The sequence below is a fragment of the Sphingobacterium sp. UBA6645 genome (assembly GCF_002455685.1).
Taxonomy (GTDB): Bacteria; Bacteroidota; Bacteroidia; order Sphingobacteriales; family Sphingobacteriaceae; genus Sphingobacterium; species Sphingobacterium hotanense.
In genome coordinates this window covers 7,252-48,990 of sequence record NZ_DKLH01000073.1, presented here as the reverse complement: position 1 = coordinate 48,990, position 41,739 = coordinate 7,252, and the positions used below count along the sequence as shown (strand labels likewise).

The 41,739-nt window shown below is 41.3% G+C and carries 34 protein-coding genes; 13 read left to right on the top strand and 21 right to left on the bottom strand.

The features are described 5' to 3' along the window. Window positions 1-87: 87 nt before the first annotated feature. Window positions 88-315 (bottom strand): (4Fe-4S)-binding protein, encoded by a 228-nt coding sequence (locus B2400_RS13285; RefSeq protein ID WP_293934132.1) that lies wholly within the window; start codon window positions 313-315, stop codon window positions 88-90. A 149-nt stretch (window positions 316-464) separates the two neighbouring features. Between B2400_RS13285 and B2400_RS13280 the strand changes: the two genes are divergently transcribed. From B2400_RS13280 to B2400_RS13265, 4 genes are all read left to right on the top strand, one after another. Continuing rightward, on the top strand, window positions 465-824 hold the full coding sequence (locus B2400_RS13280) for a DUF4870 domain-containing protein (protein ID WP_223110834.1): 360 nt from the start codon (window positions 465-467) through the stop codon (window positions 822-824). Window positions 825-1,009: 185 nt separating this feature from the next. Continuing rightward, window positions 1,010-1,588, top strand: a complete 579-nt coding sequence (locus B2400_RS13275; RefSeq protein WP_293934129.1) for an RNA polymerase sigma factor — start codon at window positions 1,010-1,012, stop codon at window positions 1,586-1,588. A 15-nt stretch (window positions 1,589-1,603) separates the two neighbouring features. Continuing rightward, window positions 1,604-2,671, top strand: coding sequence for a S1 family peptidase (locus tag B2400_RS13270; protein ID WP_293934128.1), 1,068 nt, complete (start codon window positions 1,604-1,606; stop codon window positions 2,669-2,671). A 153-nt stretch (window positions 2,672-2,824) separates the two neighbouring features. Then, the gene (locus B2400_RS13265) at window positions 2,825-3,031 is read left to right on the top strand and encodes a hypothetical protein (RefSeq protein ID WP_286650394.1); all 207 of its coding nucleotides are present in this window, start codon (window positions 2,825-2,827) and stop codon (window positions 3,029-3,031) included. Window positions 3,032-3,061: 30 nt separating this feature from the next. On the opposite strand, the gene B2400_RS13260 is transcribed toward B2400_RS13265, so the two are convergent. Next, entirely contained in the window at window positions 3,062-3,697 is a 636-nt protein-coding gene (locus tag B2400_RS13260) for a peroxiredoxin (protein WP_149527252.1), read from the bottom strand. Window positions 3,698-3,943: 246 nt separating this feature from the next. On the opposite strand from B2400_RS13260, the gene B2400_RS13255 reads away from it, so the two are divergent. Then, window positions 3,944-5,083 carry an acyl-CoA dehydrogenase gene (locus B2400_RS13255; RefSeq protein ID WP_293934126.1) on the top strand — a complete coding sequence of 380 codons (1,140 nt, stop codon included), beginning with the start codon at window positions 3,944-3,946 and terminating at the stop codon, window positions 5,081-5,083. Window positions 5,084-5,154: 71 nt separating this feature from the next. Here B2400_RS13255 and B2400_RS13250 read toward each other — a convergent pair whose 3' ends face one another. The 10 genes from B2400_RS13250 to B2400_RS13205 all read right to left on the bottom strand — a co-directional run bounded on the left by B2400_RS13250 (window position 5,155) and on the right by B2400_RS13205 (window position 17,221). Next, window positions 5,155-6,654: a RagB/SusD family nutrient uptake outer membrane protein gene (locus B2400_RS13250; RefSeq protein WP_293934124.1), complete on the bottom strand. Its 1,500-nt coding sequence runs from the start codon at window positions 6,652-6,654 to the stop codon at window positions 5,155-5,157. Window positions 6,655-6,672: 18 nt separating this feature from the next. Beyond that, window positions 6,673-9,855 (bottom strand): SusC/RagA family TonB-linked outer membrane protein, encoded by a 3,183-nt coding sequence (locus B2400_RS13245; protein WP_293934121.1) that lies wholly within the window; start codon window positions 9,853-9,855, stop codon window positions 6,673-6,675. 428 nt (window positions 9,856-10,283) lie between these two features. Continuing rightward, the gene (locus tag B2400_RS13240; RefSeq protein ID WP_293934119.1) at window positions 10,284-10,673 is read right to left on the bottom strand and encodes a hypothetical protein; all 390 of its coding nucleotides are present in this window, start codon (window positions 10,671-10,673) and stop codon (window positions 10,284-10,286) included. A gap of 1 nt (window position 10,674) precedes the next feature. Continuing rightward, window positions 10,675-11,937 (bottom strand): glutamate-5-semialdehyde dehydrogenase, encoded by a 1,263-nt coding sequence (locus B2400_RS13235; protein ID WP_293934117.1) that lies wholly within the window; start codon window positions 11,935-11,937, stop codon window positions 10,675-10,677. Further along, the gene (gene proB / locus B2400_RS13230; RefSeq protein ID WP_293934114.1) at window positions 11,934-12,962 is read right to left on the bottom strand and encodes a glutamate 5-kinase; all 1,029 of its coding nucleotides are present in this window, start codon (window positions 12,960-12,962) and stop codon (window positions 11,934-11,936) included. Before proB ends, B2400_RS13235 begins: the two co-directional genes overlap by 4 nt. 176 nt (window positions 12,963-13,138) lie before the next feature. Beyond that, on the bottom strand, window positions 13,139-13,903 hold the full coding sequence (locus B2400_RS13225) for an exodeoxyribonuclease III (RefSeq protein ID WP_293934111.1): 765 nt from the start codon (window positions 13,901-13,903) through the stop codon (window positions 13,139-13,141). Between the two features lies 1 nt (window position 13,904). Further along, window positions 13,905-14,663, bottom strand: a complete 759-nt coding sequence (locus B2400_RS13220; protein WP_293934108.1) for a peptidylprolyl isomerase — start codon at window positions 14,661-14,663, stop codon at window positions 13,905-13,907. Window position 14,664: 1 nt separating this feature from the next. Beyond that, window positions 14,665-15,012: a hypothetical protein gene (locus tag B2400_RS13215; protein ID WP_149527261.1), complete on the bottom strand. Its 348-nt coding sequence runs from the start codon at window positions 15,010-15,012 to the stop codon at window positions 14,665-14,667. Window positions 15,013-15,029: 17 nt separating this feature from the next. Continuing rightward, window positions 15,030-15,467: a low molecular weight protein-tyrosine-phosphatase gene (locus tag B2400_RS13210; RefSeq protein ID WP_293934104.1), complete on the bottom strand. Its 438-nt coding sequence runs from the start codon at window positions 15,465-15,467 to the stop codon at window positions 15,030-15,032. A gap of 200 nt (window positions 15,468-15,667) precedes the next feature. Continuing rightward, window positions 15,668-17,221, bottom strand: a complete 1,554-nt coding sequence (locus B2400_RS13205; protein WP_149527263.1) for a Do family serine endopeptidase — start codon at window positions 17,219-17,221, stop codon at window positions 15,668-15,670. Between the two features lie 197 nt (window positions 17,222-17,418). Between B2400_RS13205 and dapF the strand changes: the two genes are divergently transcribed. Continuing rightward, on the top strand, window positions 17,419-18,204 hold the full coding sequence (gene dapF, locus B2400_RS13200) for a diaminopimelate epimerase (protein WP_293934100.1): 786 nt from the start codon (window positions 17,419-17,421) through the stop codon (window positions 18,202-18,204). 68 nt (window positions 18,205-18,272) lie between these two features. On the opposite strand, the gene B2400_RS13195 is transcribed toward dapF, so the two are convergent. The 4 genes from B2400_RS13195 to B2400_RS13180 are packed head-to-tail and all read right to left on the bottom strand — an operon-like array spanning window position 18,273 to window position 24,833. Next, window positions 18,273-19,334 (bottom strand): DUF5007 domain-containing protein, encoded by a 1,062-nt coding sequence (locus B2400_RS13195; RefSeq protein ID WP_293934097.1) that lies wholly within the window; start codon window positions 19,332-19,334, stop codon window positions 18,273-18,275. Window positions 19,335-19,341: 7 nt separating this feature from the next. After that, the gene (locus B2400_RS13190) at window positions 19,342-20,055 is read right to left on the bottom strand and encodes a hypothetical protein (protein WP_293934094.1); all 714 of its coding nucleotides are present in this window, start codon (window positions 20,053-20,055) and stop codon (window positions 19,342-19,344) included. Window positions 20,056-20,071: 16 nt separating this feature from the next. After that, the gene (locus B2400_RS13185; RefSeq protein WP_293934092.1) at window positions 20,072-21,643 is read right to left on the bottom strand and encodes a RagB/SusD family nutrient uptake outer membrane protein; all 1,572 of its coding nucleotides are present in this window, start codon (window positions 21,641-21,643) and stop codon (window positions 20,072-20,074) included. Window positions 21,644-21,653: 10 nt separating this feature from the next. Further along, complete coding sequence (locus B2400_RS13180) at window positions 21,654-24,833, bottom strand: SusC/RagA family TonB-linked outer membrane protein (RefSeq protein ID WP_293934089.1); 3,180 nt, start codon at window positions 24,831-24,833, stop codon at window positions 21,654-21,656. 338 nt (window positions 24,834-25,171) lie between these two features. Between B2400_RS13180 and B2400_RS13175 the strand changes: the two genes are divergently transcribed. Further along, on the top strand, window positions 25,172-28,051 hold the full coding sequence (locus tag B2400_RS13175) for a DEAD/DEAH box helicase (protein WP_293934086.1): 2,880 nt from the start codon (window positions 25,172-25,174) through the stop codon (window positions 28,049-28,051). An 869-nt stretch (window positions 28,052-28,920) separates the two neighbouring features. Here B2400_RS13175 and B2400_RS13170 read toward each other — a convergent pair. Together B2400_RS13170 and gltX are read right to left on the bottom strand one after the other, a co-directional pair. Beyond that, window positions 28,921-29,790 (bottom strand): sugar phosphate isomerase/epimerase family protein, encoded by an 870-nt coding sequence (locus B2400_RS13170; protein WP_293934083.1) that lies wholly within the window; start codon window positions 29,788-29,790, stop codon window positions 28,921-28,923. Window positions 29,791-29,812: 22 nt separating this feature from the next. Then, the gene (gene gltX, locus B2400_RS13165) at window positions 29,813-31,342 is read right to left on the bottom strand and encodes a glutamate--tRNA ligase (RefSeq protein ID WP_293934080.1); all 1,530 of its coding nucleotides are present in this window, start codon (window positions 31,340-31,342) and stop codon (window positions 29,813-29,815) included. A gap of 80 nt (window positions 31,343-31,422) precedes the next feature. On the opposite strand from gltX, the gene B2400_RS13160 reads away from it, so the two are divergent. The 5 genes from B2400_RS13160 (at window position 31,423) to B2400_RS13140 (ending at window position 36,089) form a co-directional block, all read left to right on the top strand. Then, a complete protein-coding gene (locus B2400_RS13160) occupies window positions 31,423-32,646 on the top strand; it encodes a sensor histidine kinase (RefSeq protein ID WP_149527273.1) in 1,224 nt (407 codons plus the stop codon). Continuing rightward, window positions 32,627-33,163 (top strand): DinB family protein, encoded by a 537-nt coding sequence (locus B2400_RS13155; RefSeq protein WP_293934078.1) that lies wholly within the window; start codon window positions 32,627-32,629, stop codon window positions 33,161-33,163. Before B2400_RS13160 ends, B2400_RS13155 begins: the two co-directional genes overlap by 20 nt. Continuing rightward, a complete protein-coding gene (locus B2400_RS13150; RefSeq protein WP_149527275.1) occupies window positions 33,153-33,572 on the top strand; it encodes a hotdog fold thioesterase in 420 nt (139 codons plus the stop codon). The genes B2400_RS13155 and B2400_RS13150 overlap by 11 nt, the downstream gene beginning before the upstream one ends. Window positions 33,573-33,886: 314 nt before the next feature. Next, window positions 33,887-35,149, top strand: coding sequence for a sugar MFS transporter (locus tag B2400_RS13145; protein WP_293934075.1), 1,263 nt, complete (start codon window positions 33,887-33,889; stop codon window positions 35,147-35,149). 94 nt (window positions 35,150-35,243) lie between these two features. After that, on the top strand, window positions 35,244-36,089 hold the full coding sequence (locus tag B2400_RS13140; protein ID WP_293934073.1) for a DUF2911 domain-containing protein: 846 nt from the start codon (window positions 35,244-35,246) through the stop codon (window positions 36,087-36,089). Window positions 36,090-36,149: 60 nt separating this feature from the next. Here B2400_RS13140 and B2400_RS13135 read toward each other — a convergent pair whose 3' ends face one another. From B2400_RS13135 to cdaA, 3 genes are all read right to left on the bottom strand, one after another. After that, the gene (locus tag B2400_RS13135) at window positions 36,150-39,077 is read right to left on the bottom strand and encodes an FAD-binding and (Fe-S)-binding domain-containing protein (RefSeq protein WP_293934070.1); all 2,928 of its coding nucleotides are present in this window, start codon (window positions 39,075-39,077) and stop codon (window positions 36,150-36,152) included. A 3-nt stretch (window positions 39,078-39,080) separates the two neighbouring features. Then, window positions 39,081-39,986 (bottom strand): DUF1338 domain-containing protein, encoded by a 906-nt coding sequence (locus tag B2400_RS13130; protein WP_293934067.1) that lies wholly within the window; start codon window positions 39,984-39,986, stop codon window positions 39,081-39,083. Between the two features lie 105 nt (window positions 39,987-40,091). Next, on the bottom strand, window positions 40,092-40,886 hold the full coding sequence (gene cdaA, locus B2400_RS13125) for a diadenylate cyclase CdaA (protein WP_187773900.1): 795 nt from the start codon (window positions 40,884-40,886) through the stop codon (window positions 40,092-40,094). A 106-nt stretch (window positions 40,887-40,992) separates the two neighbouring features. Between cdaA and B2400_RS13120 the strand changes: the two genes are divergently transcribed. Continuing rightward, entirely contained in the window at window positions 40,993-41,709 is a 717-nt protein-coding gene (locus tag B2400_RS13120; RefSeq protein WP_293934061.1) for a pyridoxine 5'-phosphate synthase, read from the top strand. Window positions 41,710-41,739 lie beyond the last annotated feature (30 nt).

Sequence of the window (41,739 nt, the reverse complement as noted above, 5' to 3'; positions counted from 1 at the left end):
TCGAGTCCCGTCCAGACCGCTTAAAGTAAAAAGGTGTTAAACGTAATGTTTAACACCTTTTTTGTTTTCTATCCTTTCTTGTTACTCCTAAATGCGATTGTCGATAAAAGACAAAGCGCCCGAAGGACATTGATTAATTTGCTTGATTAAGTCTTCTGTTCCGGCGTTCTCCGGTTTCAACCAAGGACGATCTTTTGGGTTGTAGACTTGAGGCAACATCTTCACACAGACTCCTGCATGTTCGCATCGCTCCGGCTTCCAAAGTACCGTGATTTCCCCATTTGGATGCGGATATTTAATAATTTTTTCTTCCATAGTTTGTCAGTCTTTCTACTTCAACAACTGATATATCGCTTTTGTTTAGCTTCCTAATCAAGGTAAAGATCGTTAAAATATTAAGCTATTATATCTGTCATTATCAAATATTTATCTTAAATTTAGTAGAAACTTATAACCCTAAACATATGGAAACACCGCTTAATCCAATGGAAAATCAGCCCCAAAACAGCATTGACGATGGTAAAAACATTGCTATCATTGCTTATTTAACCTTAATCGGGCTAATTATTGCATTCGTTTTAAATAACGAGAAGAAAAATGAGTTTGCGAGATTTCACATTCGACAGTCGTTGGGTATTGTAATTACGCTCTTTGCCGTAAGTATTCTTTCTTACATTCCATATGTTGGATGGATTATTTCCATTGCAGGCGTTATAGTCGGCGTCATTATGTGGATTGTCGGCATCATGAATGCAGCGAATGGTAAACAGAAAGTGGTTCCGATCCTTGGCGAGCAATATAATACGATGTTCGCCGGAATTTAACACTTTCCTAAAATATTAAGCATAAGGGACTTTTGTTTTCAAAAGCCCCTTTTTTTCATATATACAATTGTATAGGTTAAATTTTATTGATTTTTCATAAAATTTCTATTACGTTTGAGAGATTGAATAAAGAAAAAAATATTTCATCTACTTGGGTTACTATTTGAGAATTAGCGTATTAATAAGTGAGTAAAATAAGAAAGATATTACCAAAATCGCGGGACGATGCTGAGATAGTCGAGGGGATGCGAAATGGCGATAATGATGCGATATCGTATATCTACAAGTCATTTTACCCATCTATTTCCCATTTGATTGTGAACAACAATGGGACGGAAGAAGAGGCACAGGACATCTTTCAGGAAGGGGTCATGGTATTATACGACAAAGTTACTCATGATGATTTTGTATTAAGCAGTAGGCTAAGCACGTTCTTATACGCTATTTGTAGACGACTCTGGTTAAAGAGTTTGAGCAAGAAAGGTAACTCGTTCAGCATTACGGATCATGAGAATTTCGAGATTCCGGATGTTGAGGAGGATCTTCAGCAGCATAAAGAGTTAGAAACCAAATTTGACAAGATGGAATCTGCATTAGAATCATTGGGAGAGCCCTGTAGCACGATTCTAAGAGAGTTTTACATCAAGAACAAGTCCATGCAGTATATCTGTGACAAACTTGGTTACACAAATGCTGATAATGCAAAAAATCAAAAGTATAAATGCTTACAACGGTTGAAGAAACTATTCTTTGATCAAAAGTAGAAGGGTGATATTTTAATGAGACATCAAGAATTTATAGAACAAGCTGATCGTTATTTAAACGGTGAAATGAATGCGCAAGAGCGCATGGCATTTGACGCGCTTCTAAATGAGGACTCTGCGTTGAATGAGGTCTTCCAGTCTCATCAGGACTTCGTTGATACCATGAAACGCCAATCCGCACGAGCTGAGTTTAAAAATAAATTATCTGCGCAAGTGATTGAGGCGCCTAAAGAGGCTGTGATTTACCGCATGTGGAAGAAATTAAAGATCAATGCAGTTGCTGCGGCTGTAGTAGCGGTTATTTCCTCCTTAGCGACTCTTTATTTGACGGGTTATTTCTCGACAATCAGAAAGACAACTTCGGAATACAGTGCATTACGTAGAGAGGTGAATAATGTAAAACGTAATGTCAATGCGCATCATAATGCAATTCGCAATATCAACAAGGAAACAGTCAACCAAGCGGCTCTTCAATACGGAGCAACAGGCTTTATGCTGACCAAGGATGGCTATGTTGTTACGAATTATCACGTTGTCAATGGTGCTGACTCTATCCACCTTCAAAATAATAAGGGAGAATCATTCAGAGCATCTATTATACATACGGATCCAGAAAAGGATATTGCAATCCTTCATATTTCAGATACGACTTTCACAAAGCCTTCTTATATACCCTATACGTTTAAACGTCAGAACTTAGATTTGGGTGAGGGTATCTATACCATTGGTTATCCAAGAGATGAGGCGGTATATGGTGAAGGATATTTGAGTTCGGAAACTGGTTATAGCGGAGATACCACCGCATACCAAATCTCTGTTCCTGTAAATCCAGGAAACAGTGGAGGTCCGGTTCTTGACAAATTTGGAAACATCATCGGTATTATTTCTGGTAAGCAAAAGGGCATTGATGGTGCCGCATTTGCGATCAAAACAAAAGCATTAGTAGAAACATTGAATAGAATTCCGGAAGAGTCTTTACGTGGAAATATTGTGCTAAGCAATAAAAATAGCCTATCAAATTTACCGAGGACCGAGCAGATTAAGAAGCTGCAAGATTTTATCTATATGGTCAAGGTATATTAGTCATAAATTGGACTTGTATGAAATGAGGTGTTACAAAAAGTAGCACCTTTTTCTTTGTTCTAATGTTAACAGGATGCGCATCAGGAACTTTTAGCATCCTCAATATTGAACTGTTCGATTTGATACGTATATTTAAAGAACAAACAAACGCATATGCGGACCTTTTGGACCTACTTTGGCATCTTCTCGATCATCGTTATAGCAATACAGGCATTCGGCTATTTTAGTGCTGACGTGCATGATGAATTTGACTTCTTAACATTCTTCAAACAGATTGTAATCGTATTATTGATTGCTACCATCACTTCGTTCCTTGATCGGAGAAAGAAGAAAAAGACATATAATGAAAAAGCCAGCTAGTAGCTGGCCTTCTGTATAATATTGTAAGATCTACTTATTTGGTTGAGGTGTCGTTCTTAAATACGGACGTATTTCAGTATAGCCCTTTGGGAATTTTCCAGGAATCTCCTCCGTTTTAATTGCCGGAACGACAATAACATCCTCTCCATCGTTCCAATCAGCTGGCGTAGCCACTTGGTATTCATCAGTCAACTGCAATGAATCGATTACTCTCAGAATTTCTTGGAAGTTACGTCCGGTAGATGCTGGATAAGTTAATGTTAATTTTACCTTCTTGTCAGGACCAATAACAAATACGGAACGAACAGTCGCCGTTGCTGATGCGTTCGGATGAATCATATCATAAAGCTCCGCAATATGTTTATCCTCATCTGCAATAATTGGGAAATTAACTTCGGTCTGTTGTGTATCGTTGATATCCTTGATCCAGCCGTGGTGATCCTCTACCGAGTCTACACTTAAAGCCAAAACCTTCACATTTCTCTTATCGAATTCAGATTTTAACTTAGCTGTCCTTCCGAGCTCTGTGGTGCAAACAGGTGTGTAATCCGATGGATGGGAATATAAAACTGCCCATGAACCATCGATATATTCGTAGAAATCAATATCTCCTACAGTTGTTTTTGCTTGAAAATTTGGTGCTAAATCACCTAGTCTTAAACTCATATTGTTGTTGTTTATAATGAACGAATTAAAATACTCTACCAATATAGTAGATTTTATTAGAAAATACAATTAGTATGATAAAAATCTGATACCATACTGATATTCAAACTAAAATAAAAACCATAGAATAGGCCGAATGGTTTTGACAAATGCAAATTAGCGGAAATACCTTTAGATATTTTGCTTTGTTTATTATGCTCGCATAGTATTTTTAATTATATTTGATATATACCATATAAACATATCATGCAATTCGAATTATCAGAAGAACATAAAATGATTCAAGAAGCAGCTCGAGAGTTTGCTCAAGAATTAAAACCAGGAGTGATAGAACGAGATGAACATGCGAAGTTTCCATCAGAATTTGTTAAGAAGATGGGCGAGCTTGGCTTCATGGGCATTATGGTTCCTGAGCAATATGGAGGTGCCGGAATGGATACCTTAGCGTATGTATTGGCTCTTGAAGAAATAGCGAAGATTGACGCCTCGGCTGCTGTAATCATGTCTGCACATAACTCTCTTGTGCTATACGGCCTCAACGAATATGGCACTGAAGAACAGAAACAGAAATACTTGGTCCCGTTAGCTAAGGGAGAAAAGCTTGGTGCCTTCGCATTGTCTGAGCCGGAAGCGGGGTCTGATGCTTCCTCGCAACACACAACTGCTGAAGATAAGGGAGACCACTACTTATTAAATGGCACAAAGAACTGGATTACAAACGGTGGAAATGCTGAAATATACCTCGTAATTGCTCAAACGCATCCTGAATTGGGGCATCGTGGAATCAACGTATTGATTGTCGAAAAAGGCACAGCGGGATTTACAATAGGCCCTAAAGAGAATAAACTCGGTATCCGTAGTTCAGATACGCACTCTCTGATGTTCTCCGACGTGAGAATACCGAAAGAAAATAGGATCGGTGAAGATGGTTTCGGGTTTAAATTTGCAATGAAAACCCTAGATGGTGGTCGTATCGGCATTGCTGCCCAAGCTCTTGGTATTGCTTCAGGCGCATATGACTTAGCGCTCGCCTATTCCAAGGAAAGGAAGACATTCGGTAAACCGATTAACAATCATCAAGCTATACAGTTTAAGCTAGCGGATATGGAGGTGGATATTGAGGGAGCAAGATTATTAACCTATAAGGCGGCATGGACTAAAGACCAGGGACTACCCTATGGGAAGATTGCAGCAATGGCGAAATTAAAGACTTCCGAGGTCGCTATGCAACATACAGTAGAAGCCGTACAGATTCACGGCGGATACGGCTATGTCAAAGAATATCACGTCGAACGCTTGATGCGCGACGCAAAAATTACCCAAATATATGAGGGAACTTCTGAAATCCAACGATTGGTAATTGCAAGAGAGATCTTGAAAGATTAAACCAAACATTGATACAAAATAAAAGCGGTCTCAAATTCGAGACCGCTTTTTTATTTACTTTAAACTATTGATTAATCATTCTGAATGACTTCTTTGTTAGCATTAATTTCCGCAAGTGGGATTAAGAACTGCCATCTATTATCGCCGGCAGGTACTTCCATTGCGCTAAGACCTACTGAGGATTGAACATAGTTTGGAACTACAGTTCTATCTAAGCCTTTGTTCAATCTTTTTAGATCGTAGTATCTAAATCCTTCGCCCCAAAGCTCTGTTCTTCTGTGCACCCATATCTCTTCCAGTAATGCATTTCCTGTATTCGAAGATTTTACTGCTTCAGTATCTCTCACCTTTGCGTATTCGAATAGTATATCTTGTGCCAAGGCAGTCTGATTACTACTTGCATAAGCTTCTGCTAAGATCAAGTACATTTCAGAAGTACGCATCAATGGAACATCTCCCAACGCACCGCCAGCGGCCTTTACAGAGAATTTTCTAGACATATAAGGCTCACGCACAAATGAAGTAAGCGGTAAAGGGAAATTCGCTGCAGTAGGCGCAGGCTCCCACATTTTCTTACGTACATCTGAAGCAGCAATCTTATCATATAGTGCTGAATTGATACGTTTTGGATTTGCGCGCATGAAAGACGTATTAGCATTGTATGCTATCTGCGCGAAGTAAGATCCAAAAGCATCCATTTGATCAGTCGAAGGCATCGATGCCCACATGAACTCCGATAAAGTAGCGTCATTAAAACCTTTCACGTAGTCGTTTTGGTTCATCAATGGGAAAGCCTTAGAATCAACTACCTTCTTTGCGTAGGTGATCGCATTTGCGTAATCTTGCATTGTGAGAGCAACTCTTGCGCGAATACCCCAAGCAATCTGAACGTTAGCTTGCGACTTATTCAAACGTGATGCTATATCTAAAGCAAACACATCATCTAAATCCTTAATAATCGCGTCGTAAACCTCTTTCACCGTCGCGCGAGGAAGTGCGTTATCTGAGAATTTTAATACTAGAGGAACGCCTAATTGACTATTATCAGTGTTTTTATCATAACGCTTTCCGTAAAGCTGTACTAAATTAGAGTACGCATAAGCGCGTAAGATCAATGCCTGTGACTTTAATTTGTTTTTATCTTCATCAGAACCTGTCAAGCCATCAACTTGATCTAAGATGCCATTAGCATCCCCAATAATCTTATAGAAAGTACGGTAATAGTATTCTGTCAACTTGTGGTTATCTGTTCTTCCACCAACCCAGTTTCCTTCTCCAGTAGAAGTGTACCAGTTAGCAGCACTGATTCCCAAATCTTCGCCCATAAAATCCAGTCCTAGCATAATTCCGCCAACACCAGGTTTATTCTGCACATTCCAGTCTACAACGGTCGTACGTTCGAACATAAACCTGTAGATACCGTTCAATGCTGTATTCGCATTCGCAATGGAGCTGAACACCACCTCTTGAGATACCTTATCCGTTGGGGTTGTCTCTAGATAATCTTTACTACATCCGCTCAATAACAGAAGCAATGCAGTACCATATATTGTTAAATTTCTTTTTTTCATATTACTAATCGTTATAGATTAAAAGCCAACATTTACACCTAGGCTAAATACGCGCGTAGGCAAGTAAGTCGTGCCATTTGTTCCGTCAAATCCTTCAGTAGGGTTTAGACCTAGGCGTTTAGAATAAATTCCTAAGTTTTCTGCAGAGAAGAATACTCTTGCTGAAGACAAGTCAATTTTGTTTACTAAGCTAGTTGGAAGGCGGTACTGAAGATTCACGTTCTGAATACTAAAGTAAGAAGCACTTGTCAACCATCTCGTAGATGCTGCATTGATGTTAGCACTGTTTGACTGATCTAATCTCGGGATACTGCTTGTTTTGTTTGTCGTAGTCCAAGCATCCAATGCGTCGATATGATACGATTTACCGAAAGCGGCGGTTCCCATCAAACCAGCATATTGGCTATCATAAATCTTACCCCCTACTTGGTAATTCAACAAGAAGGATAAAGTGAAGTTTTTATAGTCAAACGTGTTTTGGATAGAACCGACCATATCAGGAATTGCTGAACCTGCATATACGAATTTTGCAACACTCTGATCAACTACGAATTTTTCACCATTTACGGTACGGATTTGATCTGGTTTCGCATTATCTGCTGGAGTATATAATGAAGAACCGTCTGAAGCATCAACCCCGCGGAATTCTCTCAACCAAAACGCGTAGTAGTCCTTACCCACTTCACGTCTTTTCGTACCGGATGTGATAACTGGGTTATCCGCAGGCATCTTTCTAATCTTATTCTTGAACGTAGAGATGTTTTTTGTAATCGTCCATCTGAAATCATCATTACGTACGACATCAGCTGACACTGAAAGCTCGAAACCTGTGTTATACATCGCTCCTACGTTGACAAACTGAGAAGGAACAGCAGATGAAAGCGAACGAGGAAGGTCTAATAATAAACGATCTGAACCACGTTTGTAGAATTCAAACTCACCACGTACTCTGCTTGAGAATAAGCTAAAGTTAACTCCGGCATTGAACGTATTTGACGACTCCCAAGTTAAGTTAGGGTTAGGCAAAGAACTTAATATTACACCTGGTGCAGAACCATTATTATACCCTAAATTATATAAAGCTTGGTATCCGTAGTAGATTCTATTACCATTTATATCCAACAAGCTATTATTACCTACTTGACCATAAGAAGCTTTCAGACGAAAGTCATTAACCCATTCTACGTCTTGCATAAACGCCTCTTTGTTCAATGCCCAAGCACCACCAATCGAGAAGAATGTTCCCCAACGCTTTTTATTCGAGAAGATTGAAGATCCATCACGTCTTACTGACGCATCAAAATAGTACTTCTCATCATAGTTGTAAGACGCTTTCGCGAAATATGATTCCAAACGATTTACGTTAGTATATCCACCAGTAGATAGCGGAGTCACATAATTATCTAACTCAGAATTACCAGAGACGATCTGACCAGTTTTAGTAGATGATCGGTAGCTAAGCTTATAATCGTAATTCTCATGACCAAATAAAGCCGAAACATTGTGCAGATTAAACGATTTTCTATATTGTAATACTTGGTTGAAAGTGTATGATTTCACCAATTCGTTCGTAGCATTTCCTAAACCATTGTATGAAACACCATCGCCCACTTTATTATTCCAAGTGTAATCAAAGTTTCTGTTTGACTGGTCAATACTCACAGATGGTGTGAATGTAAAGTCTTTCAAGAACTTGATTTCCAAGTAAGCTCTACCACCTAGTAGTGTTCTTTTGTTTATTCTATTGTTTAAGATCGTCTCATAAATAACATGTCTACCTGGACTTGCTCCGCTTGGTCTTGCCACAGCTCCTGGTTGCAATCCGTAATCATAAAGGTGCTCTCCACTAATAGGGTCAAGCACAGGAGCTCCAGTGGTAGCATCATAAGCGTGTACCGGGTAAATAGAACCCAAGCCGCGAATAAATGAGAATGGATTTACATATGATGCTCCATTTCCAGTTGAAGCATCAGTAGCCAAAGATCCTTGTGATGTAGCACCTGAAATGTTCACACCCGCTTTTAACCAATCTTTGATTTGAGAGTTCACATTAATACGACCATTGAAACGCTCGAAATCAGAATTTAAGATATATCCTTCATCATTCAAGTATCCCAATGACACATAATAATCCGTCTTCTCATCACTACCGCCCATGTTAACATTCGCATCCGTACGTCTTCCAACGCGTTGCATCGCGTCATACCAGTTAAAATCATCATATTTTAAACCAGCATTGGGATTCATCTTTCCATCAGCTCCTAAAATCTGATCATTGGCAACATTGAAAGGGTTGTACTTTAAGCTATTGAAGATAGATTTCAATGCAGATTGTGTAGCAGCATCTTCAGTTAATGCTTTCTTTGGATCCGTTGGGAACATCAAAGAGTTCTTGATTGCCTGAAAAGCTGTTGGATAGTAATCAAATGTACCCACTGTTTCGTATTCTTGAATACCTCGTTGTGTGATACCTTGAGAAATACTAGCATTCAATCTCGTTGCACCGCGACCTTTTTTCGTTGTGATGATAATTACACCATTACCAGCGCGAGAACCGTATAATGCTGCTGATGTAGCGTCTTTTAATACCGAAATGCTTTCGATATCATCTGCATTCAAATCCCCAATGTTACCATCGAAAACAGCGCCGTCTACCACGTATAATGGCGCACTAGATGCACTCATCGATCCAATACCTCTTAAGCGAACGCTTGCGCCAGATCCTGGCTGACCATTTCCTGAACTAACAGAAATACCAGGTGCCATACCTGCTAACGCATTCGTTACGTTGGTAACCACACGTTTATCTAGGTCTTCCGCACTCATTGTCGCCATGGAACCTGTCACCTCAGATTTCTTAGCCGTTCCGTACGCAACGACAACAACTTCATCTAAAGTTTCACTGTCCGCAGACAATTGAACATTGATAGTTGTATTCCCAGCAATAGATCTCACCTGGCTTGAGTAGCCAATGAATGTGAAAGAAAGTGATCCATTTGAAGGTAAGTTTAAAAGGGAGTAATTCCCGTTTTGATCGGTTTGAGTGGAAATTGTGCCATCAACCAGACGAACTGATACCCCGCTGATAGGGCTACCGTCTGTTACTGATGTTACTTTTCCGCTCACTTGATGATTCTGCGCAGATGCCACCCCAATCGTTAGTAGGCATAGCAGAAGAAAGCTAAGTAATTTGTGTTTCATAAAAAGTTGTTTGTTGTTTGTAATAATTGCCTCAATTCAAGAGCTATCGAGTATTTAATATCTCTTTCTTGGAATAATCAGCCGCCAAACATAACTAAATTTTATAAAAAACTTAAAACATTAACATTTCTTCTATGAAAATTTAAATAATTAACCCGTTTTACAACGAAAAGTATAGTTAATTAACTTTACAAATTAAATAACTCTTATTGCTCACAAAATTTATATACAAAAGAAATTTAAATTGTAACATGCAACCGATTGCACGTTATAAACATGACAAAATAATGCTCAAAAGAAACCATACGTGTAAATATTTCTCTACGTTCGTGCAAATCGCTAAAAATTAGCGGTTATCAAGAAAACAAATGCTGTTTAATTGAAGAGAACTCAGTGGGTTTTCTTGAAATTAAGTGCGGGAATAAATTTTACGCTATCATGCCCTTCTCAATCTTATCTAGGTAAGCATAATCCTCGAAAGAGAATGAGCCGCTCACTTGCATATGATGATTGAAAAGGAATTTAGCTTTTTGAAGCAAGCTTTTATCTCTCATCAGAAGGCCATCATACATCATTAGTTGGGCTAATGGTCTGATTTGCTCCACTTGGAGGGTAGAGACAAAGTCTTTAAGGCCGTCATCCGAGAGGTCGGAAAAATATTGTCTGGGCCTTCCGAAAAAAGAAACATATCCATCTTGATCCAACTGCTGTTCATCAACTTTTTCAAAAGCATCATATTTCTCAACGATCAGGCGTAAAAACTTGCCCATTTCGTTAATCCAGTTCAGAATCGTGTCTTTTTCGTATCGAATACCCATATTATCTTATTTGTCCTTGTCCAGTCACGAACCATTTCTCCGTAACTAATTTTTCCAACGCGAATGGGCCTCTTGCATGTAGTTTCTGAGTCGAAATTCCAATCTCCGCACCTAACCCAAATTCAGCTCCATCGGTAAAACGGGTAGAGGCATTAGCATAAACTGCTGCCGCATCCACCGACTCCATAAATGTCGTAATATTTTGTTGATTTTCCGATACGATACATTCCGAATGTTTGGACGAATAATTTGCGATATGCTCCAATGCCTCCTCAAGGCTGACAACTACTTTCACTGAACACATCAGATCCAAGAACTCCCTTCCGTAGTCAGATTCCTGCGCAGTTTGCAAATAAGGAAAATTTAGAGATTTCAATATCCCATGGCTTTCCGGATCCGCAAAAACTGTGACCTTGCTTTCATAAAAATAAGGAAACAACTTCGCTAAAAATTCCGAAACAACTGTTCTATGTACTAAAACGGTATCGAGCGAATTACAGACAGAGGGTCTGGAAATCTTAGCATTTGCAACAATCTTTGCCGCCATGTCGAGGTCAGCAGAATCATCCACAAAAGTATGGCAAACACCGGCGCCAGTCTCAATGACTGGAACTTTTGCATTCTGTCTTACGAAATCAATTAAGGACTGTGACCCTCTTGGGATAATGATATCAACAAATGCCGTAGCCTCTAACAGTTCGGTCACCAATTCACGATCGGTCGGTAAAAGCTGTACAATATGCTCATCCAAGTGTTGCTGAATCAATACATCCTGTATCAAACGCACTAAAAATGAATTCGTGTACCAAGCGTCAGACCCGCCACGCAACAAACAGACATTTCCAGATTGAATACATAAACTAGCCACATCGATCGTCACATTTGGCCTTGACTCATATATGACCCCCACCACACCCAAAGGAACTGACTTCTTTTCAATCCTTAAACCATTGGCAACTTCTCGCGCACTAAGTACCTGACCCGTCGGATCCGCTAATACTGAAACATCAAGAACGCTCTTCGCTAAGCTTTCAATACTAGACTCATCCAGTAATAAGCGATCATACTTTGAGTCCAAAGGATTCATTCGTTCCAAGTCGCGCCTGTTCTCAACGATAATCTCACCTACATGGCTCCTCAGCGCTTCGGCAATTCCAGTTAGAACAGTCTTTTTCTGTTCTAAACCAAGTTTCAACATCACTTGCTTCGCTTTCCTGGCAGCCTGAAGCTGCGGCTGAATTGTCCCTTTCTTATCTTCGATCATAACAGTACTATATCATTCGCATGCGCGATCTCCATGTTCTTCTTACTCCCCGATTTTAAACTAACCGAGTCTATTTTCGATTTTGCAACAGCCTGAACCACACCTTCTTCGTCAGCGATCTGAAAGACTTCACCAACTTCGAAATCTTGAACAACCTGCTTAATCCCTACTGCCAGCAAACTTTTTCTATTCAGCAGCGCTTCAATTGCCCCCTTATCTACCTGCACCATACCTGCAATCAAGCTTCCGCTCGCCAACCATTTATTCCTAGAAGAAACCCGTGTTTTTTGAGGATGACACACTGTCCCTGTTTCACCTTTTACCGCTTTTAGAATGGCATTTTCAGTTTGCATACTGAAGATGACCGCCTTTATACCCAATTGATTTGCAAGGCGTGCGAAGTTCAATTTGGAGGTCATCCCGCCCAATCCTACTGACGACTTCTCCTTGCGCGCCAGCGATAAGGCTTCTTTATCGATAACCTTAATTTCTGGAATCACATTCCCTTTACCATCCAACACACCCGGAACCGAAGTCCCAAACAGTACCTGCTCCGCACCAAAACCAACAGCGATCAAGGTTGCTAATTCATCATTATCTGAAAACTTGAGCTCCTTATTGCTGACCACGTCATTCTCATTCGCAATTGGGATGATGTTATTCTTCCAGAGCGTCTCATATGTACTCTTTAATTGAAGAAACTGGCTCCTGTTAGCAAAGTGCTGTCGCTCGCATAAACTTTGCGCTAAAGCTATCTTAAAGGGTCTGAAATAGGTGCCGTATGTTCTTACCAACAAGGGGTTGCCGATTGCTGCGGCAGCCTTCCGCTGTGCTAGCGTACCTGTGTATTTGGGGATAAAGCGCTTTCCAGCCGCAACAGCCCCTGAAGAAACCAAAACGATATTATACTTGGGTTGCAGCTGGGCACATTGTCTAGCGATTTCCAATACAATCTGCTCGTCAATTTCACCATTACTGGTAATCGACGCAGAACCAAACTTTACAACAAGTACCGGCTTTTTCATTTCAAACAATAATAATAAATAGCTAAAATAGGTTAGATTTTATCAACAAAACTCAAATCTACTTATAATATTTTAAACAAAACAGTGTAAAAACAAATATCTAGCTAGCCCTCACGGAAAAAGAAAGCGAGTTACCTTATGGGGTAACTCGCTTGTAAAAAAATTCCGGGGAACGATTAATCAAGGATTAATTCTACCGGACAATGATCCGAATGCACGGCATCCGTCCATATCTTCGCTCCCTTAATATTATCTTTCAAGGCATTGGATACCATATTATAGTCGATGCGCCAGCCTAAGTTCTTTGCACGCGCGCCAGCTCTATAGCTCCACCAAGTATAATGATGTGGATCTGCATTCAGGTGTCTAAACGAATCTATATAGCCCGAGTTGATAAACTGCTCCATCCACTCACGCTCAGCAGGTAAGAATCCAGAACTGTTCGCATTCGACTTCGGATTATGAATATCGATCGGACGGTGACAGATATTGTAATCACCACAAATAACAAGCTTCTCTTTTTCTTTCAATAGCTCATTGCTATAGTTCTGAAAATCGTCGAGAAACTTATATTTAAAGTCCTGACGTATATCCCCTGTCGTACCTGAAGGGAAATACACGCTCATGACCGAAGCTTCATCAAAATCTAATCGAATGGCTCTACCTTCAAAATCGTAATCCTCAAATCCACAACCATATTCAACATGTTTGGGTGTCTTCTTGGTAAAAATCGCCGTTCCACTATAACCCTTCTTCTGCGCAGGATACCAATAATGCTCATAGCCTAGATCTTCGATAAGCAGAATTTCCGGAACCTGTTCCAGATTCGCCTTGATCTCCTGCAAGCAAATAACATCCGGGTTAGCAATCTTCAACCAATCAATCCATCCCTTTTTTAAAGCAGCACGGATTCCATTAACGTTATAGGTGATGATCTTCATGTTATGGTAATTTATATTCTCTCGATTTCATGGAATCAAACAACTTCGAAAGTCCTTTTTTCGGACCAAGCCCCTGTAGCTCGCGCTCCAGATCTCTAGCTTCTGCTCTTGTTAAAAGACGCATGCTAAAGCGTTCGTCGTTATATGGGCGATCATTGTCGTCAGTTTTTACCGCAGCAACAGCATCGACCATTTCCAACCCCTTTACCAACTCGCCAAATACTGTGTAGTTACCATCTAAGTGAGGCGTACCTCCGATGGTTGAATAAGTCTCGCGTTGAAGCGGACTCAGCTTCACACCTTTCAAACGAAATTGTTCCAAGGAATCTAATGCCGCCTGACTAAAAACTCGTCCTTGTACAAGGTAAAACTGCGAGCCTGAAGACTCCTTTGCTGGATTATTATCGCGTGCAGCGCCAATTGCGCCTTTCTTATGAATGATAGCAGGATCGATTTCCGCAGGAATACGATAGCTTGGTCCACCATTCCCCAACTCCTGTCTGCTAGCAGCATAACGAGAATCCGGATCTCCACCTTGTATCATGAAATTATGAATGACACGGTGGAACATTAATGAATCATAATAGCCTTCCTTCACCAACTTCACAAAATTGTCTCTGTGCTTTCTCGTTTCATTATAAAGCTTCAAAGTGCTCTCCCCCTTTGGAGTCGATATTTTTACATAATAATGCTTAGGAGTTTGCGCATGCAACATCACGAATGCCAGCATAAAAGCAAACATTAAACTAAGTCTTTTCATATTAAATTACATTTACGTCTTCAAAATAATCGATTATCAAGGATTTGATAATCATTTCCTGTTCCATCAAAGTATAATTCGGAATAGGGTTTATTAATTTCCAGTGTGGCCAGCCCTGCTCATCTAATCCCGAGAGTTCATAAAACCCCAGACTGCTGAACAGCCGACAAGTTGCGATATGCATCAGCTCTTCCTTCTCACGCTTCGAAAATTCTTTCGCCCCTTTTCCCAACTCTTGAACACCAATTAAAAACAACATCACCTTGATGTCAGGAATATCTGTGTCAAATGTGCGCGCGATTACCTCTTGCAAATGCGACCACTTCTTATTTATCTCTGCTGCTTGCATGATTTCTCTTTTAGTATTTATCGATTCAATTCGTCGATCAATATCCTACAGCGTGCTTCAATCATACGAAATACCGGTTCAAACTGATCTGAGTCGTAGTATGGATCCGGAACGATGTCATCATCTAAAAACAAGCTTACTTTACCGCTATGTTCTTCCGAAGTAGATAAGGCTAAAACATCCTTATAATTATTACGATCCATCACAAAGATGCGATCATATTTTTCAAACAGGTCAGGCACAAAGAATTGAGCTCTTTGTTCCGATATATCTATGCCGTTGGTCTTCGCTACTGCTATTGATCTATGGTCTGGCGCGTGTCCTACATGCCAATCGCCGGTACCCGCCGAGTCAATTTCCCAATCCAAACCCGCCTCACGAACCATATGCGCCATGATGCCATGCGCCAATGGCGAACGACATATATTCCCTAAACACACCATCAATATTTTCATGGTTCCAAATATAACATTATTTGACGCATTCAACGAGGTCCGAAGCCATCAAAGCATTGTAAAAACTTTTATGTTTCTAGCAAGTTAAGACTAAAATAACAGGTCTTGATGGCCTCTGAAAACAGACACTTTCAGCAAAAAAAAGGGATGGATTTCTCAAAAAACCATCCCTTTCTATTAAACAATGTACTATGTTATTCTTAATATTTTAATGGTACGTTGAATTCAACAGTGCTTCCTCTTTCCGGAACACCCGTTACACGTACAATGTTTCTCTTAGTACCCGATAAAGCTGATTCCACTTCATCAACCGAGTTTACTGGCTTACCATTGATTTTCGTAATTACCAGTCCTCTTTCTACACCGAAGTAATCAAAAACACCGCCTCTGTGAACTTGTGATACCACAACTCCTGAGCTAATGCCTAATTCTTTCTTGCGCGCATCGGTTGCAGGCACAAAACTAGCACCCAACTTATTGAAGATCTCCGTTGCTGACGCGCTGGTCTCATCGCCGTTCTCAGATTTCGCTTTCGTTTCCTCACCTTTCAAGGTAATCGTTACATCTTTCTCTTTACCGTCGCGTTTGTATGTCAACTTCACCTTATCACCAGGACGTAATCTTGCTACGTGCTCTTGCAAATCAGGAGATCCATAAATCGTTCTGCCTTCAATCTTCGTCAATACATCGCCTGGTTTAATACCCGCTGCTTCTGCTGCTCCACCTTTCACCACATCACGAACATATAGACCATTCACATCGGTAATACCAACTTCTTTACGTAATGCATCGTTGATCTCAGCGAATGTTACTCCAACGTATCCACGCTTCACACTTCCGAATTCTTTGAAATCATCTAAGATCTTTTTCGCTAGGTTAATTGGAATAGCAAAACCATAACCCGCATAAGTACCTGTTGGAGATGCGATCGCCGAGTTGATACCAATTAACTCACCACGAGCATTCACTAACGCACCACCGCTATTCCCTTTATTGATAACCGCATCAGTTTGCAAAAACGATTCTACAGCTGTATTGATTACCTGCTCTTGTGGGCCATAACCATATCCACGTTGTTGTTGCTGTTGCGACTCGCCTAAAATACCAATCTGACGGCCCTTCGCAGAAATAATACCCGCAGTTACCGTCGATTGCAATCCTAGTGGATAGCCTACTGCTAACACCCACTCGCCAATCTGCACATTATCCGAGTTACCTAACTTAACAATAGGTAAATTATTCGCATTCACTTTAATCAAAGCCAAGTCAAAGTTCGCATCGCGACCAATTACTTTTGCTTCGTAAGTTTTCTTATCGGTCAATACCACTTCAATTTTATCCGCATCTTCTACCACGTGGTTATTCGTTACGATATATCCGTCAGGGGAGATAATAACACCAGAACCCGAGGCAGTCTGTGGACGAGCCTGTCCGCGACGTTGCTGTGGTACACCAAAGAATTCTTCGAACAAATCAAAAGGCATCCCTTCACTTCCACCACGCGAACCACGACCACTCATCGTGACATTGATATGGACAACGCCAGGAGTAACTGCTGCAGCAGCCTGCGTAAAGTCCGGATTACCCGTCGAGGACATTAAAGCCTCCTCTCCAGGATTATTTGCATAATACACTTTCTGACGCTCTTCAAACGTCATGTTGTCCATCTGTTTATTTTCAAAGAGCTTATACCCTCCTACCGCAATAGCTCCTCCAACGATGGCCGTTAATAATGTTGCTCCTATCTTTTTCATATATTTACTGAATAATCTAAAAAAATCATGTTTCGTATTGCTTAGTTCAAATGTAATACCATTAGATTTTAACAAATAGCTTTTGTCAGTTAAAAAATGTTAACAAAAAGGTTCAAAATCCGAGATTTAACAGCTTTTAACAAATAGAGCTCGAATTGTAACAAGAATATTAAAATTACCGCATATTTTCAACCCTAATGAACAAAGAAATCAAATTTTATAAATATCAAGGTGCAGGGAATGACTTTATCTTAATTGATAACCGAAATCTCGCTTTTAATGCCGCTGACAACGATTTAATAAAACGCCTATGTGATCGTCGTTTTGGAATTGGTGGCGACGGCCTGATGCTGCTTCAAGATACAAAAAATTTCGACTTTGAAATGCTTTATTACAACGCTGACGGTAGGGAAGGCACCATGTGTGGCAACGGAGGCCGTTGTTTAGTAGCCTTCGCCCGGGATCTCAATATCATCCAAAACAACACTGCCTTTTTGGCAGTAGACGGGCCGCATGAAGCAGAGATTCATGACAACCAAGTCAATCTAGGAATGATTCCCGTTACGGAATACCAAATGGATGGTGAGGCTTATGTGCTCAACACGGGCTCGCCACACTATGTTCAGTTTGTAGAAGACTTAGGCCAAATCAATATGTTCAAAGAGGGCTATGCTATCCGCAACAATGCTACCTATGCAGAAAAAGGCATCAATGTCAATTTTATTGAGAAAGAAGGTGAAGGGTATTTCGTGCGTACTTTCGAACGTGGCGTAGAAGATGAAACTTATGCTTGCGGCACAGGAGCCGTGGCTTCAGCCATGAGCGTCGCTTTGAAAGAAGGAAAGGATGGTGATTTCAATATCCCAATTCGGGTATTAGGTGGACAGCTCTACGTCTCATTTCATAAAGCGGGCAATTCATTCAGCAATGTGTTCTTAACAGGACCAGCCCTTCAGGTTTTCCAAGGCAGTATTAATGTATAAAAATACAAATGGGGGATCTCTCCCCCATTTTGCTAGACCAATGGTCTACTTTAATTAAACACGCTCTTTTAGTTTACTCCAGCTTTCTTGGTCGCTGTCAAATGCATTTCTACCAAATAAGTTCCTGGCAAGTTAAACTTCATTCCAAATCTCATCTGTAGGATGTACGATTTAGGATCAGTCTTATAGGTAATCTTGTAAGGAGGGTCCCAAGTATCTACATAGTCAACAGACTCAATATACTTATCATAGATACGATAATAACATAAAATGTTATTCGTTTGAGAGTCCCAATACACATCAGGGAAACGCGCCTGTGCATAGTCGTGGATGACAGAATTCTCCGTTACGGTTGTCTTATACGCAAAAGTTGCCATGGTATTTAAGAACGAATCCCCATTAGGTCTACGCTCTAAAGCTTTTCCAGGGAATACCGCACCATTCTTATCATATACTTTCAGAATAACTTGGTTCGGGCCATTCGCATCTCTAGTAACCTTAAACGTCATATTCGCACTCTGCTGTTTCGAGATATCGAACCAATCCACATCATGAGGATAACGTTTGCTCGAACCATCCTTAGGATCTACAAGAATGAAATATGGTGCATTAACATGCTCATATAATAAAGGATCATTTATTTTTATTGTTGTTATGCCCTTATACTCTTTCGTGCCATTCGGATTTTCAATCTTCAAATCCAATAAATACTCACCAACAGGAACACCCTCTGTCGCTTGAGTAAACATCAATTGGCCGCTCTTCTCAATTACTTGTAAAGGAAGGCGCATCTCTTTTGTGCGCTTCGCGTCAATCAATGCTAAGGTCGTATCGGTTTTCGGATCATACTTCTCTTTCCAGACCGTAATTTCCGAAGGTTTGAAGAAGGACTCTTCACGTTGTCCCGTTGCCTTATTTCGAACATCAAGAATGGTAATCTTAAATGGTGGAGTTGAGTTGTCCGGAATAATACCCGTAACTATTTTAAAAACCCCACGTTCCGCAACAACAGGGTTAGACCCATAACGGATGTTATCGCTCAAGTATCCTACATCCACCTTCTTACAACCGGCTAAAACCAGCATAGCAAGCAAAACGCAAGATAAAGCCGCTTTATATATTCTTTTCATCGTTTTCTTAATTAATATTTAACCTTAAACCTCTAAGCCATGTGTGGTTGTTCGTCAATACATGAAGTACACCAGTTGTCGTTTCTATGCCGCTCGTTTGACAGATAAACTTCTGATCTAGCAAGATCGCATTACCCGAAGGATCTTTAATCTGCCCAGCGACAAGAACATCACGTTCCCCAATGATACGCGTATAGTACAGAAACTTAGGACGCTCCGGAATCAAACCACCAGCATTATAATCGTCGTTAGTGTGTGGCTCTAAGGAAATCAAGAACTTGTAATTGTCTAATTTGCTAGTAAATTCTTTCCCATTCGCATCCAAACCATCCCTTACAATTGTTTCAGGGAATAAATAAACAGACATCGAATCACGCAACATCTTCGGCGTAAAGTATTTGAACAAAGTGTCCAAAGTATAGTTTTTACGTTCGTCGACTGCTCTTACCTGCGCTTGACGTAAGCTCAGAAAGTTTTTGATGCTATAATTTGTTGGAGCAAACATAGTCCCCTTGCTATTGATCAAATCTTTCATCTCGCCTTTATCGATAATCATCAATAAAGTATCAAACAGCCCACGAGGATGTGATTTCAAATAATCATAGGTCGTCATGTTAACCTTAGGACTACTTACTCCACCGTCGATAACACTGTCTTTCTTACAAGAGAAGAAAAGCATCGCTACAAACGGGATAATAAACAACATATTTATATTTTTCATTTCTTTCTTTTTTAGATTAATATTTACCCATCCAATAAGGAATCTGCGTCATATCTTTATTCGAATTCAAGTTACTATTGTGAATAGGGAAGTAAAAACCCTTCAAGGCCAAACGATCAGAACCATTTGCTCCACGTGCTAAACCCCAATAGATTAACGAAGATGAGCTGAAAGGAAATTCTGCTTCGCTCTTCTTCTTCCAAATATTACGAACAAGGTCAAAATAGTTATGTCCCTCACCGATCAATTCACGTTGTCTTTCCATAAGAATTTCGGTATATAAAGCACGATCATCCATTGCAGTACTAGCTTGACTAATACCCGCGCGCAATTTAATCTGGTTTAGGACATTTCGTGCTTCCCCAGAACGTTTCAAATTAAGAAGGGCTTCAGATTTTAACAGAATCAAATCTGCTAGACGAAAAATCACAATATTGCTTTCGGCACGTAAGTTTCCTAGACCCGTCGAATTTTTAAATACGAAATTGCTGTATTTACGCATCGCGTAACGAGCAGTAATCGCATTGTTATCTACCGCAACAGGACCATCATCAAATTTTACAAAGAAATCGTCACGACGTAAATCGGTTTCTGTGTATAAACGGTTCAAACGTGATTGATCCACATAGTAATTAGGAACCGCAAAGGGGAATCCTGGATAGGTTATACTACTGGTTGTCGTAAAAGTCAAGTTAGAAGAGAAAACTCCTAGATTGGCATTGTAACCCGACGATTCAGTCTCGCTGTCTTTCTGAGTAATGACAAATATATTCTCTCTAGCTGTTGCATTTTTAAACACATCACGTACATTTCCTCCTGGCAATAGTGAGTAGTTTGCCGTTTGATTAATGACAGAATCAGCATAAACCAAGGTCTTTGCATAGTCATTCTGGAAAGCCGTTGCATGTGCCAATAATGCTAACGCCGCGCCTTTGTTCCCTCTTCTTCTTCCCGACTCGTCTACAGACGCCCAGGTCATCAATGAAGAGGCCTTCTGTGCATCCGAAACTACCAATTTTAAAATCTCATCGCTTGGAGTTGCTCCTTTTTGTTCAGCATCATCAGCCGTTTGCGTAGGCTTGGTCTGCAATGGTACATCGCCCCAAACTCTGGTCATGTAGAAATAAGCCAAGGCACGCATATAATAAGCCTGGCCCAATAAATAGTTCTTTTGACCTGCTGCAAAACTCGCATCCGGAATTTCCGGTGTCTTTGTAATGACCAAATTCGCAACATCGATAATTCTATACCAGTTGGTCCAATTATGGACGCCTGTTTCACGATATGGAGTCACAAAACTACCGCTATTGAATATCTCCGAATGGTTTGTTCCGTCGTTGGTTACAAACTTGCCTATCGGCGCATCACCCCAAATGAAGAATGCTTGATTGGTATTAATTGCATTACGGAAAAGTCCATAGGCACCATTCAACGCCCCTTCAACATCACCCGCATTTTTCCAGTACACATTACCGTATGTATCGTTTTTTAAAACGTTCTCAAGTTCTTTCTCGCAGGAAACGAACATGCTGCTCGTTGCTAGCAAACAGATACCTGCAATTGATCGTATTATATTTCTTGTTTTCATTATTTCTCCCTTAAAAATCAAACTGAATACCTAATGTGAATTTCGAAGGCAATGGATAACCATCGGCCATATCATATCCACGTCCATCTACGCGCTCGGCGTCAATTCCTGAGAATTTCTGAATCATCAACACGTTGTCCACCGAACCGTATAAACGAAGCGTATTTAATTTCGCTCGTTGCATCCATTCATGTTTTGAAGGATTAAAACGGTAAGTAAGATTCACGTTTTTAATGCGGATATACCATCCCGGCTCCATAAACATAGACTGGCCGGTTCTCCAGGTATATAGACCTAAATAAGGATTAAACGCAGGATATTGTGCCACATCACCGTCTTGCTTCCAATAGCTATATTGCTCCATATCACCGATCGAACGTCTAGCTAAGTCGAAAGGATTTCCATAGAAGAAGCTATTAGACATACGGCGAGCGAAGGATTGGTTCATGATGTCTCTGCCAAAAGTGAATGTCGTCAGGATTTGTACCGAGAAATCTTTGTAGCTAAACAAGTTGGTAAAACCTCCTACTACTTTCGGGTTTGGATCGCCAAAGAAGGTACGGTCATCCTCTCCAACGCCATCGGAGATCTTGTAATCGCCGTTCACATCCACCCAGTTTGCATATCCAGGCTTTAATGTTCCCCATTTTGTGCTTCCAACTGCTCCTGTGTAAGGATTGCTGATCAAGCTGCTTTCCGAGCTGATCGCTCCGTCCACCAAGAAACCATAGAACATATTCAATGGTTTTCCAACCACGTAAACAGCCTCGCCGTAGTAGATATCACGATTGCCATTTGGCAATGCAGTTACCATATTCTTGTTAAATGCTAAGTTGATCGATGGTGTCCATTGGAATCCGTCTTCGTTATTGAATACTCGACCGCCCACATTCAACTCGACCCCACTGTTACGTACGGATGCTGCATTGGTGAACGTGCTTAAGTAACCCGTATATTCTGGAATAGTAATACTCAACATCTGACCCGATGTTTCACGTGTATAAGCATCAATGTTGAAGAATAAACGATTGCTGAATAAGCTACCATCCAAACCTAAGTTCCAAGTAGCTGTTTCTTGCCATGTGATGTTATCATTCGTGATGCCCGCGTAGTTCGGGATAACCGCAGTTTGACCACCATAGGTAGGAACGGTGCCTGAACCTGGGTAAGACGCCTCACCTGCTAAGTAGGCATTGTAGCGGTCATAATCTGTAATACTTGACTCATCACCGGTGATACCCCAGCTACCTCTCAACTTCAACTCATTGATCCAACCCGCTTGTGAAGCGAATTCCTCATTCGAGATGATCCAGCCTAAAGCTAATGAAGGGAAATTACCCCATTTGTTATTCTTTCCGAAACGGGAAGATGCGTCCCTTCTCCAAACCGCATCTAACAAATAGCGATTGTCATAATCATAGTGAACAGCTGCTAAGTAAGAAAGCTTAGAGTAGGTAGAAAGGTCGGTATAACCTCCTAAACCTCCTGCTTTGATCCCCTTGATCACTTGAATATTATCATTTGGAATACCCGACCCTAGAAGGTACATACCATTGTTTGTACGGGTTTCAAACTCCTGGATTAAGTTCGCTGTAAAATTATGAACATCCCCTAAAGTCTTCGTCCATAGTAAGTTGTTGGTCAACAAATATTTTCTGTATTGCGTTGAAGTCGCTTTACCAGCAGCCAATCCATCACTGTTCATGTACGATGGCGAGAAGAAATCATTCTTGGCTGTCGAATAGTTGATGATGCTACGTGTACTCAGGCGAAAATCGTTCAAGAAACTATAGCGCAATTCTCCAACCCCTGTTAAATCAACGTTGATATTCTCATTGCGTTGATGTTCGTAAGGGTTCAATATTCCATCTAATGTTTCATCAGAGAGTCGGTACAAGGAAGAATACATATCGATTGGATTAATGCCGTAGACGTTTCTATAAGATCCCTCGCGGATGTATTCCGTTGTGCCTCTACCTTCTTTTCTATTCATGGTCGACACTTTGAAGTTTGTCAACAACTCTAAATTCTTCGTAAAGTTGAAATTCACATTACTGGTAAACGAGTAGCGTTTAAATCCAGTATTGATAACCACCCCTTTTTCATTATATAAACCACCGGAAATACGGTAGTTGATATTTTCTGTACCACCAGATACCGAAAGATCATAGTTTTGGATTCCTCCCGGACGGAAAAATAGCTCCTGATAATCCGTATTGCTGTTGAATGCAGGGTTTAAGCTATCCGTCAACATGATCGGTAAGTTACCTTGTTGTGCATAGGTACCATAGTGGTACAATAGCGCTAGCTTTTGATTCCGCTCAGCAACACCTAGCAGCGTATTTAGCTTCTCGGGCTTCGTGATGTAGCCTTGATAGACGTTCAAGCTAATTCTTGGCGTTCCAATACGACCGCGCTTAGTTTTAACAAGGATAACCCCATTATTTGCGCGCGCTCCGTATAGTGCTGCCGCCGATGCATCTTTCAATACGTCAACCGATTCGATATCATTCGGGTTCAAGCTCGACAAGAAGTTGGTTCCCGTTACGTTGTAAGCACGAACTTCATCATCAGCAATCGGCACCCCATCAATTACATAAAGCGGATTGCTCGTAATGTTTTCCGAATCAAACTGGCTACTCGAGCGTGGGATCGTTGAATTACCACGTATAACTAAGGAGGTCTTTACCCCAGGCATACCCGTGAAGTTCTGAACGTTTACCCCCGGAAGTTTACCTTGAAGCAAAACGTCAATACTCGCTGCAGGAAGGTTCTCGATATCCTTCGCCGTCACACTGGAAATAGAACCTGTAGTTTTTCTACGGTCAATCGTCGTATAACCCGTAACGATCGTTTCCTCTAAGACGTTGGAAGACTCCTCCATCGTTACATTAATTCTAGTGCGGTTCTCCACAGGAACTTCCTTGCGTTGATAACCCACTAGATCAAAAATAAGAACGTCGTTGCCAGCAACACTTACTTCAAAAGCACCGTTATTATCGGTAGCAACTAAAGATTTGTTACCTTTTTTCAGACGAACGGAAACGCCTGTTAAAGCACCGTTCTGATCTGATACAACACCCGTAACTTTAATTTGACCTATTGCAGCGAAACTGCAACATAAGACGAGCAAAAAGGCGACAAAAATCCCTTTAAACTCCAGAAAAGATCTGCGTAAATCTTGAATCATAAAAAGGCTTGTTAAATGTTAAGGTTTTGTTAATAATTATGAGGATAAAATTAAGCAGCCAACCAACACTTACAATAGGAAAAACGCTGTCAGAATATCGCTACGCGTTTCGCAAACGTTTGCGAAAAACTTTTTTAAGTAAAGCAATCGATTGCTCAATTTTCCTGAAATTGTAACAAAGTTGTTTTTATTGGTTAATAATTCATGAAAACTAACAGTGCATTCCTTAGAAAAATAAATTGCTATTGGGGATATAACATTAAATTAACCCAATACATTTTTACCCAACCTAATATTTGATGTATATTAGTAGCTTTTTCTAGCGTACAATATCCAGCATGCAGCAAGGAACTACTTCATTGCCATATCGTTTAGTTTATTCATTGGGAAGACATCCTTACCTGGGATTTCTCATAGAACCGCACATTGTTCATTTGAATCAAAATGGTTCCTATTCCCTATCGTATAAACGGGTATTCAGCAATACCGTCGATGAATTTGCAGCAGCGCTGGATGATCTAGACTATAAACTGATCAAACTACTAGATGAAATTGAACAAACCCATATCATCAAGCAGTTCCATAAAAAAGCAATCCGACCGGCAGATTACTTCAGCAAAATATTCGATCAAAACATTTACGATTATATCCGGCCCAAAATAGAGCAACGCATGCTCAGCTTCTTAAATCAGGTAGGCGATAAACCCTTATTCCTGATGAGCAAAGATGGTTATCCGGCAGAACAAGAATTACAGATAGCGCCAAAGACAACCTCCATTCTCTTCCATTTCCGCCGCAACGACAACGAAACGCGATATTTCCCAACCTTGAAATACGACGGACATCGTATGGAGTTTATGTATAAGGATGCCGAAGTCATCGTGAACCAGCAGGCCTGGCTACTTTTGGATAATACTTTGTATCATTTCGACGAAGAGCTGGAAGGGAAAAAGTTGACTCCTTTTCTGAATAAGCGATTTATATCTATTCCGCGCAACACCGAAAAGAAGTACTTTGAAACTTTTGTGACCGGGCTTATCGAAAAGCATCATGTCTACGCAGAAGGCTTGGACATTATCACCTATAAAGAAAATGCAAGCCCCGAATTGCGAATCATCTATAGCCCGGAGGGCGAAGCCCAACTGCAGCTCTATTTTCAATATGGCGACTATACCTTCCCAGCAGGAGGAAATCATGCCATCACCGTAAAATATGTCCATCAGCCTGAAACGGATAGCCATAAATTCTATCGAATTAAGCGCTCCACGGCATGGGAAGAAAAAAGAGAAGCCCTCTTAGAACAATTGGGACTACAGAAGGCTGATGCGCTCTTTAGCACTTTCAAACCCAAAGATATCGGGCTAGGTTTTAATCCATCAGCGATAGAATGGGTGAATGAGCATTTAGCAGAACTTGAACAAGAAGGTTTTCACATCACGCAAAGCCATAAGGAAAAGCGCTTCCTGATTGGCAAGACCAGCATCAGTATAGAAATTGCCGAAGAGAATGATTGGTTCGATGTCAAAGCCATCGTGCGCTTTGGACCCTATGAGATCCCATTTACCTCCCTTCGACAACATATCATCAATAAACAACAAGAGTTTGAGTTGCCAAACGGCGAGATTGCAATTATCCCGCAAGAGTGGTTCTCGCAATATGAACATTTGTTTCAATTTTCATCCAAGAAGGATGAAATCCGCCTTAACCGCGTACATATAGGTCTCATAAATGACGTCAGCGAACATACAGAGGTCACGATGCAACGAAAGCTGAACAAACTGGGCGAATTTGATGAGATAGCCGATATCGAAGCGCCTAAGAAATTCAAAGGTTCATTGCGCCCTTATCAAAAGGCTGGTTACAACTGGTTCCATTTCCTTCAAGAGTACCGATTCGGCGGACTCCTTGCCGACGATATGGGTTTAGGAAAGACTGTACAGACTCTTGCCCTTTTACAACATCAAAAGGAACTCCTCGGCCCTAACGATGCCAAGACCTCCTTATTGATTGTCCCAACCTCCCTAATTTTCAACTGGCAAAAGGAAGCTGAACGCTTTGTACCCAACTTGCGCGTACATCTGCATACTGGTGGCAGCCGCAGCAAAGACAACTTTGCTTTCAGCCATTTCGACCTCATCATCACCACCTACGGGATTGCCCGAATCGATGAGGAACTTCTTTCCGGATTCTTCTTCAACTATATTATCCTGGATGAAAGTCAGAACATCAAGAATCCGCGTTCTAAATCCTTCAGCTCGATAAAACAGCTCAAAAGCAAGCATAAGCTCGCCCTCAGCGGTACGCCTATTGAAAATAGCGTATTAGATATCTGGTCGCAAATGCACTTTGCCAATCCGGGTTTACTAGGCTCCTTCACCTATTTCCAGAAAGAGTTTGTGCAAGCGATAGAAAAGAAAAAGGATGAGGAAAAAGCGCGCCGGTTGCAAGCCATTATCAAGCCCTTCGTGCTCCGACGTACAAAATCGCAAGTAGCAACAGAACTTCCGCCAAAATCGGAACAGATATTCTATTGTAGCATGTCGGACGAGCAGCTGGAGTATTACGAACGCGTGAAATCGGAATACAGAAACGCATTGCTCGACGGAGCCTTCTCCGGAAAAGCATCGCAAATAGCCCTGCTTCAAGGACTGACGAAGCTTCGACAGCTTGCGAACCACCCTTCTATGATCGACCAAGGTTACGACGGCGGATCCGGTAAATTTGATGCCGCCATCGAACTCATGGAATCCATTATTAAAGAAGGAAACAAGGTCTTGATCTTCTCCCAGTTCGTAAAACACTTACAGCTATTCCGCGACCACTTCGATAAGGAAAAGATTCGCTATGCCTACCTTGACGGATCGACGTCAGACCGAAACGCTGCCGTTAAAGCATTTAAAGAAAATGAAGACATCCAGGTCTTCCTTATATCAATAAAAGCCGGCGGTGTCGGACTCAACCTCACCGAAGCCGATTACGTCTTTATCCTCGACCCCTGGTGGAACCCTGCCGTCGAACAACAAGCCATCGACCGTAGCCACCGCATCGGACAAGTGAAAAATGTATTTATCTATAAATTCATCAGCAAAGACAGCATCGAAGAAAAAATCCTCGCCCTCCAAGGTATGAAAAAATCGCTAGCAAGCTCCCTGATTACCACCGAAGAAAGCTTCGTAAAATCACTGAGCAAAGAAGATATTAGTGAGCTTTTTAGCTAGTTTTTTTAGATATAAGATATTAGACATTAGACATTAGATTTTAGAGCAGGGCGCCGATTAGGCGCCTTTCTTTTTGCGGTTAATCCAATGGTGGAGGGATGTTTTGTTTTGAACTTTTGGTTTAGTAAGGAAAGTTTGTTTTGAAGGAAGGATAGCGTTGTCTTGAACCAGGAAAAAAAGGATTTAAGGATGATCAGGATCTTGTATAGTGTTTGATGAGGGTATGGGCATCGTGCATTAAAAGAGACGTTTAGTGATACGTCTACTATTAAAAAAATACAACCCATCATTTTATATATCGCAAAACCCGATCCTGATCATCCTTGCATCCTTCCTTTCCTGGTTCAAAACAAAACGTCAATCCTTAAACCCATCATTTTATATATGGCAAAACCCGATCCTGATCATCCTTGCATCCTTCCTTTCCTGGTTCAAAACAAAATGTCAATCCTTAAAACACATCCCTTCATATGTCGCAATACCTGATCCTGCCAATCCTAAAATCCTTTCTTTCCTGGTTCAAAACAAAACGTCAATACTAAAATCCATCCCTTCATATGTCGCAATACCCGATCCTGCCAATCCTTGCATCCTTCCTTTCCTGGTTCAAAAAAAACGCTTTTTCATGCTTCCTTTCCTGGTTCAAAGACAAAGCAACCTTCTAAAAGCCTCCTTTTAGACACTCCCCTTCTAAAGCCCTTTCAAACCCAATGTAAAACCCTTTCTAACCCAATCCCGAGCGGGTATGAAAGGGTTATGAATTGGGTTAAGTAGGGGAATGACTTATCGTAGGTTTGTACCTGCATTGCCTCATAAAAAAAGCGCTAGAATTTCTCCTAGCGCTTCATTTATATTTTTAAACTTACCTTTTATAAAGCTGTTCTAAAGTTTTGTGCACTTTCTTTTACTTCTGGCATATTATTCTCCCAGTTGTATTCGTATTCTGCGGAGAACATACCTTTAAAGTTTTGGCGTTTTAATTCGGCTTGTACTTCCTTCAACCCTAATTTTCCGGTTCCCCAAGGCACATCATGTGCTTTTTTGTTGCCGAATTCATTCAGGTCTTTGAAGTGGAGGTGTACGATTCTGCCTTCTAGTTTCTTTAGGCAGTCGATCGGGTTCAAGCCCGAGCGCATCCAGTGGCCCACATCTGCTGTTGCTCCCATACGCTTGCTGCGGCCGTTTAAGGCTTTTAAGACAACGTCAGGGTTCCAGTATATGGATGGGGTTGGGTGATTATGGATGCCGACAAGGATATCGTATTTGTCTGCCAGATTAGAGACTACGTCAAGCATTTCTTCTTTTGGTTCACAGTTGATGACTTTGACGCCCATATCTTTAGCAAAGGCGAACACCTTATCCCACTCTTCTGCATCTTTGGCTCCTACGACACCATAAGCGTGCAATGTGATCTTTTTATCGTTAAGAAGTTTCTTCACTAGGTCCCTTCCTTCTTTGGAGAGTTCGTAGGTCATCTTCTCCGTGCTTCCCGCCCCGATTGTTTGTCCTGGGAAGGCCTCCACAAAACGTAGGCCGGCGCTATCGATTTTGTTCAATGCATCGGCAAAGGAGAACATCCGGAAGGTATAGGCTTGTGCACCTAATTTCCAGCCCAACTTTTCTTCCGGAAAAGACTGTTGTGTGTTGCCTTGTTGCGCTTTTCCATTGGTTGCGCAGGATGTTGCCAGCAACATAGCCGATGCAGCACATCCGAAGAGTAACTTCTTAAATAAATTCATTCGTATTCGTTTAGTTGATTGTTTATGCTTCAAAATGAGGCAATGCCGACGCTATGCGCGCAATCACTTCCTCTTTTCCTAAAAGCTCTGCAATCTTGAATACGTCGGGTCCAAACTTACCACCAACCAACATAATACGGAAAGGCATCATCAACTCGCCGATCTTCATTCCTGAATCTGCAATCTTTCCTTTAAAGAATGTCTCTAGACTTGCTGCTTCCCAAATGGGCTGTTCTGCAAAGTCTGTCGCGATTTGTTTGAAGAAGGCTGTTTTGTCAGTGTTCCATTTCGGTTTAACGGCATCAACGTCGTATTGTGCAGGCTTTTGGAAGAAGAAAGAGGCTTGCTCCCAAAAATCTTCAACGTAAGTTAGTCTTTCTTTAACTAAATCCAAGATAGAATTGATAAAATTATCGTCTATCCCGTCTGTATTTAGCTCATGCTTCGCCATGATCGCTTTCACCTGTGGCAGAAGTTCGCTATTATCGGTGATTTTTATCCATTCTTGATTGAACCACTTCGCCTTTTCGAAATCGAATTTCGCTCCGGCTTTGCTGATGCGCTCAACGGAGAACTTATTAATCAGCTCTTCCATCGTAAAGATCTCTTGCTCTGTTCCGTCGTTCCAGCCCAGCATCGCTAATAAATTGATGAAAGACTCCGGTAAGAAACCACGCTCACGGTAACCAACAGTCAGTTCACCAGTCTTCGGATCGGTCCAGTTCATCGCATACACAGGGAAGCCTAAGCGATCGCCATCACGCTTGCTCAGCTTACCTTTTCCGTCAGGTTTCAGGATAAGCGGCATGTGCGCCCATTGCGGCATCTCATTCTTCCAGCCCAAATACTCCCATAATAATAAGTGTACCGGTGCAGAAGGCAACCATTCTTCACCACGGAAGACATGGGATATTTCCATGGCTTTATCGTCCACGACAACCGCCAAATGATATGTTGGCATGCCGTCAGCTTTCAAAAGCACTTTATCGTCGACTAATTTTGTTTCAAAACTTACACGCCCACGTATCATGTCATCAAAAGAAACGACTTCATCTTCCGGCATTTTGATACGGATCGTATGCGGTGTTCCTGCTGCTAATAAGCGTTGTGTTTCCTCTTCGCCTAAGCTTAAAGAGTTTCGAAGATCCATGCGGTTATCATGCGCATAGCGGAAGTTTGGTTGCAGCTTACGCTGCTCGTCTAATTCTTCTGCTGTATCAAAAGCATAATATGCATTTCCATTCTTTACTAATTCTTCCGCAAATTGACGGTAAGAAGGCTTGCGCTCACTTTGACGGTAAGGCCCGAAAGCTCCCTCATTCCAAGGGCTTTCATCTGGTGTTAATCCGCACCATGTTAAACATTCTTTGATATATTCTTCAGCACCTGGTACAAAACGCGTCTGATCGGTATCCTCGATTCGAAGGATAAAATCGCCGTTATGATGTTTTGCAAAAAGGTAGTTGAACAATGCGGTTCTGACGCCGCCTAAATGTAACCCGCCTGTAGGACTTGGCGCGAAACGAACCCTTACTTTGTTTTGTGAACTCATAACCGCAAAATTAAGCATTTCTTTATTTTGTTTGTTGAAGCTATTGGAAAATCATTAATTTGCTGACAATAATTGGGTCTATGAAGCAACATCCGTATCGATATAACAAGCAACAATGGAAGTTTTTATTGTTTTTATTTGCTGCCTTGATTGCTACGGCCTCACTTTTATATAGCAATTACCTGGTTAAAAATCTTTCAAAATCCGAACGTACCAAGGCGGAGGTCTGGGCGATGTCTACCAAGAGCATTGTGACGATGCCGGATGTGAACGATGAGTTTATCAGTTTTATTTCCGCCGTGCGCGATAGTTTGAGCTTGCCCGCAATTATTACGGACGAGAATGAAACGATTGTTGCCTGGCGCGATTTAGACAGCACCAAGACCGACAACAGTGCAGACCCAGACTCGACCAAGCAGTATGATCCGGATTATTTCCAAAAGCAGCTGAACAAAATGAAGAAGGCCCATCCGCCGATTCATATTTCTTTGGATAGCGGGCAGGAATGGCGCGTGTACTACCGTGACTCGGATGCCTTAGCACAATTACGTATATTCCCCTATTTGCAACTTTCGCTGATTGCTATCTTTTTAATTATTGCCTATACGGTCTTCAATTCCATTCGAGACTCGGAGCAGAACCTGGTTTGGGTGGGGATGGCCAAGGAGGCTGCTCATCAATTAGGGACACCTATTTCATCGATGATGGGTTGGCTAGAGCTTGCTCGTGTTACGTATGATGCCGAAGACGACAGCGTATTCAATGAGATGGAACGTGACATCAAACGTTTGGAAATTGTTGCTGATCGTTTTTCAAAAATTGGTTCTACACCTTCACTCTCCAACCATGCGGTTTACCCGGTCGTGGAAGAGTATGTGAATTATTTTAAAGTTAGAACGAGTCAGCGTATTACATTCGAGCTTGAAGGCGACCAGCAGGTGGAGGCAAAATTGAATGTGCAAGTATTCGATTGGATCATCGAAAACCTGCTAAAAAATGCGGTGAATGCTATCGAAGCTGAAGGTAAGATTAGCATTAACATTTCTGAAAACATTGCAAAAGAAGAAATTTTTATAGACATTAGCGACACCGGAAAAGGTATCCCTAGGGCAAATTGGGAGACTATTTTTCAACCAGGATATACGACCCGCAAACGAGGCTGGGGCTTAGGGCTAAGTTTGACGAAACGTATGGTCTACTACCATCAGGGACAAATTTTTGTTAAAGAATCCGAAATAGGAAAAGGAACCACATTTAGAATTATCTTAAAAAGTAATTTACGCTATGAACCAACTCAAATCTGATGAATACCCAGCGATATTCAGTGACTATATAGAAACCGTAACTGGGGACGTTATGGAGGAGCTGAGGAGCCAAATCGAGACATTTCCCGAATTTATTGCGAGCATTCCAGAGAGTATGGGGTCCTATGCATATGCCGAGGATAAATGGACAATCAAAGAGGTGTTATGCCATATCTTGGATTGCGAACGGGTGATGGCCTATCGAGCACTACGCTTCGGGCGAAATGATATGACTGCATTAGCAGCTTTTGAACAAGACGAATTTGTATCTAACGGACGCCATAACGAGCGCAAGTTAGCTGATATTGCAGAAGAATTTATTCACTTAAGGAAGGCAAATCTATACTTATTTAATGCCTTTGATGAAAACGAACTTGCCCGAAAAGGTATGGCATCCGATCGATTGATCAGTGTTAGAGCACTATTATATGTTATCGCGGGCCACCTTAACCATCATGTTATCATCCTGAAAGCTCGCTATTTGAAGAATCAAAACTTAAGTAACGATGTGGTTTAGAGAATATTCTTTGGAGGAAATCAACTCCTATTTCGCCATCAATATGACAGGTTTTCTCGATATCAAAGCAACTTCTATTACAGAAGACGCCTTAGTTGCTGAGATGCCCGTTACAGAAAAGGTAAAACAGCCATTCGGCATTTTACATGGCGGTGCTTCTGTTGTTCTTGCGGAATCTGTGGGGAGTATTGCTTCGGCGTTGATTATCGACATGGACAAGTATGCGGCCGTTGGATTAGATATCAATGCCAACCACCTTCGTCCTGTAACTAAAGGCAAGGTTTTCGCAACGTGCAAGCCCCTTCATATTGGAAAAACGACGCATGTATGGGATATTCGCATTGCCGACGAACGCGGAAAACCAGTGTGTATTTCCCGGTTGACGATGGCGATCATCAAGAAGCCTTAAAAAGTTTCAGAAAAATATACAATTCATAAAACAATCATCTTAAATGTTTGTTCAACCATAAATACTACCATTTTTTGGTTTTATGATACGGTTTAGGTTTTTAGAGAGACGTCGCCCATTCGATGTCTCTCTACCTTTTATAAACCCTCGATTAACAGCAATTAACGTAAAAAACATTACCTGATATAAATAGGGAATCATCAACAATTTGTTACAAATGCAATCGATTGTCTAATAAATTACGTTTTAAAATATGGATTTATTTTATTAGCCTTGTGACTATCAAAAAATTCATAATCGATTAAATCAATTTTATGACCACTCAGAATAATCAATCAACCGTCGGACCAATGATTATCATTGGTGCCCTGTTCTTTATTTTTGGATTCGCAACTTGGCTAAATTCCCTACTAATTCCTTACTTAAGAATTGCTTGTGAGTTGACTGAAGTACAATCGTACTTTGTGACTTTCGCATTCTACATTGCATATTTAGTGATGGCGCCGGTTTCGACATGGGTATTGAATAGATTCGGATTTAAAAATGGTATGGCGATATCGCTTGGTATCATGGCAGTAGGTGCCCTATTATTTATACCTGCAGCTTACTCGCGTACGTATTTATTATTCCTGACCGGTTTATTTGTCATGGGTGGTGGTTTAGCGATCTTACAAACAGCTTCAAATCCCTATATCACTATTTTAGGACCTGTAGAAACTGCTGCAAAACGTATCAGTATCATGGGTATCTGTAATAAATTTGCTGGTGCTCTTGCTCCGATTATCCTAGGTTACTTTTTGAACCTAAGTGAGGCAGATAAAGTACAACAATCTTTAGCTACGATGGGTCCCGAAGAATCGGCTCAGGCTTTGGATAAGATCGCCTTGCAAGTGGTTAACCCTTATATCGGTATCGTTGTAGTGTTGATCATCTTAGCAGTTTGGATTTCGCGCGCTAACCTTCCTGAAGTAAAAGGCGACGAAGAAGAAGATGCAACACATCACAATGTCTCTGAAGGCAAGCAAAGTATTTTTGACTTCCCACATGTGATCTTAGGATTCATCTGTTTATTCTTATACGTAGGTGTTGAAGTATTGGCAGGTGATACCATTATTGCTTACGGAACTTACTTAGGAATTCCATTGGATACAGCTAAATTCTTTACCTCATTCACGATGGTTTCTATGGTTATTGGTTATATCGTTGGTATCGTTGCGATTCCAAAATACCTTTCTCAAGAGACCGCTTTAAAATTATGTGCTATTCTAGGTGCGATTTTAACGGTAGGTATTGTTTTCACTGATGGTATGGTTTCCCTAACCTTAGTAGGTTTATTAGGTTTAGCCAACTCATTAGTATGGCCTGCGATTTGGCCATTAGCATTAAAAGGAGTTGGTAAATTTACGAGCGCGGCATCAGGTATTTTAGTAATGGGTATTGCCGGTGGTGCTGTTATTCCATTAATATACGGTCAAATTGCACACTCTGTAGGCTCACACCAAGCGTATTGGATCGCATTGCCATGTTATCTGTATATTTTTTATTACGCAGTAGCGGGTCATAAAGTTCGAAAATAAGACGTTTAAACATATTGTTAACGGAGATAGGTTACTATCTCCGTTTGTTTTTTAATCTAGGCTTCGTATATTCGAGAATTCAAGTTTTGAGAATATGAAAAAAATTGCATTAACACTCCTGCTAGCTTCAGGACTAATCTTCAGCGCACAACAAGCTGATGCGCAGATTAAATTACCTCCTGCGAGTAGTACACAATTTATACTTCAAGATTTAGGGATCAGTCAAGTTAGCGTAGTCTACCAGCGTCCGAACATGAAGGGTAGAACTATTTTCGGTGATCTTGTTCCATACAATCAAATTTGGCGTACAGGCGCAAACAACGCGACGAACATTACGTTTCAAAGTGATGTAAAAATCGAAGGACAAAATTTAGAGGCAGGCACATATGCATTGTTCACCATTCCTGGAAAAGAGGAATGGACCATTATTTTCAACAAGAACGCGAAACAGTGGGGTGCTTATACTTATGATAAAGCAGATGATGTTTTGCGCGTTAAAGTAAAACCTCGCGCATTAACTAACCCAATCGAAACATTTACCATTGCTTTTGAAGAGGTAAACGATCAGAATCTAAAAGCTTGCTTACTTTGGGAGAAAACGAAAGTTTCTTTCTTGATCGAGGTGGATCAGAAAGCTGAGATTTTAGCAAGTATTGATGAAGCGATGCAAGGTGAGAAAAAGCCTTATTTCCAAGCAGCTCAATATTACTATACCCACGGCCTAGATATCAAGAAAGCGGCAGAATGGATGGTTGAAGCTGACAAAGGCAATACTAAAGCTGCTCATATCAAATATTGGAAATCCTTAATTTTGGCGAAAGCTGGCGACAAAAAAGGTGCGATAAAAGCTGCTGAAGAGGGATTGAAGATGGCGAAATCCCAGAACAACGGTGAGTATGTAAAATTGAATACGCAAGCATTAGAAGCTGCTAAGAAATAGTAGTTCTTAGCGAGCATATGAAAAGCGCCTTTGGGATTCCAAGGGCGCTTTTCTGTTATGTTAATTCTTCAATGCCTGAAATAATATTTCAACAGGATGGAGCGCGGTTTCGGATGTTCCATCTTTTATTTGATGGCGGCAACTTGCACCCGGTGCGGCGATGATCGTTTCTTTTGATTTCGCGCGGACCGTAGGAAATAACACGAGCTCTCCGATCTGCATAGACATCTCGTAATGCTCTTTCTCATATCCAAAGGAACCAGCCATACCGCAGCATCCGGAAGGTATATTTTTAACTTTGTAGTTTGCGGGAATCGCTAAAATCTGGTTTACTGTTGCCAACAATCCCCACGCTTTCTGTTGACAGTGGCCATGTAATAAGATTTCCTTCTCTTCTGCTGTGAACTGCGACGAGGAGATATTTCCTGCTTGGAATTCCTCCCATATAAACTCTTCTATGGTCAATGCGAATGGCGCAATTCTCTCGGCTGCTTCCACGAGGTGCTCATCCACAAGATCGACGTATTCATCCCGGAAGGTCAGTATTGTCGATGGCTCTACAGCCACCATTTTGGTATTGGAATTTAATCGGTCGGCAAAAATAGCAACATTTCTATTCGCCAGTTTTTTTGCTTCGCGAAGAAGCCCTTTAGACAAAAGCGCGCGTCCGGAGAATGCGTGTGGCACCATGAGTACCTGGTACCCCAATTTTTCCAGAAATATCACGGCTTTCTTTCCTAAATCAACTTCATTGAAATTGGTAAACTCATCGCAGAAAAAATAAACTGACTTGATCGGCTGTTTGCCGGCAATATAATCTTTATCTTGTTGGGTGTACCATTTTCTTAGGGTCTTATTAGCAATCCTGGGAATATGGCGTTGTTGTGCAAAGCCCAAAATACGCTTCACAATCCCTCCAGTCAGTTTATTCCCGACCACAGCATTGTATAAGCCGGCGACAGGTTGCATTAGCTGTGTAAGGGTATCCACGTGGCCAATCATCCTAGAGCGCATCGGAACTCCATTTGCGTCGTAATAGCCCTGTAGGAATTCGGCTTTGAGTTTAGCCATATCGACACTGGAAGGACATTCGGATTTACAGGCTTTGCAGCTTAAACAAAGATCCATAATCTCTTTGATTTCTTCATGATCAAAGGGATTCTCTTTGCTCGAATGTGTAATCATTTCGCGCAGGATGTTTGCTCGGGCTCGGGTTGTATCTTTCTCGTTCTTGCTCGCCATATACGAGGGACACATGGTTCCTCCCGACAAATGGGATTTTCGACAGTCTCCAGATCCGTTACACTGCTCTACATGTTGAATGTAAGTTTGATTCGGATAGCGGAACACCGTCTTTATCGCACGATTCTGCTGTCCCGGTTCATAGCGCAAGAAGCTATTCATGGATGGCGTATCGACGATCTTTCCCGGGTTAAATATACCCCTAGGATCCCAAGTCTGCTTAATTTCTTTTAATAACTGATAGTTATGGTCGCCAATCATTAATGGGATAAACTCGCCTCTTAAGCGGCCATCACCATGCTCGCCACTGAGCGATCCATTGTATTTCTTTACGAGATGAGCGATTTCCAATGCTATTTCCCGAAAGAGCTGATTGCCCGCCTCGGTCTTTAGATTGATGATGGGACGTAGGTGTAGTTCGCCAGTCGCCGCATGTGCATAATGCACCGCATAGAGGTTATACTTTTCCAGAATCTGGTTGAAGTCTGCTATATAGGCTGGTAAATCTTCTACCGCGACAGCCGTATCTTCGATTACCGCCACTGGTTTATCATCGCCCGGAACATTGCTCAGTAGGCCTAGCCCTGCCTTCCGTAAATCCCACACCAACTTCTTGTCGGCTCCTAGAACCAGTGGAAAATGGTAGCCTAATCCATGTGCTCTCATTTCGGCTTCTACAGCCTCCACTTTGCGGAATATTTCGTCCTGATCTTTGCCATCATATTCGACAATCAAGACGGCAGCAGGTTCGCCTTCCACAAAGAAACGGTTCTTTGATTGTTCTAAATTATCTTTTGTACGCTCAAGGATATAACTATCCATCAACTCACTTACGAGCGGCTTGTGCTTCAGCGCAATGAGGTTAGCATGCAGGGCATCTTGGAGGCTTGCAAAGTGCACACAGAGCAGACCGGTAGGATTTGTATTTAAAGGGCCTACATGCAGCTTTATCTCGGTGATGAAGGCAAGTGTACCCTCCGAGCCACAAATGAGTTTACAGAAGTTAAAAGGCTCCTTTCCTGCGGTAAATGGATCCGTCTCCAATAACATATCGACAGCATAGCCGGTGTTGCGGCGCATGATAGCGGCCTTTGGAAAGTTCGCCCTGATTTCCTGTTGATTCGAATAATTGCTCAACATGGTTCGGATATGCTTGTAGATTTTACCCTCCAGGCTGTCCAAACTACATTTTTCATTAAATTCTTCGAAGGACAAAGCTTTGAACTCGACTTCTGATCCATCGCTAAGCAAAGCTTTTATTTCTATAGTATGCTCGCGGGCACTGCCATAGATTAGCGAATTGGATCCGCAAGAGTTATTGCCGACCATACCGCCGATCATCGCTCGGTTGGCAGTCGACGTTTCGGGTCCGAAGTATAATTGATGCGGCCTGAGGAACATGTTCAACTCATCACGAATCACTCCCGGTTGTACCCTTACCCAATTTTCTTCTGTATTTACCTCTAAAATGGAGGTGAAGTACTTGGATACATCGACCACAATTCCGGATCCTACAACCTGTCCTGCGAGGGACGTTCCGGCCGTACGTGGAATTAAAGATACTTGATGTTTATTTGCGAATTGAATGAGCAAGGCTATATCCTGCTTATCTCTTGGATAAGCGACTGCCAAAGGAATTTCGCGATAAGCAGATGCATCTGTTGCATATAACAGACGCATTTTCTCATCCGAATAAATTTCACCGCCTAATTGAGGTGCAAGCAGAGCCAACTCCTCTTCTATCATCTTCTAACCTTTTATTTGAGTTGTATATGTACTTTCAAAAATCTTATCAGCGTTGTTGGTTTCAAAACCGTCACGACGATGCTTTGCTTCAATCTGTTCTTTTGGAATATCTTTGAATTCTGGCAGAACGGAACGCTCAGCGAATTCTACATAGCTGCCTGCAATTTGTATGGTCTTTCCATCGGCAAAAGTAGCATCATAAAGGGCTGAAACCGTACTGCTCTGACGAAGTAATCCGTCTTCGCTGGTCTTTATCTTTCCGCCGGAAGTATTCAGCTTAACACCAATGCTTTCTAAGAAGGCGTTGAATTCTTCTAAGGTATTATAACCATCTTTCAACTCGTGAATACTGATGGTGTAGTGGTTGAGGTAATATCGATTGTAGATTACCCATGCCGCATATTCGCTTTCTGCTAAAAGTGTCTGATACTCTTCGGAAGTCGGCAAATCCCATAATGGTTTCTGCAGGAATGCTGCCGCCTCTTCGCCGTTAGAAAGATCTAAAAGATCTACAGGATCGGAGGTAATATTTTTAGTATATTTTATAATGATATCCTGAACCGGCTGGCTCAGTTCGGAAACTCTTAATTCTGAAACAAATATTCTGGGGTATTCCGGAGAAGGTGGAGCAAACCAGTAAGCATCTAGTTTCTTGCCTTCGAAATAGAAATAGTCTTTCTTCTGATAGCCAAAAGAAAGAAAGATCTTCTCGAAGGATTTAATGCCAAGATTAGGGACGCCTAAAGTACGGAAGGCGATATGGTCATTTACGATATCATCTTGCGATTGTACAACTTCGCGCTCTAATAGTGCTTTGGTAATTTTATCTACATCAGCGACATTTTCACGGTAGTGCTCGAATAAATCGTTTAACACAATGTCGATGGGCTTCTTTTCCTCGAAATGCATAACAATAAAATTTAGATTTATATAATGAATAAAGTTATCGAAAAATCGATAAATAACAACAATTATTCAATAAATAATGGTCGTTAGTAAATTTTATTCAGCAAATTAGAGTTCTTCCGCAAGAATCTTCTCTAACTCCTGTGCAGTTAGATTCATATTTATGTTGCCATCTTTTGCAAAGGAGATCTCGCCTGTTTCCTCTGAAACAATGACTGCGAAAGCTTCCGAAACTTCCGTCACGCCGATTGCGGCACGATGTCTAAGTCCGAACTGCGGAGGAAGATCATCAGAGTCCGACAGCGGCAATACCGAACTAGCGGTCATGATTCGATTATCGACAATGATGACAGCCCCATCGTGTAAGGGGGAGTTTTTAAAGAATATGCTCTCCAGGAGGCGCTTCGAAACGGGCGCATCGATAATAGTACCACTCGTTTGATAGTATTCCTCATCAAAATAACGTGAGAAAACCAGCAATGCACCTGTTTTAGATTTTGACATGTTCTGGCAGGCTTCGACGATCGGTTTTATAAATTCGGTATTATCTGCGTGTGTAGCCTTTTTTGTTCCAAATACGGACCAAAAGAACTTCTTACGGCGCAAGGATATATTCTTTCCGATGTGTAGGAGGAAACGTCGTATCTCTTGTTGGAATACGACAATCAGTGCAATGGATCCTACAGATATAAATCCGCCGAATATCTCCGTCAGCAAGCGCATCTCCATCTGCTTCACAACAAGATAGATACCATAAAAAAGCCCTACTCCGATTAGAATATTAACGGCGATAGTTCCTTTGATTAAGCTATACACATAGTAAATAATGATAGCTACCAGAATGATATCGATAAAGTCAAGCAGGCGAAAGCCGCTTAAGAGATTGAAATCCAGTCCATCCATATAGCATGCAATTTAAAAAATTTTATCCATTGACGCAGGTATAATAATTCATAAATTGACCGAACATCCCTGCTTAAAAATGTAAATTTGTAAAAAGACGATCAGTATGACTAAACTATCCGTAAATATTAACAAAATAGCGACATTACGTAATTCGAGAGGCGGCAATGTTCCGAATGTGTTAGCTGCCGCACTCGCTTGCGAACGCTTCGGAGCCGAAGGAATTACCGTTCATCCGAGACCCGACGAGCGCCATATCCGTTATCAGGATGTGTATGATTTGAAGGCTAATATTCAGACAGAGTTCAATATCGAAGGTAACTGTCAGGAACAAAAGTTTATTGACCTGGTGCTGGCGAATACGCCTACGCAGGTAACCTTAGTGCCGGATGCATTAGGTCAGATTACATCAAATCACGGATGGGATACCCTTAAGTACAAAGACTACCTTTCGGATATGGTGAAGCTCTTTAAAGATAAGGGAATTCGTGTATCTATTTTTGTGGATCCAATTGAGGAAATGGTGGAAGCTGCCGCAGAAACAGGCACCGACCGTATCGAGCTTTATACCGAAGCTTTTGCTGCCGAATATGGGTTCAATAAGGAAGAGGCTATCGCTCCTTATTTTAAAGCAGCGCTGAAGGCACGCGAAGTAGGACTAGGATTAAATGCCGGTCATGACTTGGACTTAAATAACCTTCAGTATTTCAATCAGCATATTCCGGAGTTATTAGAAGTAAGTATCGGACATGCATTAATTGCCGATGCTCTTTATCTAGGTTTGGAAGAAACGATCAAGCGCTATTTGGCGGCATTGAAATAGAGATAATAACATAAAAAAGAGGGCGCTATT

Coding starts and splice junctions, on each gene's coding strand:
- B2400_RS13240 (WP_293934119.1), bottom strand. CDS start 10,673: ATGGGTATTCGATACGAAAAAGACACGATTCTGAACTGGATTAACGAA.
- proB (WP_293934114.1), bottom strand. CDS start 12,962: ATGAAAAAGCCGGTACTTGTTGTAAAGTTTGGTTCTGCGTCGATTACC.
- B2400_RS13175 (WP_293934086.1), top strand. CDS start 25,172: ATGCAGCAAGGAACTACTTCATTGCCATATCGTTTAGTTTATTCATTG.
- B2400_RS13220 (WP_293934108.1), bottom strand. CDS start 14,663: ATGAAAAGACTTAGTTTAATGTTTGCTTTTATGCTGGCATTCGTGATG.
- B2400_RS13255 (WP_293934126.1), top strand. CDS start 3,944: ATGCAATTCGAATTATCAGAAGAACATAAAATGATTCAAGAAGCAGCT.
- B2400_RS13155 (WP_293934078.1), top strand. CDS start 32,627: ATGAACCAACTCAAATCTGATGAATACCCAGCGATATTCAGTGACTAT.
- dapF (WP_293934100.1), top strand. CDS start 17,419: ATGAACAAAGAAATCAAATTTTATAAATATCAAGGTGCAGGGAATGAC.
- B2400_RS13195 (WP_293934097.1), bottom strand. CDS start 19,334: ATGAAAAGAATATATAAAGCGGCTTTATCTTGCGTTTTGCTTGCTATG.
- B2400_RS13135 (WP_293934070.1), bottom strand. CDS start 39,077: ATGATAGAAGAGGAGTTGGCTCTGCTTGCACCTCAATTAGGCGGTGAA.
- B2400_RS13170 (WP_293934083.1), bottom strand. CDS start 29,790: ATGAATTTATTTAAGAAGTTACTCTTCGGATGTGCTGCATCGGCTATG.
- gltX (WP_293934080.1), bottom strand. CDS start 31,342: ATGAGTTCACAAAACAAAGTAAGGGTTCGTTTCGCGCCAAGTCCTACA.
- B2400_RS13150 (WP_149527275.1), top strand. CDS start 33,153: ATGTGGTTTAGAGAATATTCTTTGGAGGAAATCAACTCCTATTTCGCC.
- B2400_RS13185 (WP_293934092.1), bottom strand. CDS start 21,643: ATGAAAACAAGAAATATAATACGATCAATTGCAGGTATCTGTTTGCTA.
- B2400_RS13260 (WP_149527252.1), bottom strand. CDS start 3,697: ATGAGTTTAAGACTAGGTGATTTAGCACCAAATTTTCAAGCAAAAACA.
- B2400_RS13225 (WP_293934111.1), bottom strand. CDS start 13,903: ATGAAGATCATCACCTATAACGTTAATGGAATCCGTGCTGCTTTAAAA.
- B2400_RS13160 (WP_149527273.1), top strand. CDS start 31,423: ATGAAGCAACATCCGTATCGATATAACAAGCAACAATGGAAGTTTTTA.
- B2400_RS13250 (WP_293934124.1), bottom strand. CDS start 6,654: ATGAAAAAAAGAAATTTAACAATATATGGTACTGCATTGCTTCTGTTA.
- cdaA (WP_187773900.1), bottom strand. CDS start 40,886: ATGGATGGACTGGATTTCAATCTCTTAAGCGGCTTTCGCCTGCTTGAC.
- B2400_RS13285 (WP_293934132.1), bottom strand. CDS start 315: ATGGAAGAAAAAATTATTAAATATCCGCATCCAAATGGGGAAATCACG.
- B2400_RS13265 (WP_286650394.1), top strand. CDS start 2,825: ATGCGGACCTTTTGGACCTACTTTGGCATCTTCTCGATCATCGTTATA.
- B2400_RS13215 (WP_149527261.1), bottom strand. CDS start 15,012: ATGCAAGCAGCAGAGATAAATAAGAAGTGGTCGCATTTGCAAGAGGTA.
- B2400_RS13140 (WP_293934073.1), top strand. CDS start 35,244: ATGAAAAAAATTGCATTAACACTCCTGCTAGCTTCAGGACTAATCTTC.
- B2400_RS13130 (WP_293934067.1), bottom strand. CDS start 39,986: ATGCATTTCGAGGAAAAGAAGCCCATCGACATTGTGTTAAACGATTTA.
- B2400_RS13205 (WP_149527263.1), bottom strand. CDS start 17,221: ATGAAAAAGATAGGAGCAACATTATTAACGGCCATCGTTGGAGGAGCT.
- B2400_RS13245 (WP_293934121.1), bottom strand. CDS start 9,855: ATGAAACACAAATTACTTAGCTTTCTTCTGCTATGCCTACTAACGATT.
- B2400_RS13210 (WP_293934104.1), bottom strand. CDS start 15,467: ATGAAAATATTGATGGTGTGTTTAGGGAATATATGTCGTTCGCCATTG.
- B2400_RS13270 (WP_293934128.1), top strand. CDS start 1,604: ATGAGACATCAAGAATTTATAGAACAAGCTGATCGTTATTTAAACGGT.
- B2400_RS13280 (WP_223110834.1), top strand. CDS start 465: ATGGAAACACCGCTTAATCCAATGGAAAATCAGCCCCAAAACAGCATT.
- B2400_RS13235 (WP_293934117.1), bottom strand. CDS start 11,937: ATGATCGAAGATAAGAAAGGGACAATTCAGCCGCAGCTTCAGGCTGCC.
- B2400_RS13145 (WP_293934075.1), top strand. CDS start 33,887: ATGACCACTCAGAATAATCAATCAACCGTCGGACCAATGATTATCATT.
- B2400_RS13180 (WP_293934089.1), bottom strand. CDS start 24,833: ATGATTCAAGATTTACGCAGATCTTTTCTGGAGTTTAAAGGGATTTTT.
- B2400_RS13190 (WP_293934094.1), bottom strand. CDS start 20,055: ATGAAAAATATAAATATGTTGTTTATTATCCCGTTTGTAGCGATGCTT.
- B2400_RS13120 (WP_293934061.1), top strand. CDS start 40,993: ATGACTAAACTATCCGTAAATATTAACAAAATAGCGACATTACGTAAT.